The organism is Robbsia andropogonis, assembly GCF_000970345.1.
In the GTDB taxonomy this organism is placed as follows: domain Bacteria; phylum Pseudomonadota; class Gammaproteobacteria; order Burkholderiales; family Burkholderiaceae; genus Robbsia; species Robbsia andropogonis.
In genome coordinates, this window is sequence record NZ_LAQU01000002.1 from 288358 (window position 1) to 346028 (window position 57671).

Sequence of the window (57671 nt, forward strand, 5' to 3'; positions counted from 1 at the left end):
CGGATACCAGATGCGCAGCAGCATCGTTTCCAGATAGGAGGCCAGCCAGAAGACGGCCGGGTCATCGCATTCGACAGTCATCAACACATTGTGCGTCGGCACGACGCTGCCCTCCGGCACCGCGCGAATGCGTACCGGCAGATAGCCACCGTACCGGTCCAGGATATGACGCCAGCCATCGACGTGAAACGGTTCACCATGTGCCGCGAAAAACGTCTGCGCCTGCTCGATCATCGAGGCCGTGATCGGCCGGCACAGATACTCCTTCAGCAGCATCTGCAGGCCGAAGAAGAGCGTTCGGTCGAAACGCCCACCGCGCGACTCGACATACGAAAACATCGCGTCGATACCGGGCGGATATTGCAAATAATGCGAGGCCTTGTAGGAATCTGTATTCAGGATCGGATTCGACAGATAATCCGCGAACACCAGGTCGGCGGACGCGGGAGGCCGCGAGTCCGTCGTTGGATCGCTTCGCGCGTCCGTGGCTGGCGCATGCGTCGCCGCATCGGTCGAGGACAGGTAGACATGATCGCGGATATCAAAATTTTCTTTGTCGTGCATCGTAGTCATCGGGTGCGCACTTGCCGTTCTCGGGTCCTGGAACTCCGTATGGTATGCGAAGTCATGGGATCGCTGCCTCGGCTGTAGCGCATGCGCTATTGCGCGGCGCTGCATCCGTGACCACTGCATGGCAGAATACCTGCTTCTTTGCTGCACGGAGGCAGCGATGTCGGCGATAAACGCGAAAAGAGTGGGCGTCACCGGGGAGCACCGAGATGGACGCCACCGTAGAGCGCGGCACCGTACCTGCAGCATGCGTGTGGCATGGTGTGCGGTGGGAATCGCCGGGCTTGCCGCAATAGGCTGGAGCGGCGTGCCAGGCGCAATCGCGGCTACCTGGTCCAGTACCGACGCCACGACGACCGAGGCCATTACCAATGCACCGCCGCAGCGGGACACCCCCAGCGCCACGCATCGCGCCCGGTCCGGCAATACCAAGACTCGCACGCTGTCCACGCAAGGAAAGTCGCGGCGCGCCGAGGCTGGCACGGTGACGGAGACGCACACGGTCGTCACCACCACGCTGCCAGGTACCGGCCGGAGCGCCAACACCGTGACAATCGGGTCGCCGCAAGTGATGTTGCAGCCTACGGGAAGTCCGGGCGGAGGCATGAATGCGGCGCCCTGCGTGCCGCTCCATTTCGCGATCGGATCTCCACCGCAGGGACAATCGTCACAGGTCGACAGCTGGTATTGCCCACAAGGGCAATCCGGCAATCACGTTGCGCCACGCTGACGCCCGTGCCGATCGATTTCAAGCTTGACGGCATCAACTCCGCAAAATGCCATCGCGCATCGCGGGACTCGGCGACTGTGGGAACAGTGCGGTATTGACGCGACGTGGGTCGAGGCGGAATGTCTCGGCGGCGGCCGAGGCGATCAGACTGTCCAATGCCAGCGTCGCACGCAAGTCGCGACCTTCATTGAGCGCCTGCGGCGACAAGCCCGGCCAGTCGGCCAGTATCCGCCCTCCCTTCACCGCGCCGCCCAGGATCATCGCCGCAGACCCCGTCCCGTGATCGGTGCCGTTGGTACCGTTGACGGCCGCGGTGCGGCCAAACTCGGTGGCCACCACCACGGTCGTATACGCCCACTGCGCGCCCATTCCTTCCTTCAACGCCGCCAGCATCGTATCGAGCGATTTCAAGGTATTCGCCAACCTGGGGTTTTGCGCCGTATGCGTGTCCCAACCGTTGGTCTCGATCATCGCGATCCGTGGTCCGTCCGGACGCACCAGGAATCCGGCTGCCATCTTGCCGATTGCCGCGGGATCCTGCTTCGTACCGATCGACCCCGCAAGGTGACGCGTCTGCATGGCCGAATCCCACAGCGGATGCAGTTGCGCGTCCTCGGCATAAAGCCGGGATACCCGCAACAGCAGATCGTCCTGTGCCTGGCCTAACGAAGACGGCGCATACGACGTGACATCAGCACGGCCGCGCAATGCGAGCGGCACCGTTGGTGCAAACGCGATGGCGTCATCACGATGTACGGACGCCTGATGCCCGCCCGTGGGCGGGAGCAACGCCACCAATCGGTTCAACCAGCCATCCCTGATCTGATAAGGCCGCAAGCCTCCCGTTTCCAAAACGTTCTGACCGTCGAAATGCGAGCGATCCCGATAGGGCGATGCCACCGCGTGGATCATCAACGCCTCGCCCTGGCCGTACATCACGGCGGTCTGCACCAAGGACGGGTGCAAGCCAAACGTGCCGTCCAGCTTGTGCAACGTGCCGGGATCGAGCGCCAGTTCGCCGCGTAGTCGCGCATAGGCAGGGTCGGCATAGGGTACCACGGTGTTCAAGCCGTCCGCGGCGCCCCGTTGAATGACGAAGACGAAGCGCTGCGGTGTATCCACGGCGGCAAAGGCGATGCGTGCACCGCCGAACATTGTGCCGGGGAAAGCCGTCCAAGCTGCCAGCGCACCGGCGCGGCGCAAGAAATCACGACGTTTCATCGTCATTACCTCCGTAAAAAATCAGGCGATACCATCAGTAACGCGAGTGCCTCGGAGGCGCTCTCGGCACGTGCAATTTCGTTGGCGGTTGCCGGTGAAAGACTGCCTGCAAGCCACACGGGCCCGACGGTACGCGCGTCGACGCGGTCGCCGACCCGGGACGCCAGTCGCTGCGCGAACTCCACGCGCCGAACCAGGGCATCGGGCGCGGCCCAACTCGCGGCGATGTCGTCATAGCCCGCCGGTGATCCTGGTTGCCATATCGGCTGGCCGAGCTGACGCAACAGCGGCGCGGTCTTGTTCGCTTCGGCAGTTTGCCAACCCAGGCCCCGCGTTGCCGACACCGTCCACTCCCACGGCGTCTTGAACTTCGCATTGACGGGGTGCCACGCTTCCTTCGCATCGATCAATGCCCGGTAAACGGTGGGCAGATGGCCATCGCTCTTTTGGAACGCTTCGGCGAGACGCGCCACCAGCGCCGGCGGCGGGTCGTCAGCCACGAAATGCACAGCCAGTTTGCGAGCGATATGTTGCGCGGTAGCCGGCGATGTCGCGAAATCGTGCAGCATCGTCAGCCCCTGCTGCACGCCGCGCGGTCCGGGCAAATCGGAATAGGTCCGCCCCATTACCGTTCGCTCCCCTGGCTCGTGCGCCTGCGGCCGAAAGACGAATACCCCTGGCGGCAACGGCGTGGGAGCCTGCGCCGCCTGGAGCCCCGTCACGCTCCATCCGGTCAGCGCCTTTGCGAACTCCGTGACATCCTGCTGCGTATAACCACTGCGAACGCCTAGCGTATGCAGCTCCATCGTTTCCCGTGCGAGATTCTCGTTCAAGCCAGGGCGACGGGAGGCATTACGCGCCTCGGCACGCTCCGCCGCCACGCTGTCCGGACCGATCGATTGCGCCTGATCGAGGAAATACTGCATCGCCGGATGCTGTTCCACCGCCACAACCATGTCCTCGAACTGTCCGAGTACATGCGGCCGAATCGCTTCCGCCTCGAAGGCGCCGGCCATCAGCGTAACCGGCTGCTTGTCAATAGAGACGGCGAAATGGTTCGACCAGAAATACACCAGCCGCTCGACAAACGGCGTCGGCGTCGTCAGCGCCCCGGTGAGGCGTGCGTCCACGGCGGACCGATAGGTATCGCGGATCGCTTCGTTGTATAACCTGCGCTGCGCGGCAAGCGGAGTCTCGTTCGGGTCTGCCTTGCCAGCCTGCGCATCCGGCGTGACCGGCGCATTCCGATTCGCTTGGCCGCGCTGTCGCATCGATGGCGTCGGTGTTGATGCAACCGACGGTGGCGTCCTCCCGCCTGCCTGCGCGACGTCAGACGGATTGCCGCCCTGCTCGCGGGCAAGCCGCCGCAGCGTTGCTTGCCCCTCGCCCAGACGCGCGGCCAATGTCTGGGTGCCGGGCTGTTGCTGCCAGACAGCTGGAATCGTCTGCGCGACGGGTACGTCAAGCTGCGCATGCAGCCAGGCGGCCGGATCGGCCGGGGCCGCCTCGTCAGGCCGCGCACCCAGGCCAAAACGATTCAGTGCGATGGCAGCCGGCGTTGCGCGGACCGCCGTGGGCGGTTGCCACGCACGCATGGCGGATGGAGAATGCCTTTCTTGCTGTGTCATGGCTTACCTCGTGCTCGCACCGGACTCCGGCGCGACCGGCCGCAATGGTCCATGCCGCTGCATGGCATCAACCATCTGCAGCCGTTCGGGTGGCGTCAACGTCGCGGCGAACGTTGCAACCGTCGTTTCGATGCGGGCGCGTAGCGCGATGTCCGCATTACGCGTACGCGCCAGTGCATCGCGCAGGGCATCCTGATCGAGATTGGGCGCGGACAGCAGTCCCGCTATCTGCAGACGGCCGTCACGTGCTGCCAATGCCAACGCACGGGTCTCCGGATCGCGACGCGTCGCTTTCAATGCCGCCGCGAATGCCGCCTGGCGCGCGGCGGGCAACTGATCTGCCGCATAGCGCAGGCCCCGCTGCTGCAACGCATCCAGCCGCGTCTGCTGCGCATGCCAGCGATACAACCCGCCGCCAGCCGCACCCAGCAAGAACACATTCAACACGATCGACGCCACGAGCCAGCGGCGTGACGCGGTGACAGCGCCTTTGATGACGGTCGATGAAGGCGCCCGTCCGGCCCTCCCGCGGACGCTGTCGGACGCCTCGGCGCCGTTCCACTCTTTCATTGCTCACTCCAGTCGGTCACGGAGCCTCCGAAAACCGTCCCGCGATACAGCGGTTCGGCGGCGTTTTGCATCCCGAGCCCATCGGGGGTCGTCAACGTCGCGGCATTGGCGGGAAACCAGATCGACGTCAGCATCGCGCCACTCGCCACCCCGGCAACCCCGACGAAAGCGACCAGACCGGCCATCACCGCAACGCGGGCGCGGCGCCATCCCTCGGCCAGCGTCCAATGCCGCAATGGCCCGGACGCGAACGTCGCCAGCACGTCTTGTACTTCCTGGGCGGTAATCGCAGGTACGGTGTCACGCGCCAGGAGCGCATCCAACGCCGACGCCGATGCCAATGCGCTGCGTGCGCCATCGGCATCCGATCCGGTTCCGTCCAGCAGGCGCTGTGCGGCACCCCGTTCGGCGGCCGGCCAGCGCGACGCGCAGCCGCCGTAAGCATCGGTCAGCGCCTCGAACCGCGCCAGCGACATGGGCGCGAGGGGAAAGCGGTCATCTTCCATGCCGGACCGCGCGTTCGAATTCGTCATGATCTTGTTGCCTCCCGATGTCTGAGCCCGATTGCTCCGGTCCCGTTCTCTTCGACTTCACAGACACCCCCGGCGCTTTCGGTTCGTCCAGCGTAGCCCGCAGTGTTCGGCGTGCACGAGCCAGCAGACTTTCCAGCGCTTCAACCGAAATACCCATGATCCGCGCCGCTTCCACATTGCCGCACTCCTGGTAATACTGCAGCACCAAGGCCTCGCGTTGCCGCGTCGGCAAGGCTTGTATCGCGGTACGAATGCGGGCCCGCTCGGCCTTCGCCGCGAGGACGTCCTCCGGGCGCGGTGCCGGATCGTCAGCATCGCGCCCTTGCAGCATCCCGTCGTCAGCGGCAAACCCATCTCGATGATCATCGAAACCGGGCTGTGCGCCGTAGACGGCCGGAGCCGGGTGATCGCTTCGGCGCAGGCGTCGCAGTCGGTCGTAACAGAGATTCAGCATGACACGATGCAGCCAGGTATCGAAGCGCGCAACGCCGGGCTGCCACTTGCCCGCCTCACGCCAGACACGCAGGAAAACCTCCTGCGCAACATCGTTCGCTTCATCGCGGTCGCCAAGCAGCCGGGTCGCGAGCGATAACAGCCGAGGCAGCTTCTTGGCGACGAGTTCACGAGCAGCGGGAGCCTCACGGCGTCCCACGCGTTGGATCAAGTCCCAATCCGGGTCGGCATCCGGTTCCGGGGCTGTCATGCGCGGCCTTCTCCCCCTGGTGCGCACGCGAGCGTACGCCGGCGTGTCCACATGCGTCGTTTATCTTCACATCACCGCGATGGCGGCGATACGCGCTTATCTTATTAAACGCCGGGGCAACGCCAATCCGTCGCGCTTTCTATTAATATTTTTTCGCGACGTTGTCGGCAAAGGGCGGCCGTGCTCTCAGCCGCCCTGGGGTCATTGAACGCCGTCAGATGCGGAAGCGGTTGGCGCTGGACTGCAAGACCCGCGACTGGTCTGCCAGCGACAAGGCTGCCGCCGCGGTTTGTTCGACCAACGCAGCATTCTGTTGCGTCGACTCGTCCATTTGATTGACCGCCTGGTTGACCTGCTGAATGCCATCGGTCTGCTCGCGCGACGCCAGGCTGACGCTGTCGATGATGTGATGCACACGCGAAATGGAGGCGACGATCTCGGCCATCGTCTTGCCGGCCGTCTGCACCAGACCGGCGCCCGCTTCCACGCGGCCGTTGGCCGCATCGATCAGCGACTTGATTTCCTTCGCCGCATTCGCGGAACGTTGTGCCAATGTGCGTACCTCACTGGCAACCACGGCAAAACCCCGCCCCTGCTCGCCGGCCCGCGCCGCCTCGACCGCCGCATTCAGCGCCAGGATATTCGTCTGGAACGCAATCGACTCGATGACACTCGTGATCGATGCCATCTGTTGGGACTGTGCGCTGATCGCCGTCATCGTCTCGACGACCTGATCCATCACGCCCCCGCCATTGCGAGCGATGGCGCTGGCTTGTTGCGCCACGTCGCTGGCCTCGGTCGCATTCGCATGGTTTTGCTTTACCGTTGCGGTCAGTTCTTCCATGCTTGCGGCCGTCTGCTCCAACGCGGCTGCCTGGGACTCGGTACGCCGTGACAGATCGGCGTTGCCTGAAGCAATTTGCTGCGTCGCCGTTGCCATTGCCTCACTGCTGGAGAGCATCGCTTGCAGCGTCTGTCGCAATCCGTCACGCATCTCGGCCAGACCGCGCATCATCTCGCCCATCTCATCACCGCGACGCGTGTCGATCGGCGTGCTCAGATCGCCACCGGCAATCCGGCGGCACGCTTGCAGGGCTTGCCCCAGCGGCACGCTGATCGCGCGCTGCACCCCGATGCCACACGCGATGGCGATTACCACGGCCACCGCCAGTAACCCGATCGAACCCAGGCTCACCCAATGCAACAGATACTGGAAGGCGTTGTAGTCCTGCTCCCCTTGCTGAAGCAGGACATCATTCAGTTTGGTCAACGACTTGGTCAATGCCAGCGCCAGGTTCGGCGTGGTGTTCATCGTGATATTCTGCGCGCTTGCGGTATCGCCTGAGGCGATGCCATCCAAGGACGGCTCGATGCCCTCCGAGAGCAGCTTCAGAAAGTCGGCATTGACGGCGTCGGCAAGCCGCTGTTCCTCCTCCGATTTCGGCAAGGCCTGATAGCGGGCGTAGGCATTCTTTGACGTCGTCAGGTAGGCGCGTGCTTTTGTCACGAGTGCGCGGTTTTCATCCGAGCCCGATGCAAGGGGCCGTAACAACCCCCGATCGATCGTGACGCGCGTAATCGCCAAATTATATTTGAAGTCACCCAGCGCAATCGCGGCCGCCGTCTGCACGGAGTACGTCTGCTTCAATGCCGTGCTACCTGACCGTGTGGCGAACTGGCCTGTGCCGGCCACGGCGAACAGTAGCACCAACAGGCAGCCAAAAGCCGCGAAAACACGGGACTTGATCGAGAGTTGCTGCAACATACGTGTTTACCCATAGGCGAGCCGACGCGCCCTATGCGCATCCGGTACGCACGTAAACGGCTGAATGAATAAAGACTTCAGTAAATTTACAATTCACGTTGGCTGATCAACGTATAAGAACAATTTGCCGGACAAATGATGCATAACGGTCTTTTTTACCTGATACCGGCGCGTAAAAAAGCTTGTATGAATTGCCGCTGGAAAATCAAGAAGCCAAGGGTCAGCGGCGCGATCGTCAATAGCGTCCCGGCGCTGATAACCGAGATGTCAACGCCATTCTCAGGCGCGCCGAACAGGGACAAGCCGACGGTAACCGGGCGCGTTGCCGCCGAATTGGTCACGACCAAGGGCCAGAGGAAACTGTTCCAGTGTGATGATACGGATACCAATGCATAGGCGAGATAAGTCGGTCTGACGGCTGGCACATAGACACGCCACATCACGCCGAACCAGGAACACCCTTCTATACGCGCGGCCTCATCGAGTTCGCGCGGCACCTGTCGAAACGCCTGCCGAAGCAGAAAGATGCCGAAAGCGCTTGCCATATAGGGCAAGCTTGTTCCCAGGTAGGAATCAAACAAGCCCAGCCGGGACACCATCCGATAATTCTCCAGGATCAAGACCTCGGGCAAGACAAAAAGCTGAACCAGCACCAGACCAAACAGAATGTCTTTGAAAGGCAGATCCAATCGTGCGAAAGCAAAGCCCGCAAACGTGCAGATCACCAATTGCCCGCAGAGAATCGTCGTGCTTAAAACGACGGTATTGAAAAAAAAGCGCGGCCACGGCGCCGCATGCCACGCCGTAATGACATTGGACCACGTCAACGGAGCACGCCAATCAAACGTGAGGGTTGCTTGCGCGGTATGAAATGCAGCCCACATGGCGAACAACAACGGTGCGATCCACACCACCGCGAGCACCCATGCACCTAAGGTGTCAAGAAACGTGGCAAACGCCATCCGCCAGGGGCGCGGCGGCGCGGGGTGGTTGTCCTGCGCGTCTGCGCGATAGGTTTGATCCGATTGCGTAATGCCCATTACCTCTCCAAGCGACGCGGCATGTGCGGTTGCAGCGCGGGTCGGATTGATCGACACCGGGGGCAATGGATTGGATGTCGGATGCGCGCCGTCAATCGATATCATTGATAGTGCGTCCGGCGTTCGGCGACGATGAATTGCACGATACCTACCACGGCCAATGCCCCAAGTACCAGCACTGTAATCGCGGCGGCCGTCGACTCATCGAAATAAGCAAACGCGTTTTCCCATATCCAATAAAGCAGGAGCTTCGATGCGTTGTCCGGCCCGCCTTTGGTCAAGATGAACAAATGGTCAATCAAACTGATGGACTGAATGGTCGCATTGACCATGACGAACAGCGTGGTGGGCATCAATAGCGGCAAGGCGACCCGGCACGTGTAATACCACCGCCCCGCGCCCTCTATCACGGCAGCTTCCTTCAACTCCGGCGGAATACTCTGCAATGCGGCGAGGTAAAACAACATGAAAAAACCCGCTTCCTTCCACACGGTGACAGCCGTTACCGCCCACAGTGCCGTGCCGGGTTCTCCCAACCAATTAATCGACGGCGCGCCGAACCATGCGCCGATGCGATCGAACAACCCGAGGTCAGGCGTATAAAAGTAGAGCCACAAATTGGCCGCGGCGATCATGGGCAACAAAGTCGGGGTGAAATAGGCCAACCGCACGAATGCCCGCCCCGGCAACGCGGCGTTGGCCCAGAGCGCCATGCCCAATGCGATACCGGTGGAAGCCGGAATGGTGACCGCGGCATAGATCACGTTATTTCGCAGTACCTGATGAAACGTCGGGTCATCGAATAACGTGCGATAGTTTCCAAGTCCGACGAAGTGCGCCGGCCTGGCAGGTATGCCGACACGAAAGACACTGTCCCAGACCGTGGAAAGCGTTGGATAAAACGCAAACAACGTCAGGAGGATCAAGGCAGGCGATACAAAATAAGTCCGACCCATCTTGATTCACGCCATGCGCGCATGCGCATGACGGAGGAAGCGGCAGCGTGAACGGACATCACCCGGTTTCTCGAAATATACGTGGCGTGTGGGACGGACGCGCAAGGCGGAGCAACGGTGCGATGCGGCACCAGTGCGACGACTTACCCTCCTTGACCCGCAAGAGGATGTGGCGGATGCGACTGGCGTGCCGCACGTCAGCGATAGCGCGCAAGAATACGGTCCGCGGTCGCCTGCGCCTTGTCTAGGGCCTGTTGCGGCGTGGTGGTGCCGGTGATCGCCGATTGCAGCGCATTGTTCAACGCTTCGCGAACACGGGCCGAGTCGTGGGTCGACAACTCTGGAACCGCCACTTTCAATTGATCGCGGGCGACCATCGCCTGCGGAAACGTGGCGCCGTATTCACGCAACGCTTGCGTCTGGTAGGCCGGCTCTGCGGTACCGACGTAGCCGGTCGCAATCGACCACCGCGCGGCTTGTTCGGGCGCCGTCATCCAGCGGATAAATGTCAGGGCCGCCTTCTGCTGATCCGCGTTTGCCCCCTTGAACAAATAGAAATTGCCACCGCCCGTCGGCGAGCCGGCACGCTTGTTCGCAGGCAACATCGCCACGCCGAAGTCAAACGTTGCATCATGTTTCACAGCCGTCAAATTACCGGTGGTGTGCCACATCATCGCCGTCTTGCCCTGCACAAAAGCCTGACGCAACGTGCTCCAATCGATGATTCCCTGCGGGCTGACCTTGGCGTCCTTGGCCAGCGACACCCAATACGCAAGGGCCTGCACCGCAGCGGGGCTATTGAACTTGACGTGCGTACCGTCTTCGCTCATCAGCGTCACACCGTTTTCGATGGCCAATGCCTGGAACATCCAATAGGGAAAACCGCCCGACGGGATCATCAGGCCGTAATGGTCTGCATTGGTCAGTTTTTTCGCATCGACCAGCATCTCGTCCCATGTCTTTGGCGGTTTGTCGGGATCGAGGCCCGCCGCCTTGAACATCGCTTTGTTGTAGTACATGACGATGGTCGAGCGTTGGAAGGGTACGCCCCAGACATGATTCGCGACGTTGCTATTTGCCAGTAATGCCGGATAAAACGTCTTGAGCCAGGCACCGTCGTCGCCCGCGGCCTGATCGAACGGCACAATCAGATCGTGGTCGATCAGGTCCCATGTGTCCAGCGCACCCAGGACGGCGAGTTGTCCGGATGACCCATCGCGGCTATGTGATGCGGAAACCGCACGCACCCGTGTCTGATCATAGTCACCGGCGTAGATGGCCTGAACCGCAATATCGGGATGTTGCTGCTGGAATCTGGCAATCAGCCCGTCCATGATCTTGGTTAACGGCCCCCCTACAGAGATGGGGTAATACATCGTCAACTTGGTTTCCGCATGCGCGGCTGCCCCCCATCCCATCGCCGCGATGCCCCACGCCAATGATAGAGCGGCGCGTCGGATGCGGCGACCGGTGGTTTCACGGCGCCTTGCGTGATGCGCTTTCATCGAAGTGACTTCCATCGGCGAACGCGGGTTAGCCGTCACGCCCTCGCCGTCACGGGACGCATGGCGTAGGACAGGCGGCAGAGCGGCCAGCAAGCGTGTGATCATGTTTTAAACCATGGTGGACAAAAACGGCGCGACGCGTACGGACGCATGGTTGGATGTTTGATCGTCATCCGACGCGACATCGAAGGGTTCCGACAGACTCAGTGGCGACATGCTAGGGCGGGGCACGCTTAGATCCATGCGCGATTGGTCAAACACCTCAAGGCGCTTTCCTGTATCGGCGTCAAATACATGACATGCGTTCTGGCGCCAGTCCAGGCCGACCACATCGCCAATCATCGGCATCGCCTGTAGCGCCCGCACGGCTGCACGAACGACCACGGGATGCCCGTCGCGTGTCTTCAAATAGATATAGGATTCGGCGCCCTGGAACTCGATGCCGGAAACCGTGGCGTTCAGCACGCGCTCGTTCGGCCGAGTGATATCGATGTGCTCGGGCCGGATGCCCACCTGAACACGCACGCCCTGCGATTGTCTCGGATCGATGCGTGCGTCCAGCCAGGGGCGTTGCGCGGAAGGCAGCCCCGCCTCAGGCAGGAGCACCATTGGGGGACTGCCAATAAAACCGGCGACAAATGCACTGGCGGGATAGTGGTACAGCGCGGTGGCCGAACCATACTGCTCCACGCGTCCCGCCTGCATCAGCACGATGCGGTCCGCCATTCCCATGGCTTCGCTCTGGTCGTGGGTGACATACAAGACAGTCATTCCCAGGCGTTGCTGCAGCTCACGAATCTCCATGCGGACCGCGTGCCGTAATTTGGCATCCAGGTTCGACAGTGGCTCGTCCATCAAGCAAAGGGGGTGATCCGCAACAATCGCGCGCGCCAAGGCGACGCGTTGCCGCTGCCCGCCGGATAATGCCGCCGGCTTGCGCTTCTCATAGCCGGTCAGCCCCGTGGCATTGAGCGCTGCCGCTACCCGGGCACGTCTTTCCTCACGGGGGACGCGCCGGACGCGTAATCCGAACGCCACGTTTTCCTCGACACTCAAGTGCGGAAACAGCGCGTATGACTGAAAGACCATCGACAACTGGCGCTCTGACGGACCGACGCCGTCCATGTCGCGTCCGTCGATCAAGATGTCGCCGGAATCCGGCTGATCAAGACCGGCAATCAGACGAAGCAAGGTGGATTTGCCGCAACCGGACGGCCCCAGCAGGGCAATGAACTGACCGCTGACCACATCGAGATCAATGCCACGCAGGACTGGATGCGGCGCATTACCCTGCTTCGCCGGCCAAGTCTTATGGATGCCGCGAAGGGAAAGCGCATAGTTCAGTTGCACAAAAAACTCCGCCTCGATTCTTCTAAACGCAATAATCCGCCCGTATATGATCGACGACCGCGCTATCGACGCCATCACGGCAAGGTTCGTAAACACGTGTTAAAGCGATTCATACTTACAGACCGCCGCCAATTGACTTATCGAATCGTTTCTTGCGTCGCGACGGGAACTTGCAGCGATAACAACCATGCGCATCACAATAACGCCCGACAATGACATTCGAGTGACGGTCGTGCGATGCAAGAATGAATTTAAGGCAATCGCCGCAGGCCTTAGCAGTTCGGGTGAAAGCGCGTATATCCGATCCGGCGTAGTTCGAAAACGAGTTCAGGCGTAACAAACTACATCGGTTAGTACGTGCCTTTCATTTCCTTTCAATTGACGGGAATTACCGAGAGCGCCGGTAAAAAGTACTGCTCATCGTAGCGAAGAATTCAAATTGCCAGATGCTGGATGAACGGCTAGTGTTTCGTTAATCCAGCTCCTGGTGCTTTTTTATTGAGCAAACTTAGCAGGTGGCTTACCTGCCACCGACCATGACCAAATCGTTAAATCGTCGGCAATGAAAAGAATCACTTTCGCCGTATATTCACGCACATGCCTATTCTTTAATTATGATGCAATACCCTGATCAAATTGGATAGCGGATCGTCCGGGCCCATGTCTCCGGATACCAGCACACTTACGAGAACGCACGGAAGATTCAGCCATCACCCTCGCATCATCGATCAATCGCTTCAAGACCGCATGCACCGTTGTCGTAAGTGTCGATTATGACTCTGTTTTTATAGAAGACACGTTTGCCTTTGTTGCTTCTAAAAAGCTTTGCTTTTCACTTTGCAATATCGCAGTTACATTTCGTCAAAAATCCAAGGTATTACGTCATTATTGCCGATGTCCGATTTTATTAAAATCATGCATTTCTGTAAATTAAAATTACCGTACAATAACGTTTTTGTATTGCTTAGGCAAATTTCTCGACGCTTTTAGGCTGGATTAAGAGACTGGCGCGACTACATTACGTTACACACTGCGCTGCTCATTCATGTATCCTTCATTGAACCAAACGATTATTTTTATTGATCCATGAATAGTATAGATCTCGCAAAACTGCTTGAGCAGCGTGAAGAGCTTGACCAGCAAATCGACCGCGTGCGTAAAGATGCGAAGTTAACCGCAATCATGGAAGTCAAGAAATTGATTGGATTGTATAACCTGACATTACAGGACCTTGGACTGACTAAGCGGAACGGCGAAACGGCGACCAAAGGTCGCGGCGCCCCACGCGGTCCGGTTGCACCCCGCTTTCGCGATCCTGAAAGCGGGGCGACCTGGTCCGGACGCGGGAAAGCGCCCCGTTGGATTGCTGGTAAAGACCGCAATGCGTTCCTGATCTGAGATATCGCGTTTGGTTCGGTGTTTTCGCTTCAATTGGCGCGCTTATCCCTATCTCTATCGCTCCAGAAAACCAGCTAACCCTCATCCTCGCTTTACGGCTCCAATACGGTTATCTGACGTGTTGCATACGACCGTACCAACGGACACCAGGCGCAGAACGTTGGTATGGTCGTGCCCTGGTATTGACCTCTCAAATCGATTAACAGTCGCCCTTCTTCCACGTGTCACCACGAAAGCTTTTCACTCGTGCTCTCTCATCGCCTCCTCCCACCGCAGCGTGTTCTCACTCCAGCCTTGCAAATGCTGAACGTTGACGTTCCAGCAGGTATTTCGACATCTATCAAAGTATTATTGTGCAACTAACAAATATATCGTGATCAACATCCATTTCTACATGTGTCGATTACAGAACGACAATATTCTCACCCGCTGAGACAACCTGCTGTTAGAGATAGTCATGGCACGTAGTTCCCTGCACGCAAAGCAAACTAAAACGATCTGACGGATATAACCATACGGATTTGGATTTACCGGCATCGCTTTGCTTACTCGTAAGGTAAACGGAAACGCGCAAGGTTCGTTTTTGCACACGGGCATAACAACTGCACGTAATAGGAAGCCTCTCCATCAAGCGGTTTTCCACAGGAGAGGCCAATCGGATCCTTATTTGTCGGGATCTGCAGATTGTCGAAAATGCGTGTGAGGACTGTCGTACCTTCACATGGAAGCGTATAGCAACCGAACCGCTTGGAGGCCTGTCTTAGGGAAATCATGCAAGATGTACGGTTTGGGGCTGGGGTTCCTGTCTATTGAAGAAGGTAAACTAAAAAACTACTAAAACCCTTCTTAAAACCTTCTAGTTCCTCTCAGATCATCGATTAATTCTCTTAGAATCATATAGTTAAATTGTTCGCCGGTGACTAATTGACGAGATTTGGGGAGCATTTGACTCGTTCGGGGAAGTATTTGACGTTCACCGGTGATCATTTGACGCAGGGTGGGGAGTAATTGACTTCAAGCTGTGGATAACTTCAACAGCAAACCGCTTCCCGCAGGCTGATTGCGCATTCGTTGGCGCACGAACACGTGTTTACCCGTAATTTGCCGCATTCCGGTGGTTTCGTTGGCTTTGGTGACCATTTGACTCAAGTCGGCAATCACAAATTGCAAACGCATGCCTCGATTGTGAGTGGTATCGAGTCAAATGGTCACCAACCCGGAAGTCGACGGGTGACTATTTGACTTGAATTTGCGTCTCATATTTTTTGTTTGGTGAGTATTTGACTCGATTGATGGCGCTGCGCCAGCGGTGATAGTGGGTATTTGACTAAGATTCATGGCATAAAGCACCCGTATGAGGTGAGTATTTGACTAAATATTCGCATTAAGCGGATGACCCTACCTGTGTTTGGCTAAGTGCATCGCAATAGCAACCGGTTTTGATCCGGCGACAGTGCTTTACGTCGTTTGAAATCGGTATTCCTATCTCCCTGGTCGAAGGGGGGCGCACCGAGGTGAGTATTTGACTTAGACGCGTATGGATAAATTGGTAATTGGATCAAAGTGATACATCGTCAGCAGGCTTGTTCACGCAGGCAGTGCTCGTGGCAGCGCCATTGTGCACGGCGACCGCCGGGCTTAACCGTAAAACAGCCAAATCTTGCCTGTAAAGCCCTACTACGATGTATCTAGACAGCAAATCCCGGCTGTTTTTAGCTTTTGCGGCCAGGTCGCGCCGGCTCAAAGTTCGATGGAAAGGATTTTGTGATGTTCAGACACAAGATTGCGTCTGTTTCATGGCGCACGGATAGGCGACCCTCGTCTATCGCGGAGTGGCGGGGAGTAATTGACTTATACAAGACGCTTGACGGCGCCAGACCGTAAAAAGTGCTGGCGTTCGAAAGAGCTATCTGATTCGGCCGTGGTCGGAATTCGGCCGCAGGAGGATGTCAAGCGGCCCGTTTCAAGGCCATTTAGATTAAATTCTGAACTGGCGCAACAGACAAGACGGGCTGGGCACCGTCGCCGGTGACCATTTGACTACGAACCACTTTGATCTTATCGGTTTCGTCTAATTGCCAATCCGTCAGAAATCCGACATCAACCAAGCTTGCAAGCGCCGCCTTCAACGCTTTTCTGAAAGACTTCAGCTCTGCCATCCGTGATCCACACAACTTGTAAATCGTTTCGACCTTCATCGGATATGGCGCCTGATTGGTTGCATAAAAGGCGTGCAACCACTTTTCAAGTGGCGACAGCTTTGCGCGCATTGTCCAATCGATGCGGGTGTAATCACCAGGACGCAATTGTGCAGCAACGTCCGAGTTGATTTGTACTTTCCACAAGGTCACGTCTTCAACGTTCGATTCTTTTACGCCAGCGTACTTTAACAGCAACGCCCCGCCATACACCACCTCAACGTTGTTCTTCGAGGGTGCCCGAGTTACTTCCAAAGCGCAGGCAACCAGTCGGCGAATAGTGGCACGGAGTTCGGTCAGACTACGGGAATTATGGGTCCATCCCAGCGCTTTGATCATTTGACGGCCATCGAACTCTACCCATTCTTGGCGGTTATCGACGGTCGATCCGCGCGCGAGATGCAGTATTTGCAAATAGACGTCGTAGTCGCGCTGGCGCAGCTCTTCACCCGTGTACGTAATGCGGAGATGTTCAAGCGCATAGACGGGTTGTCCCTTCAGATTACGCCGCGCTTCTTTTTGTCCGCATGTAAAAAGCGCCGAGCGAACCAAGTCGTGCAGCACGGGGCGATGTTCCTCTGACCATAAAGGAATCTGGACGCGTCGTGCAAGTGATCCACTTTGGGTTGGCGCATTCTTACGCGCCGCGGCAGTACGCTGCAGCCGTTCGACGACCTCAAGCACGGATTCTTTCCGTTCCGCGCTATCGGCGGACGGTTGCGAGAAGAATTCGGGCGAGATCAGGTTCGCAAGGTTCCGTGTAGCCATTTCCACTTCATTCGGTGGGCATAATCGGGTATTCTAGTTCCGATCACTTTTTTATGCCAGAAGTGAAATTTCTGATCGGAATTAAAAAATGATAGAGCCTCTGCGGTCCGAATATACGATCGATGACATCGAAGAGCAAGCCAACCGTGTGGCGGATGTCGTCGAGCGCGTGCGGAATAGTATTTTTCGCCAGACTACATCAAAAAGTCGCCCATTTTTTCGATCAAGCAAGTGGCGGCGCTGTGCCGCCTTGATCGGAGCGCATTTGCCCGGCGGCTGGCGAAGGGTGACTTACCGCCCGGGACCGAGATGAACAGGTCCAAACGCGATTTTACGCTAGCCGAGGCGAGAGTATGGGCGCGTGCCTATAACCGATCTTACAAGCGCAAGTCTGGCGATAAGGCAGTGGTCATCACGACTGGGAACAGCAAAGGGGGCGTCAGCAAGACGACGACCACCATGTGCATGGCCCAAGGACTGTCTTTGCTCGGATATCGCGTCTTATGTGTAGATCTGGACCCGCAGGGATCGCTTACTAGTCTTTGCGGCTATCTTCCAGACACGCAGGTTCAAGAGGAGGATACGGTGTTGTCGCTATGCGCGGGCGAGCAGACATCGCTTGATTACGCCGTGCGCCAAACTTACTGGGACGGTATTGATGTGGTCGCCTGCGCGCCTGTCGCGTTTGCAGCGGAATTCCATATTCCAAGCCGCCAATCACGTCGAGAGCCGGGGTTTCAATTCTATGACGTTATCAACAGTGGGTTGGAATCGTTACGGAATATTTATGATGTCATTCTGATTGATACCTCACCCACGTTGTCGTATCTGTCACTGAATGCCTTTTATGCCGCTGATGGCTTGGTGATGCCGATGCCGCCACGCGGCATGGACTTTGCAAGTTCCAGTCAGTTTTGGACCTTGTTCTCCGGATTGGCGACCACCATCGCAGAGCAGACGGGAAGTCAAAAGACCTGGAAGTTTATCGACGTCCTGCTGTGTATGACCGAGGGTAAGGGCAACGTCAACGAAAGCGTCGTACGTGAATGGATCAAGGTCGCTTATGGAGACAAGCTGATGACTTGTGAAATCCCCAAGACAGTCGTGACGAGTTCGTCCGGGACCAAGTTTTCAACCGTCTACGATATTGAGAAGTACGTGGGTAGTGCGAAAACCTACGAAAACGCTCGCGTGGCCTATGACGCCGCTGTCGAGCAATTAGAGAGTCAGATTCGCCGGATTTGGGCCAACCAGACAGTCGGAGTTGAAGGATGAGCAAACAACGCGAAGAGGCTGCCCGTTTGGCGGCCGCGGCCCTGGGAACCGATGTTCTGCCGACCTTCTCTCGTCGTGCACCACGTGTTGCGATGAACACAGTGTCTGATTTCACCGGTGAATTAGAGCGGGCGGAGCGGGATTTGTCAGAGGCGAAAGTGCGCTTGGCTGAGTACGATGGCGCGTTGCCCACGCGAAAGATTGATGCAAAGCAAGTTCGCCTTTCCCGATTCGCAAACCGGATCGAAGATTCGTTTCGCGATGCTGACTTCGCCGCGCTCAAAGCGGAAATCGCCAATGCAGGCGGTAATATCCAGCCGATCAAAGTTAGACGCGCTGGTGAGTCGTACGAGTTGGTATGGGGCCACCGACGCCACCGTGCATGCCTGGAGCTGGATCTTCCGGTGCTGGCAACGATCACCGAATCGATGAGTGATCGAGAGCTTTTTGAGGAAATGAGCCGGGAAAACGAGCAACGGAAAAATTTGTCTGCTTACGAGATGGCGATGCACTATCGGCGGGCGGTTGATTTGAAGCTGTACAAAAATTGGTCCGAAGTAGCGGCCGTGCTGGGGAAGACACGCGGTTTGCTGAGTCGCTATAGTGCACTTGCAGATCTGCCTAAGGTGATCGTGGAAGCTTTTCCTTCGCCGAATGATATTCAGCCCAAATGGGCAGCGACGTTGCGTAAGGTATTCGACGTTGATGCTGAAGCAGTTTCTCAGGCGGCCCAGCGAGTAAAAGGGAGGTCGTTGCCCGCGCGATCAGTGTTTGAAACACTCGTCAACCTGCCAGTCAAGCAGTTTACCCGGGTAAACATTGGAGCGTGTCAATGGACCGAATCGGAAGATGCTGTGCGCATTGATATTGATCGACGGCGATTTGACAATAACAAACTTCAGGCGGTTCGGTCGTTTCTCCAGGAATTGGAAAAATCTGATTAATGTGGTTGTGTACCAACTTTAACGGCACCCTCGTGGTGCCTTTTGCATTTTAGGGACGAGATAACGGCGCTAGGTTAAACACTCATCGGTAGGACTGGTCGAGTGCGAAAATGTTTACCTGGGTAAACATGTGGGAGCCCGATCGAAAACTTGCCTTGCATATCTGCGCCGCACAATGTGACAGCGTTCCCAATGGAAAAACTCGAATTTTTATCACGAGGAATTTGACTGAGGCATGTCAGCGGTTGGGGGTGACAGTCAAACAATCGAACTTGTCGCCCGTTAGGAAGCCTGCCGCCTTGATGGCCGCTTTGTTTACCCCGGTAAACGAATTTATAAGTTGCTCAATTAAGAGCACCTCTTATGTAGCGGCGTGGGTTGTATTGCAGATTGATAAAGTAGCGTGTGACCATATCCGTGTTACACCTGCGCGCCTAGATGTTGAAACGTATAGCATGGGCATCTGGGGAGTGCATCACATAGACGTCCTCGCTTGCAGGTGTCCGAACGTTAATCAGGCATCGGGCGATTCGATTTGGTTGTCACCTTCCGACATTTGTTTACCCGGGTAAACAAACGATGAGTGATCCAGTGGGCCATCTTTGTGAAGTTGTTATCCAGCAAGGGTCGTGGTACTAGGCGTTTTGCAAAGCGCGTCTTGCACGCTAAGGAATACGGAAACCTATATCGGGGCAAGATCCAATGCCCTTTCACTAATGCGAATCTTGAGCGTCATCGTGAGCGGCAAAGGGTGTTGTTGCAATGTGTATTTTCTTTGTCCGATATGGCGGCAGGCTGCCGATTGCGATACGGGTCAGCGGCGTGTTCAAGCGATAGAGTCGCTTGCGGGGTATGCCGTGCGAAATGGCCCGATGGAACGATGTCAGGCGATACGCGTGGTTAATCCCGACTTCGTCGCATCTACTATCGCTTTACCCAGTAGGATTTGGACGTAGTTAGGAGGGGTCGCTTTAGCCTGTTTACCCGGGTAAACAATGCCGAATACGCCATGCAAAGCGGGATTCAACATCAAGCAATAGGGGGCCAACAACGACGTTTTCGGCAGGGAATTGTTCTGGAATCCATGCCGAGGGTATTTGCTGACGGGACCCTACAGATCCGCGCAAATTGTTCAAAATTCGGTGTGTGATGTCTAATTGCGGTCGTTACGTATTTTGCCGGAAGGTCAAACATTTGCGTCGTTCGTACCGGATCGTCGAGCCTAGCGGCACGGAGTTGGCATTCGCATTGATTGCGTATAAAGTTTTGAATCAACATAGCCGAATCCTGTCGACGCGCCGCCATATAAACCCCTCCGTTCACGTTTCTGTCGTTCGCCCCGCGTCCCGAGAATCTCGTTGCTTGATTAAATGGAGCAACATCGAAATCGCGTTCTAGATTAAAACCGTCGACAAAAAGAAGAAGCCGGTACGGTAGCAACTACCCAAAAAAGCGCTCATCTCGTCTCCTGCATATGCCGATATATTTTCCTGGCGAAGGCGACACCCGACGGATCAATATGGCATTGCCCTCTTTCGCATCATCGGCTGAAATATCCGGGATAAAACGCCACACGAGCTCCGATGATCTATTCACTCACATGCGCCGCCTATTCGTATCGAGTTGCCTTCGCTTAAAAGAACGAGCGGATATCTGCATAAAATGCATCGTACGCAGGAGCGCGAAGCGCTCCCTTGAGGAGACAGCGGTTCCGCGCCTATTGATGACAGAGGAATTCCCTCATCCATATACATCCTCGCGCCAACGAAGCAAGTGACGGCGCGTTAACACCGTCTGCTTTAACCAAAGATCCTGAAGTTGTTTACCCGGGTAAACAACGCCACACACCATTGTCGCCTATGCGGATCGGTGATCACGTTATCCCGGACAACATATTTCATGTCTCATCCATGTAGAAATCTCGCCAGTCACAGAAAGTGCCACCGCCTGTCATGAGAATAGTCGGAAATCAAGCATCTCCTCTATGCGAGCGGGCCTACGTCGGACAGGCTTCCTCCGTTGTTGGCACTTTTTGGTCAACTAAAAGCGAGGAGAGATGGTGTGGATTCTTTGTTGTTGAGGTGGACTGGTGAACTCGCTGATGCCGTGTCAGGGATGGCTTTAGTGGCAACGCTTTTAGGCGCGGGTGCGTTCTTCACCTATCGATTTGGTGGCGTCCAGATACGTGCCTTGTTCGAGAGCTTACGCGTAATGGCCGGAAGCGGAACGGGTGCAGGGCGCGGCATCACTCCTTTCCAGGCGTTTGCAACCGGTTTGGCGAGTCGAGTAGGTACAGGAAATATCGCCGGTGTTGCTGTAGCGCTATCAATGGGCGGTCCAGGGGCAATTTTCTGGATGTGGATGACAGCGTTATTGGGTATGGCATCCGCTTTTGGAGAATCCACCCTTGCTCAAATATTCAAGGTTCCACATCGCGATCACACTTTCCGTGGCGGGCCCGCTTACTACATACGCGATGGACTAAAGGCAAAATGGCTTGGAAATATTTTCGCTGCTGCCTTGATTTTTGCATTCGGCTTTGCATTGAATACCGTTCAAGCGAACTCGATCGCGGACGCTTTTCATACATCGTTTGGCTGGTCTAAGATGGCCGTCGGCATAGGCCTCGTGTTGATCACCATCCCGATTGTTTTCGGAGGTATCCGCCGTATAGCGTTGAGTGCCCAATACATCGTGCCGCTGATGGCGCTGATCTATATTGGTCTATCGGGCTATGTGGTTCTCGTCAATTTTGAAGCCATTCCCAGCGTCTTAGGAACAATCTATCGGCACGCATTTGGCGTGGAGCAGGCGGCAGGTGGCACCGCAGGATATGCCGTGGGCCAGGCGGTCATGATGGGAGTTCGTCGCGGTCTGTTTTCAAATGAAGCTGGAATGGGAAGCGCACCCAATGCCGCCGCGGTCGCGACTGCAAAACACCCCGTTCAACAGGGCTTACTACAGATGCTGGGTGTCTGTTTTGACACAATGATCGTCTGTACCGGGACCGCGGCCCTTATCCTGCTGTCCGGTGCATTTGAACCCGGCGGCGGGATGGTAGGGGCGTCGTTAACACAGCGGGCAATGGCCGTTCATGTAGGCGAATGGGGCTTGCCCTATATGGCGGTGACGCTATTCTTTCTCGCCTACTCTAGCGTTTTGGGGAATTGCGCGTATGCCGAAGTGAATGTCGACTTCCTGACCAAGCATCCTGCGGCGTTGTATCTGTTCCGACTTGCCGTTGTATGCGCGGTGATGACAGGGGCGCTATCTAGCTTGCCTCTAGTCTGGAGTTTGGCTGACATCAGTACCGCTCTCATGGCGTTTATTAATATTGCCGCGGTTGTTCTGTTGTCTCGCTATATCGTTATTGCATGGCACGACTATCGTATGCAGCGTAAAGCCGGCATCAGAGCCCCCGTATTTAGCCGCGCGACGCTGGGGGATCTCGACATGTACATTCATGCTGAAGTCTGGGGACCAAAGACAAGCGTGGGCCAAAAAGAGAGTAGCGAGCACGCCCTGATTGGCGAACAAACCAGGCAGACCCAGTAGCCAGAAGCCTTGAATCGGCAAAATCTCTTTGCTTTGGATTCCTCGTTGCGGTTTGTTTACCCGGGTAAACAAACCGTACGCTATACATTCAATTTGCCGTTCCTCAAAAAGTTCTGGAACGTCTGGGCGTAACGGCGATGCATCATTTATGTGTCTCGAATCGTGCCATCAGATGCATCCCCAACAACTGCGATTGATTCACTTTCATTCATGCATTATCGAATATAATCATGTACGACGTTTTTTATGTGAACTTCAAGCAATTTCTCATCATTCAGCCGGAATCCCTCGCCAGGTAAGGGATTCCGCAGGTGAGTAGCGATCTTTGGTGATCGCGATGAGATAAAGGACATCCATAGGGCCCGTGAAATGCCATTAAGCACAAGACGATTGGAGAATTCGCATTTCGCGTTCTATCGTGCCTATTTGGAAGGTCCGGACGCGCTTGATCTGGCCGCTCTTGCGGATCGCTATTTGGATTGCGGACGTGATCCGCGTCGTGTCCGTGCGTTATTACGATGGTTGCAGGACGAATTCGCCGCGGCCGCCCGTCGCAACGGTGATTGGGAAGCGTTGCGGCTGTTGCGACTCCCGAAATCACTTGAGCACCATGATGATCACGCGGACGCTTCATTCACACCGTCGTTGACAGATTTTGCCGCGCAGGTCGATCCAGACAATGTGTACGGTGAGGCCGAACTCATTGGGCTGTATCGTGAGCACCATCCGAAAGCCGACAATCGTCGGGCGGCGAAAACCGCGCGCCTACGAGAGCGGCGTCTTGCCGCGTTGCGCCGTTTGCAGCATATCTCCGTGGATGCCCCACAGCCAGGGCATGCCGTCGACGGATGGTTTGATGCGAATGTCGTCATGCGAATGCACCGTGCAGGCATAGCAACGCTTGCACAGTTATGCGAAACGATCAACGGGAATGGCGTGCGCTGGTATCGCGATATTCCGCATCTTGGACCGATCGGCGCGGCGCGCATCGTACGCTGGGTACAGGCAAACGCAATGAGCTTAGGCGGGTTGGTGTCGCGGCATTGTGCGGAAGGGGGCTTCACGGCGTCAGTGGCTATTCCAGCGCGTGGCGCGATTGTTCCGATCGAAACCCTGGCAAGTCAAGGCTTGCCAGCGGCGTTGTCGGGGAGTGAAGGGACTAATCGCAGTCTGAATGCCGAGCGGTCCATTGCCGCCGAGACGGATGTCGCGGCGATATGCATCTGGTTGGACGCACAAGCCGGTTCAGCGCACACACGAAGGGCGTATCGTACACAGGCCGAACGTATTCTGCTGTGGTCCATCGTGGAACGCGGCAAACCGCTGTCATCGCTGAATGCAGAGGATATTGCCGCATATCGCGACTTCATCATGGCGCCGCCGGCGTCGTGGATTGCGGCGCGTCATACGCCGCGGTGGTCGGTGCGATGGCGTCCGTTTGCCGGCCCGCTGACCGAGAGCAGCCGCGCAACAGCGAGCAATGTTCTGAAAGCGCTGTTCCGATGGCTCGTCACCGTAGGCTATCTTCATACCGATCCATGGCGAGCGTGGCGCGATGCCGTCGCGCCACGTCTTGCTTCATCATCGTCGTCTGTCGCCGATGCGCAGCAACGCAGAGCGCGGGTGGCGATTGGCGTTGATACCCGCATTCCCGTACGCGTTGAGCGTGTTGTTGCGGCCATGCCATGGCAAGCATTGATGGCATTTGCCAAACAATCCGATAGGGAGCGCGACCATCGAGCGTTCTGCATGCTTGCGCTTTCTCATGCCGCGGGACTTCGTTTGCAGGAGATCAGCGCATTGCGACTGCGCGACGTGCGTTTTCCGCGGGATGCCTCCGGTGTTTGCACGATAGCGATAGCGTCAGAGGTAAGAAAAAAAGTGATTCGGAGCGCCACTACCCGTATTCTCGATCTGCCGTCGTGGGTCACCGCGGCGCTGCGCCGGTATATCGAGATGCGCGGTGAGGTCAGCACAACTGGTTTGCATCATCATGATCTTCCGCTGTTCATGCCGCTAGCGAGTGAACGATACAGATCTTCGCAACCGGATAGGGCGGTTGGATCCGATGGTCTGCCCGCATCGCCGGACAAAGGCCGTATGTTCGATCGCGCACGTGTCGGCATACCAATGCACGCATCGGCGCTCGCGCGAGCGATCACTGAGTTTGTCGAGGCCGTGGCCAAATCCATCGAAAATGACGAGCCGATACTTGCGTCGCTACTGCGTCAGATTCGGACGGGCGTTTGCCGGCATACCTATACCCGAACGGCATTGATCGCCGCGACGCCGACAGACCGGTTACAGCGCCAACTCGGTTTGCGATCAAAGACCACGATCAACGCACATCGACGTGCGCTAGCGGGGCACGATGCTGCCCGTGATCGCGTCGGCTATTGAGCAGCGCGGCGGTCTCGTCGTGATGCGATAGGTGAACGAATCCACGCGCCGCGCGAGGTAACGGGCATGCGTGGCGGGGCGGGCAGGGACAAGGATACGTGGCACGACCTCTGTCACGAGGTCGTCATGAGAAAATGAATCGCGGCAAAACAAACAGGTCAGCAATAGAGTTCAAGTGAACTATGAACAGCGCGGAAATTCAAGCACCTTCAGAGGTGCATGTCACAAAAGGAGATGTCACCGTCTGATCGCGGCGATATGACCATACGCATGCACCTGCCATGCGCAGTGCGACCATGGGCTTCAGTCAGCCGGCTGCCCAGGAGCCAGAGCGCGACCGCCACGATGACCACAACGCATTCGAGTGGTCCCGGCCACTATTCCGCGAGTTTTATCTGGGCGTCTAATAGCTGCAGACCCGCCAAGGCCGATTGCTGGAAGCCGACGCCCAATGTGGGCGGGATGGAAAACTCGCGCGGATTGATCCGAATGATCCTCTGGCCCATCCGTTCGCTGAAATGACGTACTGTTGAGACAGCCGTCCCTGCCCCCAATTCAATGACTACCGGCTTCTTGACCTTCGCCAACCATTCCGTCAATGCCGCCTGCTGGTGTTCAGTGGATGCACTGACCCAATGCCAATCGCTAAACATCAGAACGTTTGGGCGCGCGAGGCCGCCACAAAATGGGCAGCGCGGCAATGCGTTGCGTAGCTCGCAGCGCGATGCATCAACATCGGGAACAAAATCGTCAGCCGACCACGAACGGTAGCAGCACGGTTCGACGCATTGCATGGCGTGGATCGATCCATGGCATTCGACCACGCGTGACGGGTCGAAACCGGCTTTTTGAAACTGACCATCGACATTGCTGGTGAATACAAACGCGCCATGCGTCATCTTCGCCGCCCACTCCAGCATTCGGCCATGGCCTTCGTGCGGAACGGTGTTTCTATACAGCGCTAGCCGGTGCCCATAGAAGCCCCAGCTCAACGTCGCATGCCGCGAAAATCCAGCGGGATTTGCAATCTGTTCAAACGACAGCCTCGCCTCACGCAACGGCGGATAGGCCCGCCACAATCCTTCGTCGCCGCGGAATTCGGGTAGACCGGAGTCGACCCCATTTCCAGCGCCAGCGGTAATCAACAGCCCATCAGCTTCGCGGATCCATGAGACCGCCAATGCGAAGCGCGCTTCTTTGTCCATCCTTTATTAGCTCCAGGATCACGGCAATTGTCGCATCGCGAGTATGCATGTAAACAGATTTGCAAGACTGACAAAATATGACAGATCAACAACGATTCGGAAAGAGGCCGACCGTCGTCGAGACGCCCGACATCACGCGCAAATGGCGGCGGCGCAACATCTCGTAATAGCGTCTTGCGCGAACCCGCCTTGACAGCTTGAAATTGTGATCTTTATCATAACCTTATGTCGACCAAAAATGTCCAATTCTCGATCGCCGTGCATATCCTTGCCTCGCTTGGTTATCACGAAGGCGCCGAGGTTCGTTCCGCCGAGCTCGCTGAGAGCATCAACGCGGAACCGACGTTCGTGCGCCGGACGTTGTCACGGTTGACCAAAGCCGGTCTCGTGAGTGCCACTCGCGGACGTAACGGCGCTTGCCGACTTGGCCGCGCGCCGGAATCCATTACGTTATTAGATATTTATCGTGCGAGTGAAGCACCCCCCACCTCGTGCATGCATACCTATCCGGTGGAGTCGCGCTGCCTGATCAGCGTTAATATCAAAGACTGCATGCAGAGCGTGCTGGAAGACGCGCAGCGGGGATTCGAAGCACGTCTCGCGGAGAAAACACTGGACTGTCTGCTCCACGCTCTCAAGTCGTGCCCTTCTAAAGACGTGGTTGCAATGGCGTTTGAAACAGACAAGCTATCGGCATCGGCTATACATCCGGCGAAAAAGGATAGGGTCGAACGCACGCCAAAGCGTCGCCGTAAAGCGTCAGCATCCGCGCTCGACGTCATCTAATTTGATACGCGCCAGCGCATCTGGCGCGAGTTTCTTTTTTTGAGATAAACCGGCTGGCAACGTCGGGGCCATCACGCGTAAAGGGCCTGTTGTTCGATGTGCGCCTGCGTTTGCCGTTCACAGTCCTGCTCCGTGCAGTTAGCAAACACCTCCGCGATCCAGTCAACAAAGACGCGCACTTTCGATGCAAGATGCCGATTTTGGGGATACACGACCGAAATCGGTTGCGACGGCGGCGGCAGATGCGTCAGCACTTCGGTCAAGGCTCCGCAGCGCAGATAAGGTGCAAGCAGGAATCGCGTGGATTGCACAAGTCCCGCGCCCTCCACGGCGGCCAGGATACAGGCCTCGGCATCATTGAACGACAAGGTGCTCCGCATCTTGATCTCGTGCAATCGCGCGCCGTCTTCGAAAACCAGATCCAGCATCCGCCCGGTCCGATGCGAAAAATAGCGCACGGCGCGATGCTGCGCCAGCGCCGCTAGCGACTGCGGCCGGCCGTACAATGCCAGGTAATCCGGACTGGCCGCGGTCAGCATGTCCAGGGATCCGAGCTTGCGCGCCACAAGAGTCGAATCCGCCAATTCTCCTACACGGATCGCACAATCCACACCGTCCTGGATAAGGTCGACAGGACGGTCGCTGAACCCGATCATCAGTTCGATGTCGGGATAGCGCTCGCGAAAAGCGGGCAGGCGCGGCATGATCAAGCGGCGCCCGATCGCGCCGGGCATATCGAGCCGCAACACGCCGCGTGGACCTTGCGTGCTTTGTGATACAGCGTGCTCGCCGTCCTCAATATCGGCCAATATCCGAACGCAATGCGCGTAGTACTGCGCGCCCTCCGGCGTCAGATTCAGCTTCCGGGTGGTGCGTTGTAACAGGCGTACGTTGAGGTGTGCCTCCAGTTTCTTGATCAACGTCGTCGCCGACGCGTGCGGGATGTTCAGCGCATCCGCAGCACGCGAAAAGCTGCTCATCTCCACCACACGCGTAAATACCTGCATCGCCTGAAATCGGTCCATATCGCGCCTCACGGTGGAAGATTGTTCGCGGATTATAAATTGTGTTCGTAATTGGCGCAATTTATCCCGATGCCAATTTTTCGCACAATGCGCGAGTCCCCATACCGCGCCGCGACACCGGCGCGGTATGCATTGCTATTTCAATGCACGAAATTTCGCATAACCGCCTTTACTGGAAGCGACCATGTCTCTGACAAAGCATCAACAACGCGCGATCCTGGGGGTTGGCGCCCTCGCCGTCGTCGTTTTCGCCCTTAACCTGGCCCATCGGTTGAACGCCCCACTGGCACTTACAACCGTTGCCCATGCCGCGACGGCCGTGCCACCACCGCCAGAGGTCGATGTCGCGCCCGTGGTGGCACGCACGATCACGGACTTCCAACGCTATTCCGGTCGTCTTCAAGCCGTTGATCATGTCGATGTCCGGCCTTTGGTGGGAGGCACGATTGTCGCCGTGCATTTCAAGGATGGCGCGATGGTCAAGCGGGGAGCCCCGCTTTTTACGATTGACCCAAGGCCTTATGCCGCCGCACTCGACCGGGCGGTTGCACAACTCGCCGCGGCACGTGCGCGACAAGGCTATGCAGTGAGCGATGCGGCGCGGGCGCAGCGCTTGATCGCCGACAATGCCATTGCAAAGCGTGACGTCGACCAGAAGCACAACGCGGCGCTGGAAGCGGATGCCGATGTAAAAGCAGCCCAGGCAGCGGTCTCGGCAGCCCGCATCGATTTGTCGTATACGCAGATCAAGGCGCCCATCAGCGGGCGGCTGTCGCGTGCCGAACTGACCGTCGGCAATATCGTGTCAGCGGGCGCAAATGCGCCGTTGCTGACGACAGTGGTATCCGTGTCGCCAATGTATGCGTCGTTCGATGTCGACGAGCAGACCTATCTGCAATACCTCAGTCAGAACGCGCGAAATGCCGCGGGGGAACAGGCGGTTCCCGTCCGTCTTGGCTTGGCCAGCGAAGACGGCTATTCCCGCACCGGGGTTATCGATTCGATCGATAACCGCATGGATATACGCTCTGGAACGATACGCGTACGCGCACGTTTCGATAATGCCGACGGTGTCTTGTTACCGGGGTTGTACGCTCGCGTGGCGGTAGGTGGGGGCAAGCCGCATCCGGCCGTGATGATCAGCGATGCCGCCATCGGCACCGATCAGGACAAGCAGTACGTGCTTGTGGTCGACAAGGACAACAAGGCCCAGTACCGCGAAGTACACACCGGAGGCGAACACGACGGCCTACGCGTGATCACTTCGGGATTGGACGCCGGTGAACGCATTGTCGTGGAAGGGTTGCAGCGTGTGAGGCCGAATACGCCGGTGACGGTACATCTCGTTGCGATGTTGCCATCGGGTGACCAGCCGGACACGGCAAAGCAGCAAACCGTCGTGCAAGCGCAGCCCTGATCGCGCGGCAACGCGTTGCCGCCGATAGCCGCAAACAAGGACGCCGGAGCGCCCAGATGAATATCTCAAAATTTTTTATCGATCGACCGATCTTCGCGGGTGTCCTGTCCGCGATCATCCTGCTCGGCGGCTTGATCGCCGTGTTCCAGTTGCCTATCTCCGAGTATCCGGAAGTGGTGCCGCCGTCCGTGCTCGTGCATGCGCAGTACCCGGGCGCGAATCCGAAAGTGATTGCGGAGACCGTTGCCGCACCATTGGAGGAACAGATCAATGGCGTGGAAAACATGCTGTATATGCAGTCGCAGGCTAACAGCGACGGCAATATGACAACCACGGTCACGTTCAAGCTCGGTACGGATCCTGACAAGGCGCAGCAACTGGTGCAGAACCGTGTCTCCCAGGCCTTGCCACGTTTGCCGGACGACGTGCAGCGCCTGGGGGTGACGACGATCAAGGCATCTCCCACCATTACCTTGCTGGTCCATCTGATATCGCCGAGTGGCCGTTACGACTCCACTTATCTGCGTAACTACGCATTAATCAATGTGAAGGATCGGCTTGAGCGTATTCGAGGCGTAGGACAAGTGCAGATTTTTGGTGCCGGCGATTATGCGATGCGCGTGTGGCTCGATCCGCAGAAGGTGGCGGAGAAGGGGATGACCGCGACCGATGTTGTCAATGCGATTCGCGAACAGAACGTGCAGGTGGCTGCAGGTGTGATCGGGGAATCGCCTTCGATGCGCAACACGCCATTGCAGTTGAATGTTAACGCGCAAGGTCGACTGCGCAGCGAGGACGAGTTTCGCGACATCATCCTGAAAACGTCGCCTGATGGGGCGGTTACCTATTTGAAGGATGTGGCACGTGTCGAATTGGGGGCTTCCGAGTATGGTCTGCGCGCCTTCCTGAACACGAAGTCCGCGGTGGCCGTCGTAATCAATCAGCAGCCCGGTGCCAACTCGCTGCAAATTGCCGATCAGGTCCGCGCCGAGATGAAGGACATGCAGGCCGACTTTCCGCCGGGCTTGTCCTATGACATCGTCTATGATCCCACGCGTTTCGTCAGCGCCAGTATTCATGCCGTGATGCATACCCTGATCGAGGCCATCGCGCTGGTGGTCCTGGTCGTCATTGTTTTCCTGCAGACGTGGCGTGCTTCGATCATTCCGTTGCTGGCAGTACCGGTGTCGATCATCGGCACGTTCTCCCTGTTGCTCGCGTTCGGCTATTCGATCAACGCCTTGTCACTGTTTGGTCTGGTGCTGGCCATCGGTATCGTGGTGGATGACGCGATCGTTGTTGTCGAAAACGTTGAACGAAATATTGCCGCCGGTCTCTCGGCGAAAGCCGCGACCTATCGTGCGATGCAGGAGGTCAGTGGTCCGATTGTCGCCATCGCGCTGACCTTGGTGGCGGTGTTTGTGCCGCTGGCTTTCATGTCAGGCCTTACGGGGCAGTTCTACAAGCAATTCGCGATGACCATCGCGATTTCGACGGTGATTTCGGCATTCAATTCGCTGACGTTGTCACCGGCCTTGGCGGCCATGCTGCTGAAAGGACACGATGAGCCGAAGGATTGGTTGACGCGTGTCATGGATCGATTATTCGGTGGCTTTTTCCGGATATTCAACAAGGTATTTCATCGCGGCTCCGAACAATACGGGCGTGGCGTATCGCGCATTATCGGACGCAGGGCGGTGATGCTGATGTTGTACGCGGTCCTGCTTGGTGCGACGGTGTTCATGGGCAAGACCGTGCCGGGGGGCTTCGTACCGGCACAGGACAAGCTCTATCTGGTTGCCATCGCGCAGTTGCCAAATGGCGCGTCGCTGGATCGCACCGAGGAAGTGGTGCAGGAAATGGGCCGCATTGCATTGACGGTGCCCGGTGTATCGGCCGCGGTGCAGTTTCCGGGCTTGTCGGTAAACGGCTTCACGAACTCGTCAAGCGCCGGCATCACGTTCATCGTATTGGACCCGATCGACAAGCGACCCGGCCATGTGCCAATGGACAAGATTCTGGCCGAATTGAATACCAAGATGTCCACGATCAAGGGGGCGTTCCTTGCCGTATTCCCGCCACCACCGGTGTTGGGACTCGGCACGCTTGGCGGATTCAAGCTACAGATCGAAGACCGCGGATCGCAGGGCTATACCGCGTTGTATGACGCGACCCAAGCCTTCATGAAGCGCGCGGCGCAAGCGCCGGAGTTGGGGCCGACGTTCTCGAGCTATCAGATCAACGTGCCGCAATTGAACGTCGAACTCGATCGGGTGAAAGCCAAGCAGCTCGGTGTCTCCGTAACCGATGTTTTCAATACGATGCAAGTGTACCTGGGATCGTTCTACGTCAACGACTTCAACAAGTTCGGCCGTGTCTACCAAGTACGTGTGCAGGCGGATGCGCGTTTCCGATCGAATACCGGCGATATTGGTTTGCTCCAGACGCGTAATGCGAACGGTGACATGGTGCCGTTGTCGTCGCTCGTGAAGGTCACGCCAACCTATGGTCCGGATATGGTGGTGCGTTACAACGGCTATACCGCCGCCGACGTCAACGGCGGGCCGGCGCCGGGCTATTCGACCGATCAAGCGCAAGCGGCGGTACGCCGCATTGCGGCGGAAACGCTGCCACGTGGGTTCAAGTTCGAATGGACCGACCTCTCGTACCAGCAGGAACTGGCGGGAAACGCCGCGTTCATCGTCTTCCCGATCAGCGTGTTGCTCGTGTATCTGGTGCTTGCCGCGCTGTATGAAAGTCTGGTGCTGCCACTTGCGGTAATCCTGATCGTGCCGATGAGCATCCTGTCGGCGTTGACCGGCATCTGGTTGACGCACGGCGACAACAACATCTTCACGCAGATCGGATTGATGGTGCTGGTGGGCTTGTCGGCGAAGAACGCGATTCTGATCGTCGAATTCGCGCGGGAACTGGAGATGCAGGGCCGCACTCTCATCCAGGCTGCGGTGGAGGCGAGTCGCCTGCGCTTGCGTCCGATCTTGATGACCTCGATCGCTTTCATCATGGGAGTCGTGCCGCTGGTGCTGGCGAGCGGCCCAGGTTCCGAGATGCGGCATGCCATGGGGATCGCCGTCTTTTTCGGCATGCTGGGGGTGACATTGTTTGGCCTCATGCTGACGCCGGTTTTCTATGTGGTGTTGCGCAAGCTTACGCGCAAAGCGCATCTGGAGGACACGCATCACCGGCATCCTGCGATCCAGGGCGTGGATGCTTCCTGGAACGGCGACGGTGGCCGAGCCGCAGATGAATCGTCGTGAGCGCGCGCAACGGGTGAAGAGAGAAACGAAATGACAATGCATTATCTCAAGCGATATATCGCGCCGCGGTTCGCCCGGTTGGCGCCACCGGTGGCGTTGTCCGTCATGACCGCATGGGTGTTGAGCGCATGCTCGATGGCGCCACATTATGAGAAACCGTCGATCGGCACGCCAACGGCATTCAAGGAGTCTGCCGCGCAGGTGTCCGATGCGTCTGACACCGATACGACGCCGGAAGTGTCGGACCCAGGCGCGAGAACACAGTGGAAGGTTGCGGCGCCGTCGGATCAATTGCCACGCGGTGAATGGTGGCGTATCTTCGGCGACACGACATTGGACGGCCTGGAGTCGCGTGCCGTATCGGCAAGCCCAACCTTGCAAGCCGCGTTTGCCCGGGTCAACGAATCCCGCGCGACGCGTGACACCGCTCGCGCGGGCCTGTTCCCGTCGCTGGGCGCGGGCTTTGGTCCCACGCGAGAAAAGGTGTCCGGGGCGTCGCAGTTGTTGTCGGACAATGCCACCGTACCGTCGCAGACACTGTGGCGTGCCCAAGCCACTGCATCGTATGAGGTCGATTTGTTCGGCCACGTTTCCGATAGTGTACGGGCAGCCCGTGCCGACGCGGAGCAAAGCGATGCCCTGTATCGATCGGTGTTGCTTACGCTCCAGGCCGACGTCGCGCAACAGTATTTTGCCTTACGGTCGCTGGATGCTGATCGTGACGTCCTGCGGCGTACGATCACGTTGCGCAAGCAGGCACTGGATTTGGTCCAGCGACGATTTGCCGAAGGCGATATCAGCGAGTTGGAAGTGGCCCGTGCGCGCAGCGAACTTGCCAGCGCGCAGTCCGATGCGATGACGGTGGAAAGGCAGCGCGCCAGCGCCGAGCACAAGCTGGCGGTGCTGGTGGGCAGTACGCCGGAATCGTTCACCATGCCGGACAGTCCATTGCAGGCGGTGCATGTGATCGTACCGGCGGGATTGCCCTCTTCATTGCTAGAACGCAGGCCGGATATCGCCGCGGCGGAACGGGCGATGGCGGCCGCGAACGCGCGCATTGGCGTAGCGAAAGCGGCGTATTTTCCTTCGTTGTCGCTCACTGGCACGGCGGGCTTCGAAGCGGCGACGTTGGGAGATTTGTTCAAGTGGTCGAGCCGTGCCTTTGTCCTCGGACCACTCACTGGTACCGCGTTGACCTTGCCGATATTCGACGGCGGTCGTCGCCGCGCGCAGTTGGCGCAGTCCCGTGCCCGCTTTGACGAACAAGCGGCGAACTATCGATCTCAGGTCCTCAATGCGTTTCAGGAAGTAGAGGACAGCCTCTCTGATTTGCGGATCTTGCGTACCCAGCGCGACACCGTGGCGGTTGCCGTGCAGGCGTCGGCGCGCGCGGCGTCCCTGTCTCGCCGGCAGTATGCGGAGGGGGAGGTCGACTATCTGAGCGTGATCGATTCTGAGCGCACTGCCTTGCAGTCGGAGCGGACCGCGACGCAACTGGCAGGGGTACAGGCGGCCGCGACGGTGGCATTGATCCGCGCATTGGGCGGCGGTTGGGGAGCGGTGGCGGGTGTAGGTTCCGCCCCCCGGATGTAACGCGCGGTCAGCTCGTCGGCGCGCCGATCTGGCGTGCGAATCGGCGCGACATGTAGTAGACCAGGGCTACGCCGAACAACGCGACCAAGCCGCCGCCGAAGCCGATATATCGCATGCCGACGTGGGCCGCGACCACGCTACCCAACAAGGCGCCGCCGCCAATGCCGACGTTGTAGATGCCTGAGAACATCGCCATTGCTACATCCGTGGCATCGCGTGCGAGCGTCAAAACCTTGGCCTGCAATGACAAGCCGAAGCACATGATGGCAATGCCCCATAACACGCTCAACCCTTCCAGCAGATAAGGGTTGCCGGAGAACGGCAACAGCAGCATCAGGCTGATCGTGATCACGACAATCGCGCCGATCAACAATGCAAACGGGAATTTCCCGCTCAGTCGATTAAAAAGGAAAGAACCGATGACACCCGAACCGCCGAACAACAAAAGCAAGGCCGTGACCATCGGGCCGCTCAACTGCGCCACGTCGTGCGCGAACGGTTCGATATAGCTATATCCGGTGAAGTGTGCCGTCACGACAAGCGCGGTCAGCGCATACACGCACAGCAGCGCCGGTCGCTTGAACAAGATTGGCAGACTACTCAGCGAGCCGGCATTTTCGCTCGGCAGCAACGGCAGTGCGCGAGCAAGTTGGTACGCGGCCACTGCCGCCACCGCGGCAATCGCGAGGAAGGTGTAACGCCACCCCACCAATTCACCGAGCATCCGGCCCAGCGGTATACCCAGCACCATTGCCAGACACGTACCGGTGGACAGCAGGCTGAGCGCCTGGACATGCTTGCCTGGCGGTGCAACCCGGACCGCTAACGATGCCGTGATCGACCAGAAAATTGCGTGCGCAAATGCGATCCCCACGCGGCTCAGTTCGAGCACATGGAAACTCCATGCAAAACCAGAGACGACATGGCTGACGATAAAGACGACAAATAACGCGATCAGCAGCTTGCGGCGCTCGACTGATCGCGTCAATAACATCATCGGCAATGACAGCAGGGCGACGACCCAGGCATACACGGTGAGGATCAGTCCCACGGCCGAAGGCGGCATGTCGAACGACGCACCGATATCGCTCAGCAGCGCGACCGGCACGAATTCCGTGGTGTTGAAAATAAATGCGGCCAGAGCCAGTGCAATGACACCGCGCCAGTTATCGGTCGGGTCTTTCGGCGCGTCGGATGCAGGCAAATCCATCGGTCAATCTCGGGGCAGGAAAAAGTGGGTAACTGCCCATATGCAGCCATGAGGAGCGTGCACGCAGCGTGGCGATCGGCGATACGGCGTGATGCGCTGCAATATGGGCAGCAGTCGAGTGTACGCCCGCCCCGAGGCGGGAGACAACTGCTTCTCGCGAATGTAATCGCATACAGATACGACCGTTACAAATAGTCGTATTTCGGCGTATGGAAGAATCAATTTGCGTTGGCAAAAACACGACATCGATTGCTTCATCAATTCATTGCTAAAGCGTAAAAAGCGCAGCGGGTGCGACGTTCAGTTGAAAAAATGTCTCGATGGGGGCACGGCGTGCCAACAGAACTGCTGCCCGTATGACTGGCGCGCTGGCGATTGCCAATACCGGTAAAGCCTCGTCGTCGTCGCCCGCCTGATCGCTATCGTCTTTCATTACCGTGGCGAGCCAGATTGTCACGCGTCGACAGACCGCATTGAAAGATTCACCGCCAGGCGGTGCGAAAAACGGATCACGGGTCCATGCCTGTAAAGCGACTGGGTTGTCCAGACCGATTTGCAATGCGCTCGCGCCTGCCCAACTGCCATGATGCGGTGTGGCCAAGCCCGTGTCGAGGGTGATCTGGTCCGACGCGAAGCCGAGGCCGTAGGCAGACGCGACGGCAATGCGCGATGGCGCGCAACAAACCCGTACGTAAGTGTCAGTCAACGCGACAAAGTTCCTGCTTGTCCGCGTTGCCGTCAACTCTTCGATGGCGCGCTGGTCTAGGGCGTCGCCCGCGCTCCCCGTGCGAAGCGCGAGCAGGGCCGCGGCTTCGTTGTCACGCTCGGGGAACGCACCTTTACGCATTGCGGGTGTTGACGCGTGCGCCATCATAAGAATTGCGCGTGCCATTTCCGTTGCTCCCTATGCGTCCCTCGTCGCGTATCGGATTGCGGCGCGCGTTGCACGTTCATCGACGCGCGCTGTTCGTGCGGGCGTGCCGGAATGAGAGTGCACGCCTGGCGGCCTGCAAACACGCCCATGCCGTAGAATACGCGAATCGGGGAGCGGAAGCCGGTGGGAATCCGGCGCGGTCGCGCCACTGTATCCGGACCACATGCCACGGCGCATTATGTTTCGGTAGCCAGACCTGCCCCTGTAGTACGGTCGTTTCCTAAAACGCGGCCGCTTTTATCTTCGCCACGGGCGCACGACCCTAGGAGAAATACAATGCATGACCATGCTCTTTCCCAGCCGGTGGACGCCGGCGCCGCACCTGCCGCGATTCCCTTGCGCGACCTGCTGCCCTGGATCGTCTTCGGCGGCCTGCTGATGTTGATCGCTATCTATTTTGTGGGGGCGGAGGAGGGCGCGACATCGCTGATTCCAGGCATGTACGTCCATGAATTTGTCCACGATGCCCGACATTTGCTCGGTTTCCCTTGTCATTGAGCGAAGGCGGTCATCATGGTAGGTCGTCTTTTGATTCGCGGCATGGTTGCGGGAATTGCCGCAGGACTGCTCGCATTCGGGCTTGGCAAGATCGTCGGGGAGCCCCAGGTGAACCGCGCCATTGCGTTCGAGTCGGCAGAGCATGCGCATGACGGTGATCACGAGGAAGAACTCATTAGTCGCCATGTTCAGTCCGGACTGGGCTTGGCATCCGGCGTGCTGGTTTTTGGGACAGCGGTAGGTGGCTTGTTTTCGCTGACCTTTGCCTTCTGTTACGGTCGTGTAAAGGGCCAGTCGCCGCGCGCATTGTCGGCGTGGCTGGCGGTAGGGGCCTTCGTCTCTCTCGTCATCGTGCCGACGCTGAAGTATCCGGCGAACCCGCCCTCGATTGGCGATCCGGAAACCATCGGTTTTCGCACCGGGCTCTTTTTCCTCATGCTCGCCATCTCGGTTGTCGCGATGGTTTTTGCGTTGAGCGTGCGTCGTGCCGCGGTGGCACGATGGGGTGACTGGAATGGATCGATTGTCGCGGGTGCACTGTATTGTGCGATCATCGTGGCGGTGCAGGGAGGCCTGCCAACCATCAACGAGGTGCCGGCGACGTTTCCGGCATCGACGTTGTGGCAATTCCGCGTTGCATCGATCGGCATGCAGGCGGTGGTCTGGACCACGTTGGGTCTGTTGTTCGGCATTCTGGCCGAGCGTGTGATTCAGCATCGAAACGGTCCACTCCCGGCTGGTATGCGTGCCTGACACGATGCGCGGGTATCAGATCTTTGTCGAGCATGGGCAATGGTGAATCCGCAATGGTTGAAGACCTTCGCGCTGTTGGCGAAGCTAGGCAACTTTACGCGTACCGCGGAAAAGCTCGGACTGACGCAGGCGGCGGTAAGCCAGCATCTCAGGCATCTGGAAGCGGAGTATGGCGCGCTGTTGATCCGCAAGCCGCGCCGCATCGAGTTGACCGCCACGGGCCGCGCGCTTCTGGATTATTACGATGAAATCAATCGCGCGGACCATCGCCTGCAGCAACGCATCGCCGATGCCGATGAAGAAGACGGTGACATCACCCTGATGACGCCAGGGAGTGTCGGTCTGGTGTTGTACCCGCTGCTGCTGGATCTACAGGAAGCGCGCCCGGGGCTGACCGTACGGCATCGATTTGCGTCCGATCGAGAGACGCTGGAGGCAGTGTTGCAAAGCCAATGCGAGATTGGCCTCGTGACGTCCCGACCGGATCATACGCAGATCGAGGCCCGCTATTTCGCGCAGGAGCCACTTGAACTGGTGGTGCCCGCAAAGGCGGATATAGGAAGTTGGCAGGACCTGGCGGAACTCGGCTTTATCGATCACCCAGATGGCCAGGCGATGGCGCAGCGCCTGCTGAGCCGACAGTTCAGCGAAGCGTCGCATGTCGCCAACTTACGGCGTGTGGGCTTTGTCAATCAGATGGCATTGATCCTCGAACCGGTTGCCCGTGGCCTGGGGTTTACGGTGATCCCTCGCTATGCACGACAAGCGTTTGCCGATCAGTCACGTATTCGCGTGATGACAGCACCCGTAGCGGTGATCGATACACTATGGTTGATACATCGTGCGGAATGGTCGGTGTCGCGCCGCGCTACGCACGCCATCGACTATCTACAACAGCGCCTGGGCGAGCATCCGCTCTGAAATCGGCGTTCTCGCGACGAATAGGATGATGCCGACGAAGCGCGGCATGATCAATACCTGCTTCAAATTCAAATCGTCGCGCAACCAGCGTATTGAAAGCCTCGCGACGAGGCGGCCTTCCGCAGGCGCCGCTCGACCTGGCGTCGTCAACGGGCCGGGCAGACCCCTGCCATGCTCGGCGCGGTCGCGAATAGTGCCGTGGCCACCATCTTATCTTTTGGTAATGGGGGCGCTTTTAACACGCTCGCATGTGAGTTGATCGCCACAACTCGGCCGGTTTCATCGGTTGGGCTCAATACGACTGCGTTCGAAAGCGAAAGAACTAACAAGCGGCCCGAGCGTCTTTGAGTGAAAACCCCGAGTTAGAAGTGTTGAAGATTTTCGCTTTTTCACTTCAGCAACTTTCCGCCATAACGTTAATGCGGATACGGCTGCTGTATCGAGGCTAACTCCATCAAGGGGACTTACGATGTTAAGAAATTTCCGGATCAGCACCAGGCTGTTTATCGGCTTTGCCTTGACGCTACTGTTGACCGTTAGTTTGGGTGTCACGGCAATAATCGAGGCGGGAAAAATTCGTAATGCGGTGAATGACATTACGTCCAGATGGTTGCCTGGCGTGCAAATACTGGGAGAAATGGAGGCAAAGGCGAACGAGGTCCGACGTTCCTCGTTGAGAGGGATTATGGAATCCGATCGCGAAAAAAAAGCCATCCAGGTTGAGCAAAATAAGGCCTCCCTGAAGAGTTACAACGAGGCTTTCGTACTCTACAAATCGCACGTCAATTCTCCAGCAGAGCGGGCAATTGCCGATAAGATCGAATCGGCCTGGCAGGCTTATTTGGTATTCAACGCTCAAACGCTTGAACTTGCAAGCGCTGGCGAGAGCCGCCTTGATGAGGCAAGAACCCTAAGCGTTGGTAGCGCAGCAGGCAGTTTTAAAGATGCAATGGCCGTCATCCGGGAAGCTATCGAGGTGGATCGTCGCGGGGCGGACGCCGCTGCCACCGCGGCGGACCATAGCTACGTCGCTGCAGTGAACATTACGGCAAGCGTGATTGTTGTAAGTGTCGTTTTGTCGATCGTCATTGCAAAGATCATCTCTCGGTCTGTTACCGCACCCCTTGCCAAGGCGGTGCAAATTGCGAGCACCGTCGCAACGGGCGATCTGACGGCTGAGATCCGTAGTGAAGGACGTGACGAAATAAGTGGTCTGCTGGATACCCTCGGGTCGATGACAACGAGCCTGCGGGAGATAATCGGTAATGTCCGAGCGAGCAGCGAAAGCATCGCGCTTGGTGCCTCTCAAATTGCTGCCGGAAATGCGGATCTCAGTCAGCGTACAGAAGAACAGGCTGCTTCGCTTGGACAAACAGCATCCAGCATGGAAGAAATAACCGCGACGGTAAAACAGAACGCGGAAAACGCCACGCAAGGTAATCTTCTGGCGCTTAGCGCAGCGGAAGTTGCTCGGCGAGGAGGGGATGTCGTCAAGGAAGTTATTGAGAAAATGGAAAATATTTCGCAAAGCTCGCTACGTATTTCCGACATTATTACGGTCATCGAGGGGATTGCGTTTCAAACAAATATCCTTGCGTTAAATGCGGCGGTTGAAGCCGCCCGGGCCGGTGAGCAGGGTCGGGGATTCGCGGTCGTCGCAGGCGAAGTTCGTTCACTGGCACAACGCAGCGCGGGTGCGGCAAAAGAGATCACCGAATTGATCAAAGAGTCGGTAAAGCAAGTGGAAGAAGGCTCGGTGCTGGTCCACCGTGCCGGCAGTACGATGGAGGAAGTGGTGCATTCCGTGAATAAGGTAACGGATATCGTGAACGAGATCAGCGTGGCTTCGAAGGAACAACATAACGGCATTGAGCAAGTCAACATCGCTGTTTCGCAAATGGATGAGGTCACGCAACAAAACGCGGCGCTAGTTGAAGAAGCCTCGGCAGCAGCCGGGTCCATGGCGACGCAATCGGTATCGCTAAAAGAGCTTGTTACCAAATTCAGACTTGTTTAACGTGCCTTGATGCGCGAGTCATGACACTCATTACTTGATGGAATGACGTCATGGAGAGCAGTATTGGGCGCAGTGCTGGCTTCGGCATGCTGTGCCCAACGTGGTTAAGACCAATTTTTCTCATACACATTGACAGCGTGATCCTGTGCGAAGGATCGACATTTCTGATGTCATGGCTAATGGATTACACCACGATAGCTGGTTGCTGTCAGCAAGCACTGGATAACCCGTTACCTATGAAGATCCAAACATATAGGACACCTGTAAAAATCGCGGGGGTATCGGTCGTGGACGCAGAATCTAAGCATAACGTCAAGTCGTCAGAGTGGGAAGACAGCCGACAAAATCTGGAGGGTCTATCGCGTCACGCGCTCATGGCGGTCGACTACCTGAATGTTCTGCTCGAACGACGCATTGCAGAACACGTCAGGAATCTTGAGCTTGAGCGGCTCGACTGGCGTCAACGGCGTAAAACCGGCGGCCTTCGCTAAGCGTCGTAACGTAAGCGCAAGCAGCCTCTTGCGGGTACTGTCACACAGTCTGCGGTGGGCATAAAAATGCCGGAATATGCTCTATCGATCAGGAGAGAGACATGAGCAGTAAGTACGATGACCACTATCTGGACGAGTGCGATCTCATATGCATCTTCGAAGTCATTGATTGTGCATACCTAGTGAACTGGGATAGTTGTGACAACTACGCGGAGTGTCAATGCGAATGCAAATTGGATCCGATGAATGCTTCCGAGAAGACGCAGGTCTTGTCGCTGTCGGAAGCACTGTCACGTCTTCGCGTTATCGAGGAGATATGCCACGAACGGTTATCGCCGAATGAACGTAAAGTCCTCTCCGATATTTGCAACACGATCCAATTTGCCGAGATGGAGGAGCGGTGGCGCGAGTTGCATTACTGCCATACCCCTTAAAGTAACGTATCAAATGACGTCCCTGGGCAGGGTGTCGGAACACTTGCGCGGCCGTTCGTTCAGTCCAGGTAGCGCCGATATCGCCTATTGCGCCGGTTCGAACGCGACACAGGTATGAGGTGGGGTAAGCCGTAACGTTAGCGTGGCCAGCGCTTGCTTTTCATCCAGGCCCATCCGCCATAAGCGGCTGCCGCAAAGCCGCCGGCTGCGCCCACGAGCAATCCGCATCGTGCGCCGAAATGGTCTGCGACCCAACCGACGGTGGGGGCACCTAGCGGTGTGCAGCCCAATGCGACGGCCATTCGAATGGCCATCACGCGACCGCGCATCGCCGGTTCCGTCGATAACTGCATAAGGCTGGAACTACTGTTCGTTACCGTTAGCGCGGCGACTCCAATCAGCACCAATGCCGCGGCGAAATACCATTCGTTCGAAGCTGCTGCTGCTGCGGTGCAGCCGACCCCGAACACCAGCGAGCCGATCATGACGATACGAAAACGCGGCAGCGCACGCTTTGCGCCTAAAAAGGCGCCACTGACCGTGCCGGCCGCCATCGCCGAGGAAAGCATTCCGTAGTGACCCGCATCAAGGTGGAAGACGCTGACTGCCATCGTCGAAATGAACAGCGCAAAGTTCAACCCGAACGTGCCCACGAAGAACAGCATGATCAACACAGTCTTCAAATCGTCGCGCGACCATACATAACGAAAGCCCGCGACAAGGCTGCCTTTCCCGCGCTTTGCACGTTCCTGTAGATGCAGATCCGAGATTCGAAGGCTATACAGTGAATACAGTACGGCAATAAAAGACACACCATTTAGCAAGAAAGCCCAACCGGTGCCCACGGCGGCAATGAGCGCACCGGCGGCGGCCGGTCCGATCATGCGTGCCGCGTTGAACGAAGTCGCGTTTAGCGCAACCGCGTTAGGAAGATCCTTGTCTCCAACAAGCGCGGAGACGAATACCTGCCGCACGGGGGCGTCGAACGCGGTCGTGCAGCCGAACAGCAGCGCGAAGACATTTACCTCCCAAAGCCGCACCACGCCGGTGACGGTCAGCAGCCCCAGCAGCAATGCCAGTACGCCCATTGTTGATTGGGTGAGCATTAGCAACTTGCGTTGGTCCATGTGATCGGCCGCATAGCCGGTCAACGGCAACAGCGCCATTTGCGGACCGAATTGCAACGCCATGACTACGCCTACCGCGGACGCGTTGTGATGGGTGAGTTGCGTCAACACCAGCCAATCCTGTGCGGTGCGCTGCATCCAGGTACCGATATTCGAGACAAACGCGCCCGCGGCCCATACGCGGTAGTTTCGGTTGGAAAGCGAACGAAACGCGCTGGTGGACGAGCTAGTCATGCGTGCGAGTGTGCCGGGTGCCGTGGCAAGACATGATGCGATCCAATCATGGTCAGGTTCCGCTGGAACGATGTTCAACGAGACGGCGTATCAATTCGACCGCGTCGGCCAATTGCCGTTGTTCGTCGATCGACAGCGCTTCCTGTATCTGTCGGAAAAGCCAGTCTTGTCGGGTCGCGCGACCGGATTGCATACGCTGGCGGCACGCATCCGTCAGGGTGAGCAGGGTTTGCCGGCCGTCGTTCGGATCCGGACGGCGGCTGACTTGTCCAGCCGCTTCGAGCGCCGTGATGACCTCGCCCATCGATTGCGAGCGGATACCGACATTGCGCGCCAGCTGCGACAGCGGAATGGGTTCGTCCTTTTCCAGACGAAGCAGCACTGTTTTTTGAGACGGCGTGAAGTCGCCAGGGTCAGCCTGTTCCCTGAGCCGCCGCTTCAACTTTCCGGTAAGGGTGCGCACATCCTCGGCCAGGCGGAATGCGAAGGCGTCGGGTGAGGAAGGCGGAATGTCCATATCCGCACTTTAGCATATCGGAAGGTAACCTGTGAAGGTTGCCTTCGCAAAGCGTGGTTTGCGGGGCACTGTCACGTTATTGAGCGATGCGCGGGAAGACGGTATTTCACTGCCTGCTTTCAAAACGCGGACGAATTTCGAACAGTGGTCGCAAAACGCCACTTTTTTGCTTCACACTCACCAATGTGACAATGCCCCGATTTGATGCGACGGTCGACTCGCGAAATTGGGCGGTCCGGTCTGGTCATAGCGCCGACAGCACTTATGGTGCTGTCCGTGAATCAGAACTGTTTCGTTACGCCCGCATAGACCGCACGATATGGTCCGTATTGCGGTGCGCCCACGCCGATGCCTGATCCGTCGCGCAACTCGTACATGCGCCCAAACGCGTTTTCCAACGAGACGCTGACACTGAACTTCCCAAGCAAAGGTTCGTCGAACTTCTGCGTCACGCCCAAATTAAAGGTGGCATACAGCGACAACTTATCTGTATTCGCAAAACCACTGCGTAATCCGCTCCCGACGGTGCCATCCGCCGAAATGGTCGTTTGGTGCCATTTGTACGCGCCGCCCATCGATGCCGTGACGCGTTGGTCGTGGTCGAGAAACACCCAGTGGTTCGAAATGAAGTTCAACTCGTCCTGGCCGAAATTGAACTGTGCCGAGTTGACGTTTTCGCCCTGGGCACGACTAAACGCAAGATTGAAATAACCACTCAGGTTCTCGCGCTTGTAATTTGCCGTGAACTCCACGCCATAAACGCGCCCTTTCTCGTAGTTGAACGGCGTATAGATCAGTGCTGTGCCAAATTGCCCTTCATCGAGCAATTCCTTGGCGCGCTTATAATAAGCATCGAGGCCGATGGTGACAGTCGAACTGAGTTTTTGCGTGACGCCAATATCGTAGTAGTCACTACGCTCCGGCATGACAGGACTATCTTGCGTGACCTCGCTGGCGTTTGTCGTACCCGCAAAGCGGTTAATCGTACTACCCGACACCAGTTCGAACGACGGCGGCGTAAAGTACCGCGCATAGCCGGCGTGAATCGTTGTTGTTGGCGTGAGCTTGAATACGGCGCCTACCCGTGGGCTCAACTGGCTCGCATTGACATATTCGTTCATGCCGTCATACCGTAAGCCGTAATTCAGCGTGAGGCGATTGGTAACAGCCCACTCATCTTGTACATAGGCACTCCAGAAATATCCCGTCTTGCTGCTCGCATCGGCTATCGAGGTCGGTACATCGGACGTTTGGTTGCCATCCGCGTCGGTGGGAAATACGCTGACGGTATCACGGAACTGCGCATGCTCCTGCTGAAAAAGGGTTCCAAAGCGCAGCGTATGTTTGGCGTTCAGGCGGTAAGTGAAATCGGTTTGCAAGCCATTCGTCGTGTCGTTATGAAAGTCGTCTGATGCCACGCCGTTGAACATCAGATCTCCCGCAACGTCGGGCGTGAAGTGGGTGCGCGTATAGCGGGTGAACAGCGAAACCTGGTAATCCAATTGGGCGCCGATGCTGCCCTGCAGGGATACGGCTGCGAAATTATTCAATTCCGACTGATTGTCATCCAGCGTCGACGAATCGAAACCGTCATGGCCGGCCAGCGCATAGCTTGTGGCCAGCCCTGGCGTATTCGGTATTTGGAATTGATTGCTCGTGCTGCCGAACAACACGCTGATACGTGTGTCCGAGTTGATCACATATGACATATAGCCGAAGCCATCGCCCTGGCGGGTATGGTCGTGCAGCGGAGACCCCGATGCAGTCGGCGATTCGATACCCAAATTGTTCTCTCCTAGAGAACCCGTAAAGAAATAGCTGAAAGGTCCCTTACTGCCGTAGACATCCGCGCTGGTCTTGAGCGTCTGGTGACTTCCGCCAAACATGCTGACGGCGCCTCCACCACTATCTTCACCGGATTTCGTCGTAATGTCGATGATGCCAGCCGTACGATAGCCATATTGTGCTGGCAGCGCGCCTGTCAAAAGATTGACCTGGTCGATAATCCGTGTGTCCAGTGACTGACCGAACCCGGAAATTGCCTCGGGGATGATGACGCCATTGATGCGATACTGCAGGTCCGCGTGATCGCCGCGTACGTGCAACTGGCCATAAGAATCGTTTGCGACGCCAGGTGCCTGCAATAGCACTTTGTTCAACGGGTTATCGGCGCCTTGCGGCAAATTATCGATATCGTCGCTGGTGATGCGATAAACCGAGCTGCCCGCCTCTGGCGACAAACCATTGCGGGTCGTGTCGAGCCTTTTCGCCGTGACTGCCACGCTCGATTGCGCTGCGTCCGTGCTTCCGATCAACGGCGCGACAGCATCCGACGCCGAAGCGGCAGGAGGTGGTGTCGTTTGTGCAAAGACAGTATTGGATAGGATAACGTACGAAAAAATCGAATAAGAAAGCGCGCGCTTCTTTTTGGAATGCATTATGGCCGGCTCAGAAAAAGTCAAAGGTACGTTGCTTGATAAACGTAATGTTATATCGTTTCAAAAATTAGATAGAAATATTACTGTATTTATTTTTCAGTAATCTAATCGAATGATATAAGTTCAACGAAATAAGAGGCAAACACTACATTCTGCTTTCTAAGCGTTGTATGTACGCGCTACTTTGTTGCCATCCATCGATGATATTTCGAAAACCTTTCGCTGGCGGAGGGTTGCTTCGCGTGATGGTGTCAACCACGCTGCGCTAGCCCTCAAAGCCGGCATATGCCGTACCACAGCATACCGCCCCCGCACATTGCTTTCTGAATTACGCCGTGCGGCAACTGGCCCGACACTAGGGGCCAGGGGTCTTGGGTGCGCTTATAGTGTATGTCGCAATCGATTCCAGACACTCGAAGAAACACGAGATATGTCTCATCGACTTTGTTCACGCTTCCGATGTTGTACAGATTTTTTTTACGTTCTGTAATTCACTTCTAAGTGCTACCGCCCGGTCTTTGCCTATCAGATTCTCAAAAGCTTGCTGCGCTGCCTTCCACAGCTGGGCTGCCTCTTTCACCTTTATTTGTCCAGCGGGCGTCAATGTGAGAATCATCGCTCTCCCGCTCGTCGGCAATTGATTTAAAACCCACCCTGACTGTTGTAATGGTTTAAGCGCCCGGACGAGCGTTGTTCGTTCCATGACCATGAACTCCGCCAGTTGCACAATCGTCAATGTCTTCGCGGATGCCAGGCTAACCAAAATCGAAAATTGCGAGGACGACAAGCCAGAAGGAGCAAGATGCTCGTCGAAAAGTCTGGACAGATATCGTGCACTTTGCCTACTGGCCAAGCAATAGCAAAGACTGGGGCCGTGCGGAGGTTTCATTCCCGGACAGATATTTCAAGTGGTGGCACGTTGCATCGGTGTAATTGCACAATGAAGTGTAGCAGAACCGATAGCACTCGACGAGGTATGCCTAAGACAATGCGTCACTTGACAACTGTGCAATTGCACACATAAACTCCGCCAAGTGCTTCGGGGTTTGTTCTAATCGGTTCGTCAAGGTTCTCGCGAAGCCCTGGGCGAACTTCCTACCGTTACAGTGCGGAGAAAATTGATGGAACTGAAAGGATCTGTTGTATTCGTGACTGGCGCATCACGAGGCCTGGGGCTGGCATTTGCAAAAGCGGCGGTTGCGCGCGGAGCGTCGAAGGTCTACGCCGGCGTGCGAAACCCGGAGAATGTCACTATCCCCGGCGTGACCGCAGTGAGGCTCGATGTCACGAACCCGGCGTCCGTCAAGGCAGCTGTCGAATTGGCATCGGACACGACGATTCTCGTGAACAATGCCGGGATCGCTCGCGTGATGCAATCCGCACTCGATGAAAACGCCATTGACGTTGCACGAGAAATCTTCGAAACGAATTACTTTGGCGTCGTGCATGTATCGCAAGCGTTTGCGCCCGTTTTGTTGCGCAATGGCGGCGGAGCGATTATCAACGTTCTATCCAGCGTAACGTGGTTCAGCATTCCACTTCTGGCGGCCTACGCCGCGTCAAAGTCGGCGGCGTGGAGCTTCACCAATGCGCTCAGGCTTTCGGTGAGTGGCAATGGTACGCAGGTCATTGGATTGCATGTGGGCTTCATGGACACGGACCTGACCAAAGGTCTGGATGTGCCGAAGTCCGATCCGTTACAAGTCGCGCATCTGGCGTTCGACGGTGTTGAAGCCGAAGTCAGCGAAGTATTGGCGGACGACGAGTCGCGAGAGGTAAAGCAGAGTTTGAGCACCGCGCATCCCGCATATTTTCATCCACCTTTACCGCAGTAAGCGTTAGCAGCTGGCGCATAGGGCGAGTGGTCAGCCTGCCGCCTTCTCGCTGGTCCATGTCTGTTTTGCACCAGCGAATCAAGCATTCAGCCGTGGCAGATCGGATTAAAGGAGTCAAAGATGTCGGGTGGTGACGTAAATAAGGGCATAGACGTAGCGCTGTTTGCACCGCGTCCGGGAACCCCGAATCAAGTTCTGGCGATCGTGTGTGCGGGGATGATTCTTGCAAACCTAGATTTGTTCATTGTAAATGTAGGATTGCCAAGTATATCGCAGGAACTTCACGAAGAAAAATTGGACAACCTGTCGTGGATCTTGAATGCTTATACGGTGACATATGCATCGCTCCTGGTGTTCTTCGGCCGTGCGGCTGAGCGATACCGACGAGATGTGACTTTCCTCTTAGGCGTTGGGCTCTTCACCGTTGCGTCCGCGGCGTGTGCGGCTGCGGGATCTGTCGAGATGCTGGCTGGTTTCAGAATCATCCAGGCGGCGGCCGCGGCCCTGATGACGCCAACGTCGTTGGGGCTCTTGCTGGCGACGTTTCCCCCGGAGAAGCGTGGCGCCGCCGTGCGGACATGGACCGCGATCGGTGGGGTTGCCGCTGCCTTGGGGCCGCTCGTTGGCGGACTTCTTGTTGTGATCAGCTGGCGTTGGATATTCCTGGTCAATGTCCCGATCGGCATAGTAGCGCTGGCGTTAGGATGGTGGAGATTGCCCCCTATACCAGGACATCATGCACGCAAGCCCGATGCGCTTTCTGCTTTCTTGGTGACGGTTGGAATCGCGTGCCTGACTTTCGCGATTGTCAAAGTCAACGACTGGGGATGGCGCGCTGTCTCGGTGCAAATCAACTTCTACTTATCCGTCCTGCTGTTAGGGGGATTCGTTTTCCGTTGTTTCACAACGAGCAACCCTTTGATCGAACCGGGTCTTTTCAAAAATCGCGCGTTCGCTGGCGCGTCTCTTGTCATGGCGCCTTTCTCAGCCGCTTTCGGCGCGCTTCTGCTGTCTGTCGTTTTATGGGAGCAACTGACGTGGAAGTGGTCTGCCTTGATGATCGGTGCGACCATGGCCCCGGGGCCGCTACTCGTCCCGGTGGTGTCATTGCTGTTTTCCAAGCACCTTATCCAGCGGTTTGGCGCTTCCAACGTCATCATCGCAGGAACGACAAGCTTCGCATTGGGGCTTATTTGGTGGTCGTGCGTACCTGGCACTCAGCCCGAGATATGGATCGCCGTTGCTGGAATGATTCCAATCGGCGTTGGCGTTGGGCTCACATTGCCGACACTGATGGGCGTGGGTACTTCCTCTTTGCCTGCAACGGCCTTCTCCACGGGTTCCGCGGCGATCAACATGATAAGGCAGGCAGCCATTGCCATCGGCGTTGCCGTGCTCGTCGCCTTGGTAGGCGCCCACGCGAACCCGATCGATTCGTTCAAGTTTGCTTGGCGAGTCATGGCTCTGATTACCATGATGGGTGTCATTCCCACGCTGCTGCTGATTCGCCGTAGTCGCACTCCTTGAGTGCGTAGGCCTCCGTCACGACGGCGCTCGCGTGTCACTATCGCCGACGCTATCTACGTTTTTGCAACGCAACGCAAGTCTCTTGATACGCATGGACGTCTAGTAAAATCCCTATCGGAACATAAGATGTTGATGAGCGGATGGTTCGGATATTGCGGAAAGCCGACAGCGTACCGATAGCCGAGCTGGCCAAGCGGCACAGGGTGCGCGAGGCGTCGATATACCGCTTGATGTAAGCGTTCTGGCGAGATGGTCAAGCGACGACCACGTGGTGCGCCGGCTTTCCGGCGAATATTTTCGATTTGGCTTGCGCCGAATTCGAACCATGCTTGGCCGCAAAGGTATTGTCGTGCGTAAGGAGCGCCGCGGTCGACTGCGACCGCAGACAGTACTGCATATTCCGCGACGGGTGTGTTGCGATGCAATAGTTCCGAAACCGTGTCGAAGTCGATATCGTGATTGACGACTGTTGCCAACATTACAACGAAGTTCGATCTTGCAGCACGTCACACGCGTATTGCCAGCCGTGCGAAGGCAATCCCAGCACCGCTGAGTGCCGCAGCGGCGGCGTGGCCTCAGGAAGCCGGGCAGAGGTCGGTCAGCGGATTAGCTGGTATCGCTTCTAGCCATGACCCTGCGCAGAGTTGCAGAAAACGCGAGATTACTACGTGGCGAGGCCGATTTATCAGGGTAAAAATCTAACGTCGGAACTATAAAGTTTGTGTCAATCGTGACGTTAGGTAAATATCATCGAATGTACTTAGGCCATTGTGTATCACTTGAAAGCCACTGCCGGGCTTGGGAATCATTTTGGTCGCATTCGTATGCGCGCGATGAACGTATCGGAATTTTTTTCCGGAATATCCTTTTTCTCCGGCAATCAGGCGACTACATCTCGTACCATCCGTGGTAAATCGGAATTTCCTACCGAAATAAAAATCGCCGATGTGGCACGGGCAATGCGCGATCTTAGATTGCTGGTGAACCTCACCGCATTGCATCCGAATGCCTTGCTTCTGAAGAATCCGCCAAGAGCAGACGGTAATGTCAGTGGTGCAGTCGGCAAAATTGTTGCTTACTGGCCCGGCGCGATTGCATTCCTGGACCTGCTTTACGCTCACATCAATGGTGATGTTGCCACCGCGACATTTTCCTTGATTCAGATTCCCACCGTGCTCCTGCAGAGCATTTTCAGGAAAGCTATAACAATATCAAAAGGCGAGATGCGGCCTAAATGGATGGGGTCGCTGAAGCTTTGAAGCCGACTATCCCAAGGGATGGGAGATATATGATGCATCACCATAAAATGTCCAATACGCGTTCAAAGGCATCGATTTCTCAAGAGCAACTCTTGGTAGATCCCGAGATTCATGGGTTGATAATCCGTGATTCGCCTAGTGCACTCGTCATCGCCACCGAAGAGCGAAGAATCGTCTTTGCCAACCCTGCATGCTATGAAATGCTGGGATATTTTCAAGGCGAGTTATTGGAAAAATCCACCCTGGATATCACGCACCCCGATGATCAAAATATAAGTGATGGTGCTGTCAAAAAATTGCTGAATGGTGAAGTAAATAATATTTGTTACGAGAAGCGCTATCTGAGAAAAAATGGTACTGCTGTCTGGGTTCAAATGAGTTTGAGCCTGTTAAGAACATCCAGGCGATTCTCGGCCTACTTCATAGGGCAATGTATCGATATTTCAGAAAACAAAGCCCGGGAGAACATGCTCTTTGAAGAAAAGGAATTGGCTCAGGTAACGCTGAACTCGATAGCTGATGGTGTCATTCGCACCAATGCAGAAGGAACCATCACGTTGTGCAACAAAGCGGCACTTCAGGTTCTGCATGAGCAGGAAGAGTCAATCGTAGGAAAGAAGTTTAATGAAATTGTTTCTGTAACCACGCAGGTGGAAGATCCTACTTTTAAAGAAAAGAGATATATCAAAAAAATACCGAATCTTCATTATATAAGAGTTAATAAGAAAAAAACCTTGCCTGCTTTTCTTTCCATGTCCTCCATCCGTAATATGGATCAGGAGATAGTGGGTAATGTTCTGGTCTTTCAGGATGCACGCGGCATCGTATCGCTTTCGGAAGAACTTGCCATTCAGGCCACCCATGATCATTTGACGGGTTTACCAAATCGATTGGCGCTTGAAAGTGAAGTAAAAAAGATTCTGAAAACACTGGATTTTGAGAAAAGCGGCAAAAGATATTTTGCCCTTTACATTGATCTTGATCGTTTCAAAAAAATAAATGATAGCTGCGGTCATTTGGCTGGAGATCGATTGTTAAAAAATATCAGTTTAATTCTTTTAAAGCTGGCGGAGCCGCAAGATTTCTTTTCTCGTATTGGTGGCGATGAGTTCTTGTTGATCACAAGTGGCATGGGGATTGATGAAATCAACGTGAAGGCGGAGAAAATATTGGCCGCTGTTCGTTTATATAAATTCCATTATGAGGGCGGCATTTATTCGGTTGGTGCTAGTATCGGCATCACGGAGTTTTTTCAGTTCAAATCGATGCAAGATATATTTTTCGAATCTGATTCCGCGTGCTACATTGCAAAAAAGACTGGGCGTTCGAATTTCAAATATTTTAACCCGAATAATAATGTTATTCTGGAATATAAAAATGATTTACATTGGCGTGAACGCGTAACCTCGGCACTTTACGATTTTGAGTCAAAGCAAAAAGATGAGTTTGAGCTATTTTTTCAGCCCATTGTCGATGCTCATAAGTCGATCGTAGGATCCGAGGCATTGATACGGCTACGATCGGTAAATGGTGATGTTATTCCTCCACATGATTTTCTACCAACAGCCGCGCGCATGGGGATGATGCCAAGCATCGATCGTTGGGTCTTGATGAATGCAATTTCGATCATCAAGAAACTGAGAGATAAAGATATATTGAAAGATGTTCTCGGTGAGTTCGTGGCTGTAAATATAAGTGCTGACTCGGTTGCTTCGTCCTATTTCCGCGATACCTTTTTGGCATATATCTCTTCCTGTCCCGATGGATTGCACCGAATTCGTATTGAAATAACGGAAACAGAGCACGGTTCGTGGGGCGAGGATGAGATTTCTTTTTTGAGACTTCTGCGTGATAAAGGTGTGCAGATAATTTTGGATGATTTCGGAGTTGCGTATAACTCTTTTGGCTTATTAAAGCGGTTGCCCCTTGATGGAATCAAGCTTGATCGAATTTTTATTTCTAATTTAGGTGACGATGTAATCAATTACAATCTTGTCGTTGCGATTGTAAATATAGCGAACAATCTGGGCTTAAGTGTCGTGGCCGAAGGTATCGAAGATGAAGCAACCTTCGATGATCTTAAAAAAATAGGATTGAAGATGTTTCAAGGTTTTGTTTTTCAAGAACCACGCCCGTTGCGAATGTAATCAAGACGTTGGCTCGCGCTTTTACTTGCACTGGACTGTGAAAGGCGCCAACAAGCGCCTGCATGCGATTTGGTCATGATTGTCATTGATGCGGGTGGCACCGCGCCCGTGACGAGCGCGCGTGAGTCATGGCTGGCCGTCAGCAGGACTTTCCGACGTTGCTGCAGATAAGAGGACGGATGGTTTTTTGCGCGACGTGTGTCCGGCCGCCACACGACGAAATCCTGGTGAATCTTACGCCGTCAAACGCACGGAGACGCTGGTGGCGGTATAGGTCGGTGTCGCCTGGAAACCGTCCACGGTTACCGATGTGAAATGGTTCAACGCACTTCCGGGGCCCGTGATCAGTGTGATGGTGTCACCCACTTTTGGCATATAGCCATTGACAAAAGTAACGTGCAACGCGCCGCCCACTACCGTCAACTGACCGCCCACTTGCAATTGACCACCACCGCTGCCGTCGATATCAAGTTCCAGCGTTGTATCTTGGAGTTGCGTATATTTCCCAGGAACAAGTACGGGCGTTTGAGATGCCGTAATTTTTACACCGCCGCCGCCGACATATACGTCGCCCGACCCAAACGCATTGGCAGCACTGGCGCCGAGAATGCCCCCCGTGACTTCCGCGCCGCCGGAAAACGTGTTGTTGCCGGCGAGCGTAAGCGAGCCTGTACCCGACAGCGTCAATTTGCCCGCTCCTGTAATATCATTTCGCCATGTATCGGCGGCGTTGAACCCTCCCGCGGTCGCGTCCATGGTCACCCCGACATCCCCATTGAAGGCACCGTAGCCATCCGCGGCCGCAAACATATTCAAACGTCCCCAGCCCTCGTCATCATCCATGACAGGGTAGCCGGACATGATCTCGGTTGTTTTCAAGACGACACGGCGCTGGTCCGCGCTTAGATAAGGAAAGCGTGTCTGCAAAAGGATTTCCGCGCCTTTGGGGACAATTGGTGCCCCATTCGTGGCGCCGATGGTCGCCAGGCCGTACGTCATCCTGCGTGCGGATACCGCTTTATTGGTCGCGTAATCGGCAAAGCGATCGTTGGCGGATGTTCCGGAGTGCGCGTACGCAGCGAAGGTTGTCGTTGTCGTATTCGTCAAACTCTCCAGGGTGGCATGCGCTTGTGCATACGCGGCCTGCTCGGCGGCACTATTGGTGGAGTCGTAAAGGTTCGCCGCGGCCGCCGCAAGGCCAAACATGCGCCCACCGATGACGTCAAGTGGCGAGTGCATCCCTGCAAAAATACGATTCTCACCGAGTTCCAGGCCTCGCGTGACCATTTCCTGGTAGCGTTCGGGAATGAGCCACGCCATCGTGATGGCATCACGCATCGCTTCTGCTTGGTGTCCGCTGAAAAACCCGCCGTCTGTCGCTGGTGTCGTACTCTCCGCCGGCACCAGGGTGGGTGCCACGATGACGCTGGAACTCCAACGGTAAGGCCGCGCGTATTTATAGAAACGTTTCGCTGGTTCGGTCGACGCGTTGTTCCCCATGGTATTGATCAAGTCCACCACCTTGCCGAAGCTCGCGTTCGTCGTGCTGCCCACACCGGTGTTATTGCCCGTATCATTGTAGAGAACGGTGGTGGCATCCGCGGGAATCGACGTAATGCTCGTGACTTGCTGCGCCGCTTGCCGCCATGCACTGGTCAGTGGGCCCATGCCGTCGGTTACGCTGAAGCCTTTGCCGCGACGGTCATCGTAGTACGCCGCATCCGCCTCGGCCTGTGTGCGATTAGTTGTTTCATCTACTACGAATTGAATGCTCGCCGCCAACACGGTGCTGTTTACGATGGTTCCGCAGGGCGTGCCGGAGGAAGGCAAACCACTGCAAGTCGAAGCAACTACGGCAGGAAAGCTGCCGTTCGCCGCCGCCGTTACTCCGGCATCCACTATCTCCGTGGTAGGTGTCCACAAATCGAGAAACCGCTCGCCAATCCGAACCCCGGCGTTCGTCGAGAAGGTGGCATAGCGTGCATCCCCACGCTGGTTGGTCGCGATATTGTCAACAAACGCAGCTACCGCAGGTATCGCCGCGCTGTCCGTGAAACCCACGCCGGTCGGGGCGGCGGGGACACGCTGGGTAATCGTCCCGATGCTCCCGTCGCCACACGCACTGAGTAATCCGGCAATAAAAAAAGGCGATGCAAATGTCGTTAGTGCACCAAAAACATTGTTGCGAAGCAACATACTGTATTTCCCTTGGGTAAATGAACGCTAAAAGAAGAAAGGGCGGGTTGAATTGATACGGATTACGTAACAATTTGTATATGGAGACGCTTTGCTCTTATAGAGCGCGTGCAGGCGGCTGATCCGACAACGGGGAAATAGGAAGAGGCAGGTATAGCCGCACCGTTTCAAACGGATGGACGAAGTGTAGAGAAGACTAATTACACTTTTATTACAGTCTGCGTGGGTGCTGTGAATCAGTGCTTCATCTTTGCCAATCAAGCTTCTAAGCGGCACGACAACCACGGTCGCTTAGAAATCAGGCATGCAAACCGATCTTGCCTTGCAATCAAGTTGCCTTTATCAAGATATGATTGCGCAGTCTGACGTTGCTGCGGCAGACGTGCATTCCATGTCATATCGTGCTAATCGAGATCGATGCGATCCCCTCGGGTGGTTGGACTGGACGTGACGAGAAAATGTACGTCTTCGGCGCTTTCATTTCGGGCCTGGTGGCGTGCGCCCGGGGGAATTTCAATTCCAGACATGGCGGTGATGGTGTGAAGTTCACCTTCTAGTTCCATCAAGAGCTCGCCAACGAGCACATAAAAAAACTGCCGCGCCCGCATATGGACATGTCTCTGCTCAGCGGTTCCGGCCGGCATCCTTTCCTGGATAACCATCATGTCCGGTGACGGTGAAAGTATCCATCCGTCGCAGCCTTCTCCCCAGCAATAATGGTCGGCATTATCAACGCTGCGCTTCATCTATTGCTCCTATTGACATTGTCCTCTTGTCCGGTTTAGCGGCATTGCCGATGCCTGCGTCGCCCCTACCAAGATTCGATGCAAACGATTGTGCTGCATTTTCTCGAAGTGCTCGAAAAACAGGCTGCCACCTCGCCTTCCTCGAGGCCCCGACCTGGATTCTGTCGGTGATCAACACAACAGCTCACGGTGCGCTTCTCCATTCTGAAGACCAGTGCAATTCACGCCTCCCCTTGCTGCCAAGCAGCGTGCCGTCCTCCTCTGCGATGTTATAAATGCCGGCGGCACCGTGCACGCATGCTAGCGCCGCCGCCTTTGCCGCGGCATCCACGTGCAGCGGTGCCGGACCTGCCGGGGCGTCGAAACCTGTTCCAGGACCGTAGAGGCGGCCATAACGGAGCACGATGCCGGTGAAGGGTGCAGTCAAGACCTGACGTTCCAGGCTTGCCACGCCGCGTGCTGAGATGCCGGCACGGCCATCCGCCTCCACGGCCAGCGGATCCTCTTCCCCGTGCGGTACCGGTCCTGCCGCGTAAGCGAAAGCGACGCTCTGTGCGACGAAGCGATCAACGCCGGCATGGACAGCCGCCGCGACAAGATTTCGCGTCCCTTCATCCCGGATTCTCGCATTCCGGGTCGTGGCCTCGGCCATCCGTGCGGGATCGAGTCCTGGCGGTAGATCGGTTAATTGATGAATGACCACCTGCGGTTTGGCTGCAACCACGGCGGCAATAAGCGCTTGCGCGTCGAATACGTCGACGATTACCGCTTCCACGCCATCGCGCTCCAGGCCGACGCCTTTGTCCCGCGAGCGGGTCGTGCCGACAATGCGCCACCCTTCACTGATGAGCAGCGGCGCCAGCCTTTTGCCGATGACGCCACCTGCACCCGCAAGAAAAAGTGTTTTGCTCATTATGTGGTCTCCCGTGCAAATGCAATAGCGCAATATAAGCAAGTGACATAATATCAGAGGACTGACAACATATCAGAGTGCTGATAATATGCGGAAACCGTCAAATATCATGGAAATCCCCAAGCAAGGCGAGGGCAAACGCGGTGAGGACGGGTATCTTGGATATCTTCTCCGTCAGGCCGCGGGTGCTTATCGGAACCGTATGGATCGCGGATTGGTGGATCTCGATATTACCCCGCCGCAATTCGCTGTCATGACGATGGTGAACAGTTACCCCGGTATCTCTAATGCCGATATAGCGAGGCTTGCGTTGCTCACGCCGCAGACGGTTAGCGTGATCGTCATGAATTTGGAACGTGGCGGGATTGTTCGGCGGCTACCGCATGATGTCCATGGCCGCATCCTGCAAATCGAACTCAGCAAGCGCGGCAAGGCCCTTTTGCAGCGATGCCGTGAACGCGTGCTGGCCTTGGAGCACCAACTTTCCGATAGCATCTCGACAGCGGAGTTGGCCGTGGTTCGCAAATGGCTCGTGGCCGTTGCGCGCGCCGATGCTCAAAATTTGTAGGACACGGTCACCTGTGCGGACAAGGGTGGGCTCGGCATGAGTGTGTAGTTGAAGGTTGCGGCCGAGCCTCCGGTGTAGTACTTGCGATTGAACACATTGAAGATGTTCAACTGCGTCTTCCATCGACCGTGCTGGTAGGATGCCATGGCGTCGGTGCGTACATAACCGGCAAGCTTGAAGGAATTCGGCAAGGTGGCCTCTCGCGAGCCTACGTAGTAAAGCCCGGCCCCAACCTGCATTCCCGGAATCGATTGCAGTCGGTAGGTCGTCCATACACTTGCGCTGTGTCGTGGGACATTGCTCAAGGTATCGCCCACGGGATACGTCGTATCGCTCATGACCTTGGCGACCGTGTACGCATACGTGACGATGGTTTTCCACCGAGGGGAGAGGTTGCCTGCTATGTCCAGTTCCACGCCCTGGCTTCGTTGCTTGCCCGTCAGTACTTGCAGCAACGGGTTGTCCGGGTCGGTGGTCAGGATGTGGTTGCGGT

At 56.5% G+C, this 57671-nt stretch carries 45 protein-coding genes (2 of these 45 only partly in view); 21 read left to right on the forward strand and 24 right to left on the reverse strand.

Annotated elements, in window-relative coordinates:
* Positions 1 to 564: the start of a nicotinate phosphoribosyltransferase gene (locus WM40_RS03220; protein WP_082102413.1), read on the reverse strand. The gene continues 1014 nt to the left of window position 1, outside the view; only the first 564 of its 1578 coding nucleotides appear in the window; the start codon lies at positions 562 to 564; its stop codon lies beyond the left edge, outside the window.
* A gap of 253 nt (positions 565 to 817) precedes the next feature.
* Here WM40_RS03220 and WM40_RS03225 point away from each other — a divergent pair, with 253 nt between their 5' ends.
* Complete coding sequence (locus tag WM40_RS03225) at positions 818 to 1300, forward strand: hypothetical protein (protein ID WP_024904206.1); 483 nt, start codon at positions 818 to 820, stop codon at positions 1298 to 1300.
* A 33-nt stretch (positions 1301 to 1333) separates the two neighbouring features.
* On the opposite strand, the gene WM40_RS03230 is transcribed toward WM40_RS03225, so the two are convergent.
* From WM40_RS03230 to WM40_RS03275, 10 genes are all read right to left on the reverse strand, one after another.
* A complete protein-coding gene (locus WM40_RS03230; RefSeq protein WP_024904207.1) occupies positions 1334 to 2527 on the reverse strand; it encodes a DUF1501 domain-containing protein in 1194 nt (397 codons plus the stop codon).
* Positions 2527 to 4116 carry a DUF1800 domain-containing protein gene (locus WM40_RS03235; protein ID WP_046152113.1) on the reverse strand — a complete coding sequence of 530 codons (1590 nt, stop codon included), beginning with the start codon at positions 4114 to 4116 and terminating at the stop codon, positions 2527 to 2529. The genes WM40_RS03230 and WM40_RS03235 overlap by 1 nt, the downstream gene beginning before the upstream one ends.
* A 36-nt stretch (positions 4117 to 4152) precedes the next feature.
* On the reverse strand, positions 4153 to 4719 hold the full coding sequence (locus WM40_RS03240; protein ID WP_024904209.1) for a periplasmic heavy metal sensor: 567 nt from the start codon (positions 4717 to 4719) through the stop codon (positions 4153 to 4155).
* Positions 4716 to 5252: a hypothetical protein gene (locus WM40_RS03245; protein WP_157685690.1), complete on the reverse strand. Its 537-nt coding sequence runs from the start codon at positions 5250 to 5252 to the stop codon at positions 4716 to 4718. The genes WM40_RS03240 and WM40_RS03245 overlap by 4 nt, the downstream gene beginning before the upstream one ends.
* Positions 5215 to 5955, reverse strand: coding sequence for an RNA polymerase sigma factor (locus WM40_RS03250; protein ID WP_082102404.1), 741 nt, complete (start codon positions 5953 to 5955; stop codon positions 5215 to 5217). Before WM40_RS03250 ends, WM40_RS03245 begins: the two co-directional genes overlap by 38 nt.
* A gap of 214 nt (positions 5956 to 6169) precedes the next feature.
* Positions 6170 to 7720, reverse strand: a complete 1551-nt coding sequence (locus tag WM40_RS03255; RefSeq protein ID WP_046152114.1) for a methyl-accepting chemotaxis protein — start codon at positions 7718 to 7720, stop codon at positions 6170 to 6172.
* A gap of 155 nt (positions 7721 to 7875) precedes the next feature.
* Positions 7876 to 8682, reverse strand: a complete 807-nt coding sequence (locus tag WM40_RS03260) for a carbohydrate ABC transporter permease (RefSeq protein ID WP_046152191.1) — start codon at positions 8680 to 8682, stop codon at positions 7876 to 7878.
* A 179-nt stretch (positions 8683 to 8861) separates the two neighbouring features.
* Positions 8862 to 9716: a carbohydrate ABC transporter permease gene (locus WM40_RS03265; RefSeq protein ID WP_046152115.1), complete on the reverse strand. Its 855-nt coding sequence runs from the start codon at positions 9714 to 9716 to the stop codon at positions 8862 to 8864.
* Positions 9717 to 9913: 197 nt separating this feature from the next.
* Entirely contained in the window at positions 9914 to 11176 is a 1263-nt protein-coding gene (locus WM40_RS03270; protein ID WP_036010952.1) for an ABC transporter substrate-binding protein, read from the reverse strand.
* A 153-nt stretch (positions 11177 to 11329) separates the two neighbouring features.
* Positions 11330 to 12571, reverse strand: a complete 1242-nt coding sequence (locus WM40_RS03275) for an ABC transporter ATP-binding protein (RefSeq protein WP_024904216.1) — start codon at positions 12569 to 12571, stop codon at positions 11330 to 11332.
* A gap of 1086 nt (positions 12572 to 13657) precedes the next feature.
* On the opposite strand from WM40_RS03275, the gene WM40_RS03280 reads away from it, so the two are divergent.
* On the forward strand, positions 13658 to 13969 hold the full coding sequence (locus WM40_RS03280; protein ID WP_024904217.1) for an H-NS histone family protein: 312 nt from the start codon (positions 13658 to 13660) through the stop codon (positions 13967 to 13969).
* A 1973-nt stretch (positions 13970 to 15942) separates the two neighbouring features.
* Here WM40_RS03280 and trfA read toward each other — a convergent pair.
* Entirely contained in the window at positions 15943 to 16851 is a 909-nt protein-coding gene (gene trfA / locus WM40_RS03285; protein ID WP_236693364.1) for a plasmid replication initiator TrfA, read from the reverse strand.
* Between the two features lie 549 nt (positions 16852 to 17400).
* Here trfA and WM40_RS03290 point away from each other — a divergent pair.
* The 4 genes from WM40_RS03290 (at position 17401) to WM40_RS27640 (ending at position 25109) form a co-directional block, all read left to right on the forward strand.
* The gene (locus WM40_RS03290) at positions 17401 to 18210 is read left to right on the forward strand and encodes a ParA family protein (RefSeq protein WP_236693365.1); all 810 of its coding nucleotides are present in this window, start codon (positions 17401 to 17403) and stop codon (positions 18208 to 18210) included.
* Complete coding sequence (locus WM40_RS03295) at positions 18207 to 19154, forward strand: ParB/RepB/Spo0J family partition protein (RefSeq protein WP_024904220.1); 948 nt, start codon at positions 18207 to 18209, stop codon at positions 19152 to 19154. The genes WM40_RS03290 and WM40_RS03295 overlap by 4 nt, the downstream gene beginning before the upstream one ends.
* A gap of 2115 nt (positions 19155 to 21269) precedes the next feature.
* Positions 21270 to 22709 carry an alanine/glycine:cation symporter family protein gene (locus tag WM40_RS03300; protein WP_046152116.1) on the forward strand — a complete coding sequence of 480 codons (1440 nt, stop codon included), beginning with the start codon at positions 21270 to 21272 and terminating at the stop codon, positions 22707 to 22709.
* Between the two features lie 390 nt (positions 22710 to 23099).
* Complete coding sequence (locus tag WM40_RS27640) at positions 23100 to 25109, forward strand: phage integrase family protein (RefSeq protein WP_051504547.1); 2010 nt, start codon at positions 23100 to 23102, stop codon at positions 25107 to 25109.
* A gap of 377 nt (positions 25110 to 25486) precedes the next feature.
* On the opposite strand, the gene WM40_RS03310 is transcribed toward WM40_RS27640, so the two are convergent.
* Positions 25487 to 26314 (reverse strand): SIR2 family NAD-dependent protein deacylase, encoded by an 828-nt coding sequence (locus WM40_RS03310; protein WP_046152117.1) that lies wholly within the window; start codon positions 26312 to 26314, stop codon positions 25487 to 25489.
* 225 nt (positions 26315 to 26539) lie between these two features.
* Between WM40_RS03310 and WM40_RS03315 the strand changes: the two genes are divergently transcribed.
* On the forward strand, positions 26540 to 27100 hold the full coding sequence (locus WM40_RS03315) for an RrF2 family transcriptional regulator (RefSeq protein WP_024904224.1): 561 nt from the start codon (positions 26540 to 26542) through the stop codon (positions 27098 to 27100).
* Positions 27101 to 27171: 71 nt separating this feature from the next.
* Here the strand turns inward: WM40_RS03315 and WM40_RS03320 are convergent, their stop codons facing one another.
* Positions 27172 to 28125, reverse strand: coding sequence for a LysR family transcriptional regulator (locus WM40_RS03320; protein ID WP_024904225.1), 954 nt, complete (start codon positions 28123 to 28125; stop codon positions 27172 to 27174).
* Positions 28126 to 28309: 184 nt separating this feature from the next.
* Here WM40_RS03320 and WM40_RS03325 point away from each other — a divergent pair, with 184 nt between their 5' ends.
* The 3 genes from WM40_RS03325 to WM40_RS03335 are packed head-to-tail and all read left to right on the forward strand — an operon-like array spanning position 28310 to position 34413.
* Entirely contained in the window at positions 28310 to 29542 is a 1233-nt protein-coding gene (locus WM40_RS03325) for an efflux RND transporter periplasmic adaptor subunit (protein WP_046152118.1), read from the forward strand.
* A 56-nt stretch (positions 29543 to 29598) separates the two neighbouring features.
* Positions 29599 to 32820: an efflux RND transporter permease subunit gene (locus tag WM40_RS03330; RefSeq protein ID WP_024904227.1), complete on the forward strand. Its 3222-nt coding sequence runs from the start codon at positions 29599 to 29601 to the stop codon at positions 32818 to 32820.
* Between the two features lie 36 nt (positions 32821 to 32856).
* Positions 32857 to 34413: an efflux transporter outer membrane subunit gene (locus tag WM40_RS03335; RefSeq protein ID WP_082102414.1), complete on the forward strand. Its 1557-nt coding sequence runs from the start codon at positions 32857 to 32859 to the stop codon at positions 34411 to 34413.
* Between the two features lie 7 nt (positions 34414 to 34420).
* Here WM40_RS03335 and WM40_RS03340 read toward each other — a convergent pair whose 3' ends face one another.
* Positions 34421 to 35623 (reverse strand): sugar transporter, encoded by a 1203-nt coding sequence (locus WM40_RS03340; protein WP_096335585.1) that lies wholly within the window; start codon positions 35621 to 35623, stop codon positions 34421 to 34423.
* A 268-nt stretch (positions 35624 to 35891) separates the two neighbouring features.
* The gene (locus WM40_RS03345; protein ID WP_081765002.1) at positions 35892 to 36515 is read right to left on the reverse strand and encodes a histidine phosphatase family protein; all 624 of its coding nucleotides are present in this window, start codon (positions 36513 to 36515) and stop codon (positions 35892 to 35894) included.
* Positions 36516 to 36833: 318 nt separating this feature from the next.
* Between WM40_RS03345 and WM40_RS03350 the strand changes: the two genes are divergently transcribed.
* The 6 genes from WM40_RS03350 to WM40_RS03375 all read left to right on the forward strand — a co-directional run bounded on the left by WM40_RS03350 (position 36834) and on the right by WM40_RS03375 (position 41671).
* Entirely contained in the window at positions 36834 to 37055 is a 222-nt protein-coding gene (locus WM40_RS03350; protein WP_046152119.1) for a CbtB domain-containing protein, read from the forward strand.
* A gap of 15 nt (positions 37056 to 37070) precedes the next feature.
* Positions 37071 to 37808: a CbtA family protein gene (locus WM40_RS03355; RefSeq protein WP_046152120.1), complete on the forward strand. Its 738-nt coding sequence runs from the start codon at positions 37071 to 37073 to the stop codon at positions 37806 to 37808.
* A gap of 39 nt (positions 37809 to 37847) precedes the next feature.
* Positions 37848 to 38729 carry a LysR family transcriptional regulator gene (locus tag WM40_RS03360; RefSeq protein ID WP_024904233.1) on the forward strand — a complete coding sequence of 294 codons (882 nt, stop codon included), beginning with the start codon at positions 37848 to 37850 and terminating at the stop codon, positions 38727 to 38729.
* A gap of 469 nt (positions 38730 to 39198) precedes the next feature.
* Positions 39199 to 40746 (forward strand): methyl-accepting chemotaxis protein, encoded by a 1548-nt coding sequence (locus tag WM40_RS32240; protein WP_052738147.1) that lies wholly within the window; start codon positions 39199 to 39201, stop codon positions 40744 to 40746.
* 50 nt (positions 40747 to 40796) lie between these two features.
* Complete coding sequence (locus WM40_RS03370; protein ID WP_046152121.1) at positions 40797 to 41237, forward strand: hypothetical protein; 441 nt, start codon at positions 40797 to 40799, stop codon at positions 41235 to 41237.
* 101 nt (positions 41238 to 41338) lie between these two features.
* Positions 41339 to 41671 carry a hypothetical protein gene (locus WM40_RS03375; RefSeq protein WP_024904236.1) on the forward strand — a complete coding sequence of 111 codons (333 nt, stop codon included), beginning with the start codon at positions 41339 to 41341 and terminating at the stop codon, positions 41669 to 41671.
* Between the two features lie 137 nt (positions 41672 to 41808).
* Here the strand turns inward: WM40_RS03375 and WM40_RS03380 are convergent, their stop codons facing one another.
* The 4 genes from WM40_RS03380 to WM40_RS03395 all read right to left on the reverse strand — a co-directional run bounded on the left by WM40_RS03380 (position 41809) and on the right by WM40_RS03395 (position 46876).
* Entirely contained in the window at positions 41809 to 43032 is a 1224-nt protein-coding gene (locus tag WM40_RS03380; RefSeq protein WP_046152199.1) for an MFS transporter, read from the reverse strand.
* A gap of 52 nt (positions 43033 to 43084) precedes the next feature.
* Positions 43085 to 43549 carry a MarR family winged helix-turn-helix transcriptional regulator gene (locus WM40_RS03385; RefSeq protein WP_046152122.1) on the reverse strand — a complete coding sequence of 155 codons (465 nt, stop codon included), beginning with the start codon at positions 43547 to 43549 and terminating at the stop codon, positions 43085 to 43087.
* A gap of 281 nt (positions 43550 to 43830) precedes the next feature.
* A complete protein-coding gene (locus WM40_RS03390) occupies positions 43831 to 45987 on the reverse strand; it encodes a TonB-dependent receptor (RefSeq protein ID WP_046152123.1) in 2157 nt (718 codons plus the stop codon).
* A gap of 448 nt (positions 45988 to 46435) precedes the next feature.
* On the reverse strand, positions 46436 to 46876 hold the full coding sequence (locus WM40_RS03395) for a MarR family winged helix-turn-helix transcriptional regulator (protein ID WP_046152124.1): 441 nt from the start codon (positions 46874 to 46876) through the stop codon (positions 46436 to 46438).
* A gap of 232 nt (positions 46877 to 47108) precedes the next feature.
* Here WM40_RS03395 and WM40_RS03400 point away from each other — a divergent pair, with 232 nt between their 5' ends.
* From WM40_RS03400 to WM40_RS03420, 4 genes are all read left to right on the forward strand, one after another.
* The gene (locus WM40_RS03400) at positions 47109 to 47822 is read left to right on the forward strand and encodes an SDR family oxidoreductase (protein ID WP_046152125.1); all 714 of its coding nucleotides are present in this window, start codon (positions 47109 to 47111) and stop codon (positions 47820 to 47822) included.
* 120 nt (positions 47823 to 47942) lie between these two features.
* Positions 47943 to 49349, forward strand: a complete 1407-nt coding sequence (locus tag WM40_RS03405) for an MFS transporter (RefSeq protein ID WP_052738148.1) — start codon at positions 47943 to 47945, stop codon at positions 49347 to 49349.
* 779 nt (positions 49350 to 50128) lie between these two features.
* Positions 50129 to 50608: a hypothetical protein gene (locus WM40_RS03415; protein ID WP_157685691.1), complete on the forward strand. Its 480-nt coding sequence runs from the start codon at positions 50129 to 50131 to the stop codon at positions 50606 to 50608.
* Positions 50609 to 50640: 32 nt separating this feature from the next.
* Positions 50641 to 52755, forward strand: a complete 2115-nt coding sequence (locus WM40_RS03420; RefSeq protein WP_236693367.1) for a sensor domain-containing protein — start codon at positions 50641 to 50643, stop codon at positions 52753 to 52755.
* Positions 52756 to 52989: 234 nt separating this feature from the next.
* Here WM40_RS03420 and WM40_RS03425 read toward each other — a convergent pair whose 3' ends face one another.
* The 3 genes from WM40_RS03425 to WM40_RS03435 form a co-directional block, all read right to left on the reverse strand.
* Positions 52990 to 54951 (reverse strand): acid phosphatase, encoded by a 1962-nt coding sequence (locus WM40_RS03425; protein WP_046152129.1) that lies wholly within the window; start codon positions 54949 to 54951, stop codon positions 52990 to 52992.
* A gap of 404 nt (positions 54952 to 55355) precedes the next feature.
* Positions 55356 to 55697 carry a cupin domain-containing protein gene (locus WM40_RS03430; RefSeq protein ID WP_024904246.1) on the reverse strand — a complete coding sequence of 114 codons (342 nt, stop codon included), beginning with the start codon at positions 55695 to 55697 and terminating at the stop codon, positions 55356 to 55358.
* A gap of 184 nt (positions 55698 to 55881) precedes the next feature.
* Positions 55882 to 56610, reverse strand: coding sequence for an NAD-dependent epimerase/dehydratase family protein (locus WM40_RS03435; RefSeq protein ID WP_024904247.1), 729 nt, complete (start codon positions 56608 to 56610; stop codon positions 55882 to 55884).
* A gap of 109 nt (positions 56611 to 56719) precedes the next feature.
* Here WM40_RS03435 and WM40_RS03440 point away from each other — a divergent pair, with 109 nt between their 5' ends.
* On the forward strand, positions 56720 to 57178 hold the full coding sequence (locus WM40_RS03440) for a MarR family winged helix-turn-helix transcriptional regulator (protein ID WP_236693368.1): 459 nt from the start codon (positions 56720 to 56722) through the stop codon (positions 57176 to 57178).
* Here the strand turns inward: WM40_RS03440 and WM40_RS03445 are convergent.
* Positions 57166 to 57671, reverse strand: the end of a protein-coding gene (locus WM40_RS03445) for a TonB-dependent receptor (RefSeq protein WP_082102406.1). 1801 nt of this gene lie beyond the right edge of the window; the window shows 506 of its 2307 coding nt (coding positions 1802–2307); the start codon falls outside the window, past its right edge — the gene reads right to left on this strand; the stop codon is at positions 57166 to 57168. The two genes, WM40_RS03440 and WM40_RS03445, sit on opposite strands and share 13 nt — an antisense overlap.

Coding starts and splice junctions, on each gene's coding strand:
- WM40_RS03380 (WP_046152199.1), bottom strand. CDS start 43,032: ATGACTAGCTCGTCCACCAGCGCGTTTCGTTCGCTTTCCAACCGAAAC.
- WM40_RS03425 (WP_046152129.1), bottom strand. CDS start 54,951: ATGTTGCTTCGCAACAATGTTTTTGGTGCACTAACGACATTTGCATCG.
- WM40_RS03230 (WP_024904207.1), bottom strand. CDS start 2,527: ATGACGATGAAACGTCGTGATTTCTTGCGCCGCGCCGGTGCGCTGGCA.
- WM40_RS03430 (WP_024904246.1), bottom strand. CDS start 55,697: ATGAAGCGCAGCGTTGATAATGCCGACCATTATTGCTGGGGAGAAGGC.
- WM40_RS03245 (WP_157685690.1), bottom strand. CDS start 5,252: ATGACGAATTCGAACGCGCGGTCCGGCATGGAAGATGACCGCTTTCCC.
- WM40_RS03375 (WP_024904236.1), top strand. CDS start 41,339: ATGAGCAGTAAGTACGATGACCACTATCTGGACGAGTGCGATCTCATA.
- WM40_RS03265 (WP_046152115.1), bottom strand. CDS start 9,716: ATGGGTCGGACTTATTTTGTATCGCCTGCCTTGATCCTCCTGACGTTG.
- WM40_RS03360 (WP_024904233.1), top strand. CDS start 37,848: ATGGTGAATCCGCAATGGTTGAAGACCTTCGCGCTGTTGGCGAAGCTA.
- WM40_RS03395 (WP_046152124.1), bottom strand. CDS start 46,876: ATGAAACCTCCGCACGGCCCCAGTCTTTGCTATTGCTTGGCCAGTAGG.
- WM40_RS03315 (WP_024904224.1), top strand. CDS start 26,540: ATGTCGACCAAAAATGTCCAATTCTCGATCGCCGTGCATATCCTTGCC.
- WM40_RS03235 (WP_046152113.1), bottom strand. CDS start 4,116: ATGCGTGCGTGGCAACCGCCCACGGCGGTCCGCGCAACGCCGGCTGCC.
- WM40_RS03385 (WP_046152122.1), bottom strand. CDS start 43,549: ATGGACATTCCGCCTTCCTCACCCGACGCCTTCGCATTCCGCCTGGCC.
- WM40_RS03345 (WP_081765002.1), bottom strand. CDS start 36,515: ATGGCACGCGCAATTCTTATGATGGCGCACGCGTCAACACCCGCAATG.
- WM40_RS03355 (WP_046152120.1), top strand. CDS start 37,071: ATGGTAGGTCGTCTTTTGATTCGCGGCATGGTTGCGGGAATTGCCGCA.
- WM40_RS03350 (WP_046152119.1), top strand. CDS start 36,834: ATGCATGACCATGCTCTTTCCCAGCCGGTGGACGCCGGCGCCGCACCT.
- WM40_RS03325 (WP_046152118.1), top strand. CDS start 28,310: ATGTCTCTGACAAAGCATCAACAACGCGCGATCCTGGGGGTTGGCGCC.
- WM40_RS03255 (WP_046152114.1), bottom strand. CDS start 7,720: ATGTTGCAGCAACTCTCGATCAAGTCCCGTGTTTTCGCGGCTTTTGGC.
- WM40_RS03330 (WP_024904227.1), top strand. CDS start 29,599: ATGAATATCTCAAAATTTTTTATCGATCGACCGATCTTCGCGGGTGTC.
- WM40_RS03370 (WP_046152121.1), top strand. CDS start 40,797: ATGGAGAGCAGTATTGGGCGCAGTGCTGGCTTCGGCATGCTGTGCCCA.
- WM40_RS03400 (WP_046152125.1), top strand. CDS start 47,109: ATGGAACTGAAAGGATCTGTTGTATTCGTGACTGGCGCATCACGAGGC.
- WM40_RS03280 (WP_024904217.1), top strand. CDS start 13,658: ATGAATAGTATAGATCTCGCAAAACTGCTTGAGCAGCGTGAAGAGCTT.
- WM40_RS03300 (WP_046152116.1), top strand. CDS start 21,270: ATGGCTTTAGTGGCAACGCTTTTAGGCGCGGGTGCGTTCTTCACCTAT.
- WM40_RS03240 (WP_024904209.1), bottom strand. CDS start 4,719: ATGAAAGAGTGGAACGGCGCCGAGGCGTCCGACAGCGTCCGCGGGAGG.
- WM40_RS03320 (WP_024904225.1), bottom strand. CDS start 28,125: ATGGACCGATTTCAGGCGATGCAGGTATTTACGCGTGTGGTGGAGATG.
- WM40_RS03310 (WP_046152117.1), bottom strand. CDS start 26,314: ATGGACAAAGAAGCGCGCTTCGCATTGGCGGTCTCATGGATCCGCGAA.
- WM40_RS03335 (WP_082102414.1), top strand. CDS start 32,857: ATGCATTATCTCAAGCGATATATCGCGCCGCGGTTCGCCCGGTTGGCG.
- WM40_RS32240 (WP_052738147.1), top strand. CDS start 39,199: ATGTTAAGAAATTTCCGGATCAGCACCAGGCTGTTTATCGGCTTTGCC.
- WM40_RS03420 (WP_236693367.1), top strand. CDS start 50,641: ATGCATCACCATAAAATGTCCAATACGCGTTCAAAGGCATCGATTTCT.
- WM40_RS03295 (WP_024904220.1), top strand. CDS start 18,207: ATGAGCAAACAACGCGAAGAGGCTGCCCGTTTGGCGGCCGCGGCCCTG.
- WM40_RS03435 (WP_024904247.1), bottom strand. CDS start 56,610: ATGAGCAAAACACTTTTTCTTGCGGGTGCAGGTGGCGTCATCGGCAAA.
- WM40_RS03225 (WP_024904206.1), top strand. CDS start 818: ATGCGTGTGGCATGGTGTGCGGTGGGAATCGCCGGGCTTGCCGCAATA.
- WM40_RS03390 (WP_046152123.1), bottom strand. CDS start 45,987: ATGCATTCCAAAAAGAAGCGCGCGCTTTCTTATTCGATTTTTTCGTAC.
- WM40_RS03290 (WP_236693365.1), top strand. CDS start 17,401: ATGGCCCAAGGACTGTCTTTGCTCGGATATCGCGTCTTATGTGTAGAT.
- WM40_RS03250 (WP_082102404.1), bottom strand. CDS start 5,955: ATGACAGCCCCGGAACCGGATGCCGACCCGGATTGGGACTTGATCCAA.
- WM40_RS03260 (WP_046152191.1), bottom strand. CDS start 8,682: ATGGCGTTTGCCACGTTTCTTGACACCTTAGGTGCATGGGTGCTCGCG.
- WM40_RS03405 (WP_052738148.1), top strand. CDS start 47,943: ATGTCGGGTGGTGACGTAAATAAGGGCATAGACGTAGCGCTGTTTGCA.
- WM40_RS03340 (WP_096335585.1), bottom strand. CDS start 35,623: ATGGATTTGCCTGCATCCGACGCGCCGAAAGACCCGACCGATAACTGG.
- WM40_RS03440 (WP_236693368.1), top strand. CDS start 56,720: ATGGAAATCCCCAAGCAAGGCGAGGGCAAACGCGGTGAGGACGGGTAT.